Here is a 45,545-nt window from a genome sequence, read left to right as displayed (position 1 = left end):
TGGCGCTTCTTTTGTTGTTGCTTCTTCTGTTGATGTTGTAGTAGTTTCATTAGATGAGTCAATTTTTTGATTATTTTTGTCATTATCATTCTCTATACTATTTAGAGAAGTATTTTCCATATGATTTTCTTCAGCTGCTTTTGCTTCATCGTCAGCATGACCAAAAATCAAAGTAGCACCAACTAATATTGAAGCTGTTCCTACTGTGAATTTTCTTATGGAGTACTTATTTAACTTATTAGAAATAAAATCCAATCTCTTGTTAATAGGACCTTGTCTTCTTTTACTCATAATTACCTCCTAATAATTAAATTATTCACTTTTAAAATGTAAACTACATATAATATTATATGTAAATACACTTCTAGAATAATGCATTTTATCATTTAACACAATACTTTTAAAAAGTTTTACAATAAAAAAATAAATATTAGGTCATACAATAGATAGGTACCTTTAATCTTTTTAAGTCAATTCACTTGTACAAGTTATAATTAGCTACAAATGATATATAATCTTTCTCGTTAAATAAAAAAAGAGCAACATACGTCGCTCTTTAAACTCGTTTCTTCCTTTATAAATGTGTTTTTTAACATTATTATAATTTATTTTAAATGTTCGTACGGACTGTTATTGACAAATGATACAATTTGATCGACAAATAGTTTTGCGCGTAATTGGAATTCTTCGTCATTTAAATACAGTGTACCGTCTTCTAATTTTGCATAGTCCGAATCGTGTGTTGCAATTTGTGTAGGTACAGCAATTCCTAATAAACTACGAACAATGACACGTAAATGTGAGAGTGGTTCTGAACTTACGATACCGCCACTGTTACCTATTAAGCCCACTGGTTTCATTTTGACATAATCCATATTAATATAATCTAACGCATTTTTTAAAATGCCTGAGTATGAACCATGATAATTTGGCGTACCAAAAATTAGAAAATCCGCTTCCATCGCTTTATCTTGGAACTCTTTTGTATTCGCTTTAATTTCCTCTGTTGAATGTGTTGTTCCTGAAAAATCAAGTTGATTTAATGGTCTTTCAGCTAAATCAAAAATATCTACGTCGACATCATGATTATCGAATTGTCCTGTTAAATATTTAGCTAGTGCATTGGTATGTGAACCTACTTGTGCACTTCCTACTACGATAAGTCCTTTCATTTCGTTCTAACACCTCTTAAATATTATTTATTTCTCTTCAGTTAAAACTTTTATAATTGCTTTACCTACACCACTATGTTCATTGGTATCTGTAACCAATTTAGCTATAGCTTTCACTTCGGGCATCGCATTGTCCATCGCAACAGGATAGCCTACGCGTTCAAGCATGGATACATCGTTTAAATTATCACCTAACGCCATGACATCTTGTAAGTCAATATGAAGTTGATTAGCAATAGTTTCTAATGCAATTCCTTTTTGAGCATCTGAATGCGTAATTTCTAAATTACCACGTGATGATGATGAAACAGCAAGACTTGATATGGCCGATAATTCTTTTCCAATACGTTCAATTTTTTCAAGATCTGGATTAAACGCCAGTACTTTCATTATCAGTTCTCCCGGAATATCTTCAATATCCTTGTAATTATCGACAATTTTGAGTGTCCCGTTATCTATACGTTTTTGAATCCCTGCTTTAATCTTTTCAACATCACCTTGTTGGCCTGCATTTCTTGCAATATCTAAATAGATATCTAAATCACGTGTTGGATCTTCTGTATAAATCCCTCTATTCGTATACACTTGGTAGTACACGTCTTCTCGATCAAGAATCGCTTTAATTCGTTCTACTAATTCATGATTTAAATGAGAGGTATTCATAATATTGAATGATTCATCACGTACTTCTGCACCATTTAAACAAATATAAGGCACTTTTAAATCTGTTTCAGCCATGGGCGTGCTTGCTTCATAAAACGCACGACCCGTTGCAATGACTACTGTAATCCCTTTTGATTGAGCATATTTAATCGCATTAATATTTTCTTCTGAAATTTCATGTGCTGCATTTAACAGTGTCCCATCCATATCTGTTGCAATCAGTTTAATCATGCCGTTACCTCATTTCATTAGCTCAACTTACAGCTATTATATTTTAGAACATACATATTCAGTGAACACAATTACAAAATTTAAATTTGTTTTACCGCTCCTATTTTAACAAATTTATCATCTTTTGTACGGTGATGTGTTTCTTTTAACTTTTTTAGCTCTTAAATCACGGAAAAATTGTCTCAATAAATTGCTACACGCTTCTTCTAACACACCCTGTTCAACAATTGCACGATGATTAAATTGTGGTTGTTGTAGTAAATCCATTAAACTACCACTGCATCCTCCTTTAGGATCCATCGCGCCATATACAACTCGTGGTATACGACTCATTACAACCGTTCCAGCACACATGACACAGGGTTCTAATGTGACATATAATGTACAATCTTCTAAACGCCAACTTCCTATGACTTTAGCTGCCCGTTCTATTGCTAAGTGTTCAGCATGAGCAGTAGGCTGTTGCAGGGTTTCTCTTAAATTATGGGCACGTGAAATAATGTCATTATCTTTAACGATCACTGCTCCGATTGGAACTTCACCAAGCTGTCGAGCCTTTTTCGCTTCTTCAATTGCACATTTCATGTAAAATTCATCATTTGTCATATGTGTCATCCCTTACTTATGATAAAATACTCAATGTCTATTTTAACATTTGGAGATGTAATTATGAATAAACCATTTATTGCAATAGAAGGTCCGATTGGCGTTGGCAAATCGTCTCTTACTCATAAAATTAGCCAAACCTTTAATTATTATGAAGAAAATGAAATCATTAATGAAAACCCCTTTCTTTCTGATTTTTATGATGATATTTCAAAATGGAGTTTTCAAACTGAAATGTTCTTCCTTTGTAATCGTTATAAACAAGCACAAGATATTGCAAAAATTAATCAAGGTGTGGTAAGTGATTACCATATTTATAAAAATAGAATCTTTGCCCGCAATACACTTAACGAATCAGAATTTGATAAATTCAATCGTATTTTCAATATTTTAACTGAAGATCTTGAATTACCTAATATGATCATCTTTTTAGATGCTGATTTAGATGTACTGAAACGTCGTATTGCTAAACGTAACCGTAGCTTTGAACATCAAATTGAAGATAGCTACTTACTTAATTTAAAAAAGGATTATTTATCATTTTATGAAACATTAAAAAACGACGGTGCTAATGTGATTTTAATCGACACTTCTGATTTAGATTTTGTACAAAATGAATCAGATTATCAATTGATTTTAAACCAAATTAAACCCATGATAGGAGATATAAAATATGAATAATTACGGTATCCCTCAAAATGCAATTATTACAATTGCTGGAACGGTAGGCGTAGGAAAATCTACATTAACTCAAGCGCTTGCTGATAAACTCAATTTCAGAACTTCCTTTGAAAATGTAGACCATAACCCCTACTTAGATAAATTCTATAATGATTTTGAACGTTGGAGTTTCCACCTGCAAATTTATTTTTTAGCTGAACGTTTTAAAGAACAAAAACGCATGTTTGAATACGGAGGAGGCTTTATACAAGATCGTTCTATTTATGAAGATGTTGATATCTTCGCAAAAATGCATGAAGAACAAGGAACAATGAGTAAAGAAGATTTTAAAACTTACTCGGAGTTATTTGAAGCAATGGTTATGACACCCTATTTCCCTAAACCAGATGTTTTAATTTATTTAGATTGTGATTATGATGAAGTAATCGACCGTATTCATCAACGTGGCCGCGATATGGAAATGAATACTGATCCGGTATATTGGAAAAAGTTATTTAAACGCTATGAAAATTGGATTAACAATTTTAATGCTTGTCCCGTAGTAAGAGTGAATATTAATGAATATGATATTCATGAAAACCCCGACTCTTTAGATCCAATTATCGACAAAATTGCACATATTATTCAAACATATCGAAATGTAGATCATCGATAAAAAAAGAGAGACAGACTTTACTGTCTCACCTAGGCAAGAAGGACTAGAATTAAACATGGGTGTAAAACCATGTTTAATTCAGTCCTTGGCTGCCAATATGTTATAAATGTAGAAAATAACCATTATACTTTAATCTCTTTTTGTTTAATTATTTTGTGTATACTTTTTTAATACTTCTGGTACACTCACAGCTGTTTCAATCACGTAATCAGCATCCACAAGTTCCTCTTTTTTTGCGATACCACTTAATACACCAATGGCTAAACCTAACTTTGCATTCACTTTAGTCTTCATATCATTATTTGTGTCACCTACGATGGCTACATCTTCCGGTTTAACATCATAATGATCAAAAAGTGGCTTAAGAACTTCAGGATTGGGTTTTTCAGCCGCATGCGCTTCAGTAGAAATGACTAAATCAAACGCATCTTTAGAATGTGTTTCTTCTAAAAATTGTGTCACTCCTTTTTCAGAGTCACTAGTCACAATACCAATTTTATAGCCTTCATATCGTAATGATTGAATCATATCATAAACGCCATCTATCCAGTTATTTTCTGGTTCACGACTATCTACTAATGCTTGACTTGTATCACGCGTCCATTTAGAAACATCTTTTCCTGATTCGTCATTAAACGCATGAACAATTTCATCTAACGATCCTGAACCCATAACAGAATCTGGACTAATCGTATCTTTAACAACGCCTAGTTTGCGAAGCGTTGCTTCTTTATTCGCTACAGGAAATGTCTCTAGGAAACTATTTACCAAGCGTACGCCAATTTTTTCCCAACTATGATCAAATTCGATTAATGTACCATCTTTATCAAATAATATCCATTCCATTTATATATACACTCCTTATTTTGTATTTCATTGTAATATACATTGTTCTTTTAAGTATAGTAAAAGAACTGCTTAGCATATGTTTATAAAAAAAGCCATACCTCTCTAGGTATGACTCAACTAAGAATATATAAAACTAGTTTTGAATAACTTTGGCATTACTATGCCTCAACGGGAATGAGACTATATGTAAGGGAATAGTCTCTAAAAATATCATACATCACTTCATTTTTATTGTCCACAACAAGTTGATATGTATCAACATTTCATTTCATTATATATTTATCATCTTACAGGTGCTATATTAAAAAACTCTACTTTTCCACAGTTTTTGCATTCTGTAATAAATGTTTTAATATTTGATGTTTCAGTATCGTCAGAAACTGGAGAAAATACAAATTTATCTTCATGATATTTAATTTTAGGTGCTATACAACATGTATCACGATGTTTTTTCTTATGAAAATCAGACATTGTTTGAATATTTAGCTTCAGTCATTATCATCACCTCTTATTGAATGTGTTTCAACTTTATCATAAACGATTAAAAATTGTGCACAATTCCTTAATTGTTTACTTTTAATACATAAATGTTAATTCGTTATAATTTAAATTATATATTAAGAAACACGCTTCTTATTTAGTAACTATATCTAAATAAAAAGCGTGCTTTACTAGTATTTAATGAAAATATATATTCAATTCGATTAGGGGGAAACAATTAATTAATTTCTCGGTTCACCATTTACAAGAATACCACTTACTAAATCATATACTTTTTTAATGAAACTAAAGATATCTAACATGGTTTTCATCTCCTTAAATATGTTTACAACTAATAGTTTAGTACATATTTTAATTGATGGGATATTTCTGCCTAAGTTGATATAATTCATGCTAAAATGTCTTGATTTCCCTATTATTTCATATTAAATGTTGCCTAGAAGTCCAAATTATTCATCAAGTTCCCAAAAAAATGAGAAAGATGTATTGAAAAATAACAAAAAATTTGCCTTATTGCTTTTATATCTATAAGTGGTTTAATTAATAGATAATACGGTGATTATAATCTTCACTAAAAAAATATAAAATTCTATAAAATATCTTTGTGATATGCTATTGAGTAATTTTAACAATGATATTCATCATATCATTACTAAAAATGAAAGGATATATTCATGTTAATCGTTATTTTTATTTTATTCGGAATCGGAATTGGATTATTTATATTAAGTTTCTTCTTAGCAGAAAATGAAGGACTCGCTTATAAAACAATTAGCAGAGGATTTTCTGCATTATTTGTATCACTTGGTATATTAGCATTAATGGGGTATCTCATTAATTTTATTTCTTCACATTATTTAAATATCTAATTCCTTATATTTTCTATTCTCAACAAAGTGGAAAGACATCATTTAAAGTTGTCTTTCCACTTTTTCAATTTACTTTATTTTATTATTGGTCTCTTGATTATACTTGAATCAAATATATATCGTATTAATACTCTAAGATTATCAAAAAAAGGGCTTTACGCCCCTAAAGATCTATATCATTTAAATGAATTTCAAATGTTGAGATTACCTAAGTAATAATGGTATTAGGTATATGGTATTTGTAATAGAAGAAAAACACTAAGTCAAGGGTTGTCTTTTAGGTAATCTCATTACTTATTATTACATAATAAAATTTAATTATCTATATTACTTAAATAAAAAAATAATAATTTTTATATTTAAATATAATTAATTGTTAAAATTATTAAAATGTTTATCTTTATTTATAAAGGGTATAATTTAAATGGCAGAATATTTTGTTATAATATTTTGCTCCTTATTTATTTTACGTCACCACTCTTACTTAGTTCGACATAAGCTATGTTAAGAGTGGTTTCTTTATGCAAAAAAGAAGGCAACCAACTTTTTGATGTGCTCCCAAAAGTTGATCTAAAATGAAAAATAACAAGCTAGAAACCACGTAGTCATAACGTTTCCAGCTTGTTTTTATAAGTTATTTATATTCCGGCACAATGACTCTCCAGCCATGTTTATCTTCTAATTTACCACTTTGGATGCCAGTGTATGTGTCATATAATTTTTTAGTGATTTCTCCAGGTTCGTTATTATTAATCACAATTTCTCTATCTTCATATTTTAATGTACCTACTGGAGAGATGACTGCTGCCGTACCAGAACCAAATACTTCTGTTAATTCACCTTTATCGTAAGCTTCGAATAATTCATCAATAGATACTTTACGTTCTTCGACTTCATAGCCTAATTCTTTTGCTAATTCGATAATTGATTTACGTGTAATACCAGGTAAAATACTACCATTTAACGCAGGTGTTACTAATTTGCCATTTTCAACGAAGAAAATGTTCATACTACCTACTTCTTCAACATATTTTTGTTCAACGCCGTCCAACCATAATACCTGATCATATCCTAAGTTATTCGCATTCGTTTGTGCTAATAAACTTGCTGCATAGTTACCTGCTACTTTAGCAAAACCTACCCCCCCACGAACTGCACGTACATATTCATCTTCAACATAAATTTTTGTTGATTTTAATGTATCACCGCCGTAGTAAGCACCTGATGGAGATAAGATAATTAATAATTTATATTTTTTAGAAGCACGAACACCTAAAATTCCTTCTGTAGCGAATACGAATGGACGAATATATAAAGATTGGCCCTCGCCTTCTGGTACCCAATCACGTTCGATATCAACAAGTTGTTTCAAACCATCTAATAATAATTCTTCATCTACTTTAGGCATTTCTAAACGCGCTAATGAATCATTGATACGTTTGAAGTTTTGATCTGGACGGAATAATACGACCTCACCATTATGTTTATATGCTTTTAAACCTTCAAATACAGCTTGACCATAGTGTAAACTTTGTGCTGCTGGAGAAATTTCAAACGGTGCATAAGGAATAATTTTTAATTCTTGCCAACCGCCTTTTTCTTCATCATAATCTACACTTAACATATAGTCAGTAAAATATTGCCCAAATCCAAGATTTCCTTCTGGTTTTTCTTTAAGTGTGTCACGTTGTTCAAATTTAACTTTTTCTGACATGTTGAAGCCTCCTAATATATTTCATGAATAAGATTTAATATAAATTATAGCAATCTCAGATAGTCTATTCAATAAATTTTCTAAAAATTCAAACAAAATAAAAAATGAAACCCTTTTCTTTTTTTATTCTTTAAAAGAGAGTCAAATTCCAAAGGCACCTTTTTAATTATGAACTTATGTCTTTTCTTTAATCGTTCGTATCATTGTTTCTGTCATTTTAGCCAAATGATACTTTGGATTAAAGCCCCATTCTTTTCGAGAATAACTGGTATCAATATTATCTGGCCATGTATCTGCAATCGTTTGTCTTACTGGATCGACATCATAATCTAAGGTGAATTCTGGAATATATTTCTGAATTTCTTTCTTAATCATCTCAGGTTCAAGACTCATTGCGCTTAAATTATAACCATTGCGTGTTACAAGTTTCTTACTATCCGCTTCCATAAGTTGAATAATCGCATCAATGGCATCATCCATATACATCATATCCATATACGTATTTTTAGCGATATAGCTCGTGTAGTGACCATGTCTAACCGCTTCGAAATATATTTCTACTGCGTAATCTGTAGTACCTCCACCTGGCTCTTTGACATGTGAAATGAGCCCTGGAAATCTTACACTACGTGTGTCGACACCAAAATTTTTAAAGTAATATTGGCATAATAATTCACCTGCAACTTTATTTATCCCGTACATTGTTGTCGGTTGTTGAATCGTATTTTGAGATGTGTTTTTCTTAGGTGTAGACGCACCAAATACCCCAATTGAACTTGGCATAAAGAAATGTAAGTCATACATTCTTGCAGTTTCTAAAGCATTTATTAACCCACCCATATTTAAATCCCAAGCCTGCAAAGGATTTTTTTCAGCTGTTGCAGAAAGTAATGCAGCCATATGCATAAGTGTATCTGCTTTAAAGTCTTCTACTACAGCCATCATTGCGTCACGATCTGTTACATCAAGTAATTCAAATGGGCTATCACTAATCAATGAATGTAGTTCTGGCTCACTAATATCAGTGGCTAATACATTATTTTTTCCATATAATTGTCTACATTTTAGTACCAATTCAGTTCCTATTTGGCCTAGTGCTCCTGTAATTACAATTCTCTTCATTGTCATTTCTCCCTTTGTTTTATATATCCTAATAGTGTCTTTTTAGAATTCCCCATATTCTTCGATTTACTATATTATAAAAATGCTTACATATATCATTAGATTGTACGTTAAAGTGATAATTTTATTCTTCTAATAAATTATTTGATTTAACTTACGTTTTATTTGTTAATTATTTTTAAAAGGAGGCGAATATGAAGAAATATTTTGTATCACTCTTATTGATTTTCTTTATACAATAAAAATACCGTATCAGCCATGGCTACGTTATCACTGATACGGTATCTATTTTTTTATACAGTATGTGGTTAATTAGTTTGTTGAGCTTTTTTATAAAAGTATTGTGCCACCACTATATCTACAATAGCTAAACCTACTGATTTAAATACTGTCACTTCTTCTTCATCATCACGTCCAGATATTTTTCCACTTACAATATCTCCTAATTCACCATGTAGTGATTGCTCAGTAATGATACCTTCTTCTAATGGTACTTTTAAATCGCCTGTTTCTTCCATTGCTGCTTCTGTAGATTCAACAACTATTTTATTAGCAATCAACATCGTTTCTGAAGGGAGTTCTTGCATTTCAGGTTTAAATGAACCTACTGCATTTAAATGAACACCGGGATGTAATGAATGAGAATACACCGGTTTATTTGAATTTGTAGCTGTCACAACAATATCTGCGTTTTCCATAGCTTGATCTGCTTCATCGAAGACTTTTGTTGACACGTGATACGTTTGTTTCACAAATTCAGCCAATTTTTCAGCTTTAGCTCTTGTACGACTCGAGATATGAAGCATTTCAATATCTCTCACTGCTAATATTGCTGCAATGAGCCCCTCAGCTTGATCTCCAGCGCCAATCACACACAATGTTTTTGCATCTTCACGTGCTAAATATTTTGTAGCTACACCTGAAATGGCGCCCGTACGAATCTTAGTTAAATAACTACCATCAAGTACAGCAAGGGTTTCTCCTGTATCATAATCACTCAGCAATACGGATCCAGTAATTGTTTTTTTATCTAGTCTAGGATTATTAGGGGCGAAAGTGACTGTTTTAATACCGACAATATTTAATTCGTCTGATAAAGCTGGCATCACTAAATATCTATTTTCTTTATTAAAAGGTAATACATAACGTAATGGCGTTTCCGTTTTTTCTTCTGAAAACGCCTGTAACGCGTGACCGACTTCTTCAATCACTTCTTTCATATCTAATAAGTTTTGTTGATCCTGTTCATTTAAAACGAGCATTTCATAGACCTCCATTGTTTGGATATTGTTAATTAATAGAGTAGAAGTAGCAATCATCCATTTAATTATTATATGTTCTAATCAATTGAATATTAATATTTTTTATAGATTTTATTAACTTATTATTGTGATGATATACAATTGATGATATCTTTATATTATAAATGAAAGGTACAGTTTACATAGTAAAGTGCCTTGCGATTTCATAACACTATGAAACTATTTATAAACTTTTGACACCCATCACTTTTCTTATGAGAAAAGTGATTTTTTTATATCTTACTATAAATGATTGTTGTAATACCTGTTTTTCAATCTATAACACCTTCATTATAATAGGTAGCTTTATTATCTAAAAATACTTTTAAACTGTGATTATAATATGTAAGTTTTTGGTCTGCTTCTTCGATGGTCATCCATTTTGTTTCTGAAATTTCATCTTTCATTTGTATATCTATGACTTCATTTTGAATTGTAGCTTTAAACATAATAAATAATGTATGTACATTCATTTGAGTGGATTTACCTTCATTAATACTTACAATATCTCCAATCTTAGCATTAAGACCTGTTTCTTCCATTACTTCACGTTTCAAAGCTTCAACTAGTGTTTCTCCCTTTTCTACCTTTCCTCCTGGTAATGACCACCCCCCGCCATCTGTATTATTAACAAGTAATACTTTTCTTTCTTGATTTTGTATGAGTGCATATACGACTTTTAAATCTTTCACAGTTTCACCTTCCATCATTTAGAATTTCAAATCGACTTACTGGCTGGCCGTTTTTTTTAATGTACGAATTAATTTCATATCCTCCATGTTTTTTTATTACTTTTTGTGAAGCATAATTATAAGGATTACATGTCATTAATACTTTATGTATCCCCATTTTATTTAGTCTATTTAGTGCTTCTTCTAACATGCTTGAAGCATAACCATTTCCTCTGTATGGTTTGGCGACGCCATAGCCTACATGTCCTCCGATATTTTTTAATTTATCATTAAGTTTATGACGAATATTTACTGCACCAACAATATCATCATTTTTAAAATAAAATAATGTTGTAGAAGGAACGGCATTCATATTTACGGGTGGATGATGCAATTGTTCTACCATTTGTTCAAAAGATTGATAATGTGCGACATCAATATTAGATGGAATAATTTTCTCATTGTTATCATACCAATATTGTAAATATCGAATTAAATTTTCTTTATCTTTATACTCTAGTTTTCTTAATTCAAGCATGTATACACCTCTTTTTTACAATTAGTGTACCACTAAAAATGAAAAACAATCCATTTATACATTAAAACTAATAGATGACTCAAATTAATTAAATGTTTATTTAATAATATTTAACCCTTTTCTAACTTTTAATACTTTAAATGCTTGATCTAACATTTTTTAGTGCGTGCGACATCATCACCTACGACATCGATAGCTTTAAATAATGTACCGCTTTGGAAATCAATTTTGTCTTGTAAGCCTAAATGTTTTACTATTTCTGCGCCTTTATCTATCACAACTGAACCATGTGCCTCATCATTTCTCTTTTGTTATTGATTCATCATAATTTATTATCATCATAATCATTTTATGTTATAAGATAATTCATTTAATATTTGATAGTGTGTCTTTTATTAAAATTACAATGAGTGACTACTGAGTTTTAGTAGAATTTGTTATACTAAAGTTCATAATAATTAGGAAGAAGTGGTCAATGTGTTTGATTGGTTTCAATTAGCCAGTGAAAAAGAAAATAGAATGATTCAAATGCGTCGTTATATGCATCAATATCCAGAGCCTTCTTTTGAAGAAACGTGGACACATAACTACATTCTCAATCAGTTAAGTCATTTAGACTGTGAGATTGTGTCACCTGTAGGACGAAATGGTATCAAGGCAACTTTTAAAGGGAAAGAAAATGGTCCAACTATTGCATTTCGTGCAGACTTCGATGCATTACCAGTCCAAGAATTAAACGACGTTCCATATAAATCTAAAAACGATGGTTTTATGCATGCATGTGGTCACGATGGTCATACTGCTATTTTATTAGGTGTTGCTGAAATTGTTCATGAACATCGCCACTTATTAAAAGGAAATGTTGTATTTATTTTTCAATATGGTGAAGAGATTATGCCAGGTGGCTCTCAAGAAATGATTGATGATGGCTGTTTAAACGATGTTGATAAAATTTATGGTACTCATCTTTGGAGTGGTTATCCCACTGGTACAATTTATTCAAGACCAGGTGCAATCATGGCTTCTCCAGATGAATTCTCGATTACCATTAAAGGTAAAGGAGGACATGGTGCTAAACCTCATGAAACAATTGATCCAATTGTAATTATGGCTGAGTTTATACTAAGTGCTCAAAAAATCATTTCTCGTACCATCGATCCTGTAAAAGAAGCAGTATTAACCTTTGGTATGGTACAAGCAGGTTCTTCTGATAGTGTTATTCCAGATTCGGCATTTTGCAAAGGGACGGTACGTACATTTGATACAGAACTACAAGCTCATATTCAAGAGAAAATGGATAAATTATTACAAGGTCTTGCATTAGCGAATGATGTCACTTATAACATGGAGTATATTAGAGGGTATTTACCAGTTCATAATCATGAAGAAGCTTATGAAACAGTTAAACAAGCGGCAAATGATTTACATTTACGTTTTAATAAATCAGAATTGATGATGATTGGTGAAGACTTTTCACACTATCTAAAAGTCCGACCTGGCGCATTTTTCTTAACTGGATGTGGCAATGCTGATAAGGGTATTACAGCCCCACATCACAATCCGCATTTTGATATTGATGAAGCAGCATTTAAATATGCTGCAAGCGAATTTCTTAAAATCTTAGAACTTGAAAGCGTTTTTTAATTCTTTGTTAAATATGTATCGTAAACCTTAGAATATAAACGATTGAAACAGCTCATAGATAGTATTTATCTATGGGCTGTTTTATTAATATTTTTTACTAAATAAAAGTACAGTGAACTTAAGTCTTATTTTCAAATAAAAAAAGACTCCCAATAAGGGAGTCTTCTATATCAAATAATAAATTATTCGAAGATTTCAGTTACAACGCCTGATCCTACAGTACGTCCACCTTCACGGATTGAGAAACGAGTACCGTCTTCAATCGCGATAGGAGCGATTAATTCTACTGTCATTTCAACGTTGTCGCCAGGCATTACCATTTCAGTACCTTCTGGTAAGTTAACAACACCAGTTACGTCAGTAGTACGGAAATAGAATTGTGGACGATAGTTAGTGAAGAATGGAGTATGACGTCCACCTTCATCTTTTGATAAAACGTATACGTCTGCTTTGAATTTTGTGTGAGGTGTAATTGAACCTGGAGCAGCTAATACTTGACCACGTTGTACATCTTCACGAGCAACACCACGTAATAAAGCACCGATGTTGTCACCAGCTTCAGCGTAGTCTAATAATTTACGGAACATTTCTACACCAGTAACAGTTGTTTTAGAAGTTTCTTTGATACCAATAATTTCAACTTCTTCACCAACTTTGATTTGACCACGTTCAACACGGCCTGTAGCAACAGTACCACGACCAGTGATTGAGAATACGTCCTCAACTGGCATCATGAATGGTTTATCAGAGTCACGTTCTGGAGTTGGAATGTAATCATCAACTGCTTGCATTAATTCTAAGATTTTTTCTTCGTATTGAGCATCGCCTTCTAAAGCTTTTAAAGCTGAACCAGCGATTACAGGTACGTCGTCACCTGGGAAGTCGTATTCAGATAATAAGTCACGTACTTCCATTTCAACTAATTCTAATAATTCTTCATCGTCAACCATATCAACTTTGTTTAAGAATACTACTAATGCTGGTACACCAACGTTACGTGATAAAAGAATGTGTTCACGAGTTTGTGGCATTGGACCGTCAGCAGCAGATACTACTAAGATACCACCGTCCATTTGAGCAGCACCAGTGATCATGTTTTTAACATAGTCAGCGTGTCCTGGGCAGTCAACGTGAGCATAGTGACGTTTGTCAGTTTGATATTCGATGTGTGCAGTATTGATTGTAATACCACGTTCTTTTTCTTCTGGAGCGTTGTCAATCATGTCATATGATTGTGCTACAGTGTCACCATTTTTAGCTAATACAGTTGCGATAGCAGCTGTTAAAGTAGTTTTACCATGGTCAACGTGACCGATAGTACCAATATTGGCATGTTCTTTTGAGCGATCAAATTTTTCTTTTGCCATTATTAAATCTCTCCTATTCTAGTTAAAGTTATTTCAATATTATCTCTCATGATAGTTACTCACTATCATGAGACATAATGATTGTTCTAAAAAGAATTCATAGTTCTTTTATAATGCATTTTGGATAAAAAATCAATTCATAAAGATGAATGCTTAATTAATAAGCTCAAGCTGTATTTTACCTAGATTTACTAGTTAAAACAAGTTATATTATTCACCTTTATTTTTTTTGATGATTTCTTCAGCAATTGATTTTGGAACTTCTGCATAATGGTCAAAGTACATAGTGTAAGTACCGCGACCTTGAGTGTTAGAACGTAATGAAGTTGCGTAACCAAACATTTCTGAAAGTGGTACATAAGCGTTAACAACTTGTGCGTTACCACGTGGTTCCATACCATCAACACGTCCACGACGAGCTGTTACGTCACCCATGATATCGCCCATGTATTCTTCAGGCATTTCGATTGTAACTTTCATCATTGGTTCTAAGATAACTGGATCACATTTCTTAGCAGCTTCTTTAAGTGCTAATGATGCAGCAATTTTGAAGGCCATTTCTGATGAATCGACATCATGGTATGAACCATCAAATAATTTAGCTTTAACATCAATTAATGGATAACCAGCTAATACACCGTTTTCCATAGCATCTTTAAGACCAGCTTCAACTGATGGAATGTATTCACGAGGAACTACACCACCAACGATAGCGTTTTCGAATTCGAAACCTGCGCCAGTTTCATTTGGAGTGAATTCAATATGAACATCACCATATTGTCCACGACCACCTGATTGACGAGAGAATTTACCCTGAACTTGAGCAGATTGTTTAAATGTTTCACGATATGAAACCATTGGTGCACCTACGTTACATTCAACGTTGAATTCTTTTTTCATACGGTCTACTAAGATATCTAAGTGTAACTCACCCATACCACCGATGATAACTTGTCCAGTTTCTTCGTCAGTATGTGCATGGAAAGTAGGGTCTTCTTCTTGTAATTTAACTAAAGCTTGAGTCATTTTATCTTGGTCAGCTTTAGACTTAGGTTCTACTGATAAGTGAATAACTGGTTCTGGGAATTCCATTGATTCCAAGATAATGTCATTTTTCTCACCACATAAAGTGTCACCAGTACCTGTTTCTTTAAGACCTACAGCTGCAGCGATATCTCCTGAGTAAACAGTGTCAATTTCTTGACGAGAGTTCGCATGCATTTGTAATAAACGACCTACACGTTCACGTTTATCTTTTGTTGAGTTTTTAACGTATGAACCAGATGTTAACGTACCTGAATATACACGGAAGAAAGTTAATTTACCAACATAAGGGTCAGTCATAACTTTGAAAGCTAACGCTGCGAATTCAGCATTATCGTCAGCTTTTGCAATGACTTCTTCATCAGGATTTTCAGCACGATGACCTACGATAGGTTTAACATCTAATGGTGATGGTAAGTAATCAATTACTGCATTAAGCATTAATTGAACACCTTTGTTTTTGAATGCTGTACCACAAAGTACTGGGTAGAATTCTACGTCAGTAGTTGCTTGACGGATAGCATTTTTTAATTCAGCTACTGAAATTTCTTCGTCACCAAGATATTTTTCCATTAATTCGTCGCTAGTTTCTGCAACTGCTTCGATTAAGTTAGAACGAGCTTCTTCTGCTCTTTCTTTGTGATCTTCAGGAATTTCAATTTCTTCAATTTCTGTACCTAAGTCATTTGTATATTTGAAACATTTCATTTCAACTAAGTCAATGATTGCTTCAAATTCATCTTCGGCACCAATTGGTAATTGGATAGGTGCTGCATTTGCTTGTAAGCGATCATGTAATGTACTTACTGAATACTCAAAGTTTGCACCAAGTTTATCCATTTTGTTAACGAATACAATACGAGGAACACCATAAGTAGTAGCTTGACGCCAAACAGTTTCAGTTTGAGGTTCTACACCTGATTGAGCATCAAGTACAGTAACCGCACCGTCAAGTACACGTAATGAACGTTCAACTTCTACAGTGAAGTCTACGTGTCCTGGTGTATCGATAATGTTAACACGGTGGTCTTTCCAAGAAGCTGTTGTTGCAGCTGATGTGATTGTAATACCACGATCTTGTTCTTGTTCCATCCAGTCCATTTGTGAAGCACCTTCATGTGTTTCACCAATTTTGTGGATACGACCTGTATAATAAAGAATACGTTCAGTCGTTGTAGTTTTACCAGCATCGATGTGAGCCATGATACCGATATTACGAGTGTTTTTCAAAGAAAAGTCTCTAGCCATTGTTTTTCTCCTTCCAGTTATTACTGAATAAGTACTATAGAATATGGCGATGCCCTAAGCATGAACCATTTTACTTGGTAAACCAATATGACGGAACACACTCAGGGTTAAAGCTTCAATCTTACCAACGATAGTGAGCGAATGCTTTGTTCGCTTCAGCCATTTTGTGAGTGTCCTCACGTTTTTTGACTGCACCACCTGTATTGTTAGCAGCATCTAAGATTTCGTTAGCTAAACGATCTTCCATAGTTTTTTCACCACGAAGACGAGCGTAGTTTACTAACCAACGTAATCCTAAAGTTGTACGACGTTCTGGGCGCACCTCAACAGGTACTTGGTAGTTTGAACCACCTACACGACGCGCTTTTACTTCTAATACTGGCATAATGTTGTTAATAGCTTCTTCGAATACTTCTAAAGCATCACGACCACTGCGTTGTTCTACAAGGTCAAATGCAGAATAAAGAATTCTTTGTGCTGTTCCGCGTTTACCATCTAACATAATTTTGTTAATTAATTTTGTAACTAACTTAGAGTTATGAATTGGATCTGGTAATACGTCTCTTTTAGGTACTGATCCTTTACGAGGCATTATAAAGTCCTCCCTTCCTATTATAATATATTCTTAAAAATTGATAGTAAAATTTACACAATCTTAAACTTAATTTTTAGGTTTTTTAGTTCCGTATAATGAACGTCCTTGTCTACGTCCATCTACACCTGAAGTATCAAGTGCACCACGTACAATATGGTAACGCACACCAGGTAAGTCTTTTACACGTCCACCACGTACAAGTACAACACTGTGTTCTTGTAAGTTATGGCCGATACCAGGAATGTATGCGTTGATTTCAATGTTGTTTGATAAACGCACACGAGCGTATTTACGTAACGCTGAGTTAGGTTTTTTAGGTGTCATTGTACCTACACGAGTACAAACACCACGTTTTTGAGGTGAGTTTAAGTTAGTAAATTGTTTCTTTTTACTATTGAAACCTCTGTTTAACGCTGGTGAATCTGATTTTTTAGATTTACTTTGTCTAGGTTTACGTACTAATTGATTAATAGTTGGCATTGAATGTCCTCCTCTCTTCATTTTTTAATTCCACACATCCAGGTGGTTCATTTTTAGGTTAAATAAAATTTAGTAAGTGTAAAAACTTACTAATTCTCATTCAATAACGCAACAATTGTCGCATTAACATTAATACCTACTGCTTTTCCTAAAGCCGATTTGCTTTCGAAATAAGTAATCGGTATGCTTTTATGATTGATTTGGCTAAATACTTGAGCTAATAAGTATATCTCAACATCTTTAGCAATAATCAATGATGCAACTTGATCTTTTTTCAACGCTTTTAACGTTTGTTTAAGACCAACTACAAAATGTTGTTTGTTAAAGCGTGCAACTTTTTCATTAGACATTAAATATCCTCCAAAGTTCTGCTTGCATCAACCTTTACAATAATAACACTTTATATAATAATTAGTCAACATTTTTTATCATTTTCTGTAAATATTAAAAGAAAAGAACTTGGAACAAATTAAAGTTCCAAGTTACTTTCACATTAATTACTCAGTCACTTCTGCTTCGTCAGCTTCAGCAACTGGAGTACCCACTTTATCGTATTTAACGTCACTATAACGTCTCATACCTGTACCAGCTGGGATAAGTTTACCGATAATAACATTCTCTTTAAGTCCAAGTAAGTCATCGCGTTTACCTTTAATAGCAGCATCAGTAAGTACACGAGTAGTTTCTTGGAATGAAGCCGCAGATAAGAAGCTTTCTGTTTCAAGAGATGCTTTAGTAATACCAAGTAATACTGGTTTTGCAGTAGCTGGGCGTTTACGTTCTTTAAACGCTTCTCTATTTGCATCAGTAAAGTTATGAATATCTACTAATGAACCTGGTAGAAGTTTAGTGTCACCAGCTTCAATAATTCTTACTTTACGTAACATTTGTCTAACCATTACTTCAACGTGTTTATCATCAATTTCTACACCTTGCATACGATAAACTTTTTGCACTTCTTTAAGTAAGTAGCTTTCAGTCGCGTTTAAACCAGCAACAGCTAAGAAGTTCTTAGGTTCAATAGAACCTTCAGTTAATACTTCTCCACGTTCTACTGATTGGCCGATTTCTACTTTAATTCTTGAAGTACCTGAAGCAAGATAAGATCTTGTTTCATTAGCGCCTTTAATCACAATTTCTTGTTGGCGATCTTTTGCTAATTTAATATCTTCAACGACACCTTCGATTTCAGTAATTACCGCTTGACCTTTAGGGTTACGTGCTTCAAAGATCTCTTGGATACGAGGAAGACCTTGAGTGATATCGCTTCCTGCTACCCCACCTGTATGGAAGGTACGCATTGTAAGTTGAGTACCAGGCTCACCAATTGATTGAGCGGCAATAGTACCAACTGCTTCACCTACTTCAACTTTTTCACCTGTAGCAAGGTTTTTACCGTAACATTTTTCACATACACCATGACGAGTATTACATGTAAATGCTGAACGGATATACATTTTTTCAATACCTGCATCTGTAATTTTCTTAGCAATTTCAGGTGTGATTAATTCATCAGGACGAATAATGATTTCATCCGTTTCAGGATGACGAATTGTTTCTTTAGAATAACGGCCTTCAATACGTTCGATAAATGGTTCAATCATTTCTGTACCTTCTTTAATATCAGAAACTAATAAACCACGGTCCGTACCACAATCTTCTTCACGAACGATAACATCTTGTGCAACATCAACAAGACGACGAGTAAGATAACCTGAATCGGCTGTTTTAAGTGCTGTATCGGCAAGACCTTTACGCGCACCATGAGTTGAGATGAAGTATTCTAATACTGTTAAACCTTCACGGAATGATGAAGTAATTGGTAACTCAATAATTTTACCTGATGGCGCAGCCATTAATCCACGCATACCGGCTAATTGTGTGAAGTTAGATGCGTTACCACGGGCACCTGAGTCACTCATCATAAAGATTGGGTTTGTTTTTTCAAGTGATTGCATTAATTCGCCTTGAATTTGATCTTTAGCATCTGTCCAAATTTCAACAACTGCATTGTAACGTTCATCTTCAGTGATTAAACCACGATTAAATTGTTTAGATACACGTTCTACTAATTTTTCGTGTTCATCTAAAATTTGTTGTTTATCTGGAAGTACTACGATATCAGATACACCAACTGTAATACCAGCTTTAGATGAGAACTTGAATCCTAAGTCTTTCATGCGATCAAGCATCATTGATGTATCTGTGATGCTAAATCTGTTAAATACTTCAGCAATAATATTACCTAAGAATTTTTTGTTGAAAGGTGCAGTAAGTTCTTGCTCTTCGAAGTAAGCTTTAAGACCACCTTCACCTAATTGTGTTGGATCAACAAAATATTTATCAGGTGTTTTATCTTCTAAGTTTTCTTGAGTAGGCTCATTAATATATGCAAATGAATCTGGAATGATTTCATTAAAGATCACTTTACCTACAGAAGTAGCTAAAATTTTATTATTTTGTTCTTCTGTAAATGTAGGGTTATTAAGTGAACGCGCATGTAAACCTATACGAGTGTGTAGATGAACATAACCATTTGCATATGCTTTAAGTACTTCATTTGTATCATTAAAGATTATACCAGTATTTACAGCATCTTTACGTTCTAAAGTTAAGTAATAGTTACCTAATACCATATCTTGTGATGGTGTAACAACTGGTTTACCATCTTTAGGGTTCAAGATATTTTGTGCCGCTAACATTAACATACGTGCTTCAGCTTGTGCTTCTTTAGATAATGGTACGTGTACCGCCATTTGGTCACCATCAAAGTCAGCGTTATAAGCTGTTGTTACAAGTGGATGTAAACGGATTGCACGCCCTTCTACTAAAGTAGGTTCGAAAGCTTGAATACCTAATCTGTGAAGCGTTGGTGCACGGTTAAGTAATACTGGGTGTTCTTTAATGACCTCTTCTAATACATCCCATACTTCATCATCCATGCGTTCAATTTTACTTTTCGCATTTTTAATGTTTGTTGCGATTTCACGTTGAACTAATTCTTTCATGACGAAAGGTTTAAATAATTCAAGTGCCATTTCTTTTGGAAGACCACATTGATACATTTTTAAGTTTGGTCCTACCGCGATAACTGAACGACCTGAGTAGTCAACACGTTTACCAAGTAAGTTTTGACGGAAACGACCTTGTTTACCTTTTAACATATGTGATAAAGATTTCAATGGTCTATTACCTGGACCAGTTACTGGACGACCACGACGACCATTATCGATTAGTGCATCTACTGCTTCTTGTAACATACGTTTTTCGTTTTGAACGATGATACCAGGAGCACCAAGATCTAATAAACGTTTCAAACGATTATTACGGTTAATAACACGACGATATAAATCATTTAAATCACTTGTTGCAAAACGTCCACCATCTAATTGAACCATAGGACGAATTTCTGGTGGAATAATTGGTAGTACATCTAAAATCATCCATGAAGGATTATTTCCAGAATTTCTAAATGATTCCACAACTTCTAAACGTTTAATTGCACGTGTTAATCTTTGTCCAGTTGCTGATTCTAATTCATCACGTAATGCTTTTAATTCTTCATCTAAGTCAATTTCTTCTAATAGGTCTTTAATACCTTCTGCACCCATTTTTGCTACAAATTGACCTGGGTATTTATCATAATATTCTCTGAATTCAGCTTCAGATAATAATGATTTTTTCTCTAATCCAGTTGGACCTGGATCTACAACCACATAAGAAGCAAAATAAATAACTTCTTCTAATGATCTTGGAGACATATCTAATAAAAGACCCATACGACTTGGGATACCTTTAAAGTACCAAATGTGAGAAACAGGTGCTGCTAATTCAATATGACCCATTCTTTCACGACGAACTTTAGATTTTGTGACTTCTACACCACAACGGTCACAAACCATGCCTTTGTAGCGTACACGTTTGTACTTACCACAACTACACTCCCAGTCTTTTGTAGGTCCAAAAATTCTTTCACAGAAAAGACCATCTTTCTCAGGTTTCAAAGTACGATAGTTAATTGTTTCTGGTTTTTTCACTTCACCATATGACCAAGAACGGATTTTTTCAGGTGAGGCTAAACCGATTTTCATATAATGGAAATTATTTACATCAATCAAGGAGCCTACCTCCTTCAATTTAGATTAGCTGTGCTATTTGATTGATTTACATTTACTGAAACTGACATCACATACATAAGATGCACATCAGTGCGCAATCTAAATCTTGATGAGATTAAAATTACGCAACTCATGTTTATTCATCTTAAATTTATAATTTTATTATTCGTTAGTTTCTTTTTGAGTTTCTGGAACATCTTTTTGTTGTAAATCTACTTTGCGCTCAGTTGCATCTTCATCATCAACATCGGCCATTTCGATTTCATTATCATGTTCATCCATAACTTTTACATCTAAACCTAAACTTTGTAATTCTTTCATCAATACTCGGAATGATTCAGGAACACTTGGTCTTGAAATGTTTTCACCTTTAACGATAGATTCGTATGTTTTAACACGACCTACAGTATCGTCAGATTTATAAGTTAAGATTTCTTGTAATGTGTATGCTGCACCATAAGCTTCAAGTGCCCATACCTCCATCTCACCGAAACGTTGTCCACCGAATTGTGCTTTACCGCCAAGTGGTTGTTGTGTAACAAGTGAGTAAGGTCCAGTTGAACGCGCATGCAATTTATCGTCAACCATGTGAGCAAGTTTAAGCATATACATTACTCCAACAGAAATACGATTATCGAATGGTTCACCAGTACGTCCATCATATAATACTGTTTTACCATCACGTGCCATACCAGCCTCTTCGATTGTAGACCATACATCATCGTCGTTTGCACCATCGAATACTGGAGAAGCAACATGAATACCTAAGTTTTTAGCAGCCATACCTAAATGTAACTCTAAAACTTGTCCAATGTTCATACGTGATGGTACACCTAGTGGGTTTAACATGATATCGATTGGACGTCCATCTGGTAAGTAAGGCATATCTTCTTCAGGAACAATCTTAGAGATAACCCCTTTGTTACCATGACGACCACACATTTTATCCCCAACATGGATTTTACGTTTTTGAACGATATATACACGAACAAGTTGGTTCACACCTGGTGATAAAGTATCATCGCCTTCTTCACGATTAAATACTTTAACGTCTAGAACGATACCACCTGCACCATGTGGCACACGTAATGAAGTATCGCGAACTTCTCTTGCTTTTTCACCAAAGATAGCGTGTAATAATCGTTCTTCTGCAGTTAATTCTGTGACACCTTTTGGCGTTACTTTACCAACTAAGATATCTCCATCTTTAACTTCTGCACCGACGTATATAATACCACGATCGTCTAAGTTTTTAAGTGCATTTTCAGAAACGTTAGGAATATCACGTGTAATTTCTTCAGGTCCTAATTTAGTATCACGTGCTTCAGATTCGTATTCTTCAATATGAATTGAAGTATATACATCGTCTTTAACTAATCGTTCACTCATGATAACGGCATCCTCATAGTTATATCCGTCCCAAGTCATGAAACCTACAACGACGTTACGACCTAATGCCATTTCTCCTAATTCCATTGAAGGACCATCAGCTAAAATTTCATTGTATTCTACAACGTCACCTACAGAAACGATTGGACGTTGGTTATAACAAGTACCAGAGTTTGAACGTTTAAATTTAGCTAATGGGTAACGGTCTAATTCGCCTTCATGTTCAGTTCCATTTTCCTCAACTAAACGACGAACTAGGATTTCATTAGACTCAACATGTTCAACACGACCTCTATGTTTTGCAGTAATTGCTGCACCAGAGTCACGAGCTGCCACATGTTCCATACCTGTACCCACAAATGGAGCTTCAGGATTCATCAATGGTACTGCTTGACGTTGCATGTTCGCACCCATTAACGCACGGTTAGAGTCATCGTTTTCAAGGAATGGGATACAAGCTGTCGCTGCTGATACTACTTGTTTAGGTGATACATCCATGTAGTCCATTTTTTCTTTTGCCATAACAGTATTGTTACCACGGAAACGACATACCACTTCATCATCTAGGAAACGACCATTTTCATCTAAACGAGAATTGGCTTGTGCAACTACATAGCTATCTTCTTCATCAGCAGTTAAATAATCAATTTGATCAGTAATTGAATTTGTATCAATATCTACTTTACGATATGGTGTTTCGATAAAACCAAATTCATTTACACGTGCATAACTAGATAATGAGTTAATTAAACCAATGTTTGGTCCCTCTGGTGTTTCAATTGGACACATACGACCATAGTGAGAATAGTGTACGTCACGAACTTCCATTTGTGCACGTTCACGTGTTAAACCACCAGGTCCTAAAGCAGAAAGACGACGTTTATGTGTTAACTCTGCTAATGGGTTAGCTTGGTCCATGAATTGAGACAATTGAGAACTACCAAAGAATTCTTTAATTGAAGCAATTACAGGTCTAATATTAATTAATTGTTGTGGTGTAATTGAATCAGTATCTTGAATAGACATTCTTTCGCGAACGACACGTTCCATTCTAGATAAACCAATTCGGAATTGGTTTTGTAACAGTTCACCTACTGAACGTAAACGACGATTACCTAAATGGTCAATATCATCTGTATAACCAATACCATTCAATAAGTTAAAGAAATAACTCATTGAGGCAATAATATCTGCTGGTGTAATACATTTCACTTCTGAATCAGGTAATGCATTACCAATCACTGTTGTAGTGCGTTCTTCTTCATCATTTGGAACATACACTTTAATTGATTGAATTTCTACAGGTTCATCAATAACGCTACCTTCTAACTCGAACACTTCACTGTTTGCATTTGACTCTAAAACATTCATAATTTCGTCTAATTTACGACGATCTAAAACTGTTCCTTCTTCAGCAACAATTTCACCTGTTTCGCTGTCAACGATTGGTTCAGCTAATTTTTGGTTAAATAAACGATGTTTTAGGTGTAACTTTTTATTTGTTTTATAGCGACCAACACTTGCTAAATCATAGCGTTTAGGGTCGAAGAAACGTGAATATAATAAGCTTTTTGCGTTTTCAACTGTTGGTGGTTCACCAGGACGTAAACGTTCATAGATTTCTAATAAAGCTTGTTCAGTATTTTCAGTACTATCTTTTTCAAGCGTATTACGTAAGTATTCACTATCTCCTAATAAATCGATAATTTCTTGATCACTAGAGAATCCTAAAGCACGTAATAATACTGTTAAAGGTAATTTACGTGTTCTATCAATTCGAACGTAAACGATGTCTTTAGCATCTGTTTCATATTCTAACCACGCACCACGGTTTGGAATAATCGTTGCGTCGTAATTTTCACGTCCATTTTTATCTATTTTTTCATTAAAATATACTGATGGTGAACGTACTAATTGTGAAACGATAACACGTTCTGCACCATTAATTACGAACGTACCAGTATCCGTCATCAATGGGAAGTCACCCATGAAAACTTCTTGTTCTTTAACTTCACCAGTTTCTTTGATAATGAGACGTACTTTAACACGAAGAGGTGCAGCATAAGTAGCGTCACGGTTTTTTGATTCTTCTAAATCATATTTTGGTTCACCTAATCTATAATCCACAAATTCTAAAGATAGGTTTCCAGTGAAATCTTCAATTGGTGAAATATCACGGAACATTTCTAATAAACCTTCTTTTAAGAACCAGTCATAAGATTTAGTTTGAATTTCTATTAAGTTAGGTAATTCTAATACTTCTGAAATTCTCGCATAATTTCTACGTTTACGATGTCTTCCATATTGGACAACTTGACCTGCCAAACAGATTCACCCCTCAAATATTGTGTTGAACTTATACACAAAATTTCACATAACAAGACAAAAAGAAAACGGCAACACAATTGATGACACCATTTTCGATTCTTCTCTTATTCTTGTTTATCGTGCTCAATTTGCGTAAAAGTACACACTTGTTGAACATAAATTTTTACATTTTATAACTATATCAGAATACCATTTTGAAATCAACCTTTTTGGCTCTTCAATATATAGTACCCTTTACTTTTGTTCACAGTTTCTACATTATTAAATATTTCTTCCATTTTCTTTTTAGCAGAAGGCATACCTTGCTTTTTCTGAATGACAACATAGAGTTCACCTTGATTTTTTAGCTTTTGATATGCTTCTTCAAAGATTCGATGAACAACATTTTTCCCAGCTCTAATTGGTGGATTTGTTAATACAAAGTCAAAGTATTCATTCTCAACTTGTGACAAACCATCACTTTCTGTAATGATGACATTATCAATTTGATTTTGCTTTTTGTTCTTTTCAGCTAAATGTAAAGCTCGATGATTCACATCCACCATAGTCATTTGATGGTGTGGTGACACTTTAGCAATCATTAAACCAATAGGACCATAACCACAGCCAACATCAATGATACGTTTACTTGGACCTGGTGGATGTTCATTTAAAAACGTTTGTACTAATAAATCAGACCCAAAATCTACTTTTCCTTTTGAAAAAACGCCCGCATCTGTCGTTAGTTTTAACTGAGATTTATGATAAAAGTATTGAATTGTTTTTTCATCACTTTGTACTTCAGGATTTTCATCATAATAGTGACTCATGATTTCACCTCTTTATTTGTTCATCAATTTGATTAGAAAATGAATTAAAACCCCGTTATCAACAATAACGGGGTTTTAATTTCTCAAAGAATGCAAGTAATCATTAACGCTTTCACTCTAAAGTGACTAAGTTAAAATGATTTACTTATATATTAAGTTAAGATACTAGAATTATTTTAATTCTACAGTAGCTCCAACTTCTTCTAATTGTTCTTTAAGTTTTTCAGCATCTTCTTTAGCAACAGCTTCTTTGATTACTTTAGGAGCGTTGTCTACTAATTCTTTAGCGTCTTTTAAGCCTAAGCCAGTTGCTTCTTTAACTGCTTTAACAACTTTGATTTTTGAAGATCCAGCTGAAGTTAATTCAACGTCAAATTCAGTTTTTTCTGCGCCAGCGTCTCCGCCACCAGCTGCACCAGCTGCTGCTACAGGAGCTGCTGCTGTTACACCAAATTCTTCTTCAATTGCTTTTACTAAATCGTTTAATTCTAATACTGACATTTCTTTAATTGCTTCAATGATTTGTTCTTGATTAGCCATTTTATTATTCCTCCATTTATTTTAAAATTTTATGCGCAATTATTCAGCGCTTTCTTCTTTTTGTTCTCCAACAGCTTTAACCGCATAAGCGAAGTTGCGTACTGGAGCTTGTAATACTGATAAAAGCATAGATACAAGACCATCGTGTGAAGGTAATGAACCAACAGTTTTAACTTCTTCTGCTGAGATAACGTTACCTTCCATAACGCCTGTTTTAATTTCTAAAGCTTCATGTTCTTTAGCAAATCCTGAGATCACTTTCGCTGGAGCAACTACATCATCAGTAGTTGTAGCGATAGCTGTAGGACCAGTTAAGAATTCATCTAAGCCTTCGATACCTGCTTTTTCAGCTGCACGACGAACTAATGTGTTTTTGTATACTTTATACTCAACACCAGCTTCACGTAATTGAGCACGTAAATCAGTTACTTCCGCAACAGTTAAACCACGGTAGTCCACGATAACAGTTGAAACTGAATTTTTAAGTTGCTCAGCGATAACGTCAACTTGTTGTTTTTTAGCTTCAATAATAGCAGACATTCAGACACCTCCATTTTTATTTTTGGTGCTTTTTTAATAAAAAAAGCACTTTCTACCCACGGCAAAAAGTGCTTGAAAGATCATTATAATAATCATCACGTTCAAGTCAATTTTAGCCTCGGTAGGATATTGTTTTAAGTTAAAAATTAACTCCTACTGTCTTAGGTAAAATAATCACAATAAATAATATAACTTGTTTATTGTAATATGTCAATTGTTTTTTTGAAAAAAGACTGGAAGAAAATGTATCTTATCTTTTTCAAAATAAGCAATTATTATCTACCAGTCTATAATCTATTAATATATTTAAAATTAAAGTTTAAATGCTGAAGTATCTACTTTAACTCCAGGACCCATTGTTGTAGTTACAGCAACAGATTTGAAGTAAGTACCTTTAGCAGATGCTGGTTTAGCTTTAGCTAAAACATCTTGTAAAGCATTAAAGTTTTCAACTAATTTTTCTTCGTCGAAAGATACTTTACCAATCGTAGCATGTACGATACCTGCTTTTTCAGCACGATATTCAACTTTACCAGCTTTAATTTCTTCTACAGCTTTTTTAACGTCCATAGTTACTGTACCAGTTTTAGGGTTTGGCATTAAACCTTTAGGTCCTAATACACGACCTAATTTACCAACTTCACCCATCATGTCAGGTGTAGCTACTACTACGTCAAAGTCGAACCAACCTTGTTGGATTTTTTGAGCATATTCAGATTCACCTACGTAATCTGCGCCTGCTTCTTCTGCTTCTGTAATTTTATCACCTTTAGCGAAAACTAATACACGTTGTGATTTACCAGTACCGTTTGGTAGCACTACTGCACCACGGATTTGTTGGTCATTTTTACGTGTATCAATACCTAAACGGAATGCTACTTCAACTGATGCATCAAAGTTAGCGATACTAGTTTCTTTAGCTAATTTAATTGCTTCTTCAACACTATAGTATTTAGTACGGTCAACTTTATTAGCTGCTTCTTGATACTTTTTACCTTTTTTAGCCATTTATTGTTCCTCCTTTAGTGGTTTTAGCGGAATTTCCTCCCACGCTTACTTGTGTGATTTACACAAGTTAAGAGCAGATAACAGATGATGTCAATAATAAATATTAATTTACTAAAGACTAATCATAGACAATATATGTTGTCGTTTCTGTTACCTGCTATCGTCTATCAGTTTATTTCAAATTCAAACTCATTTTCATTTAATAATTATTGTACAGTGATACCCATACTACGTGCAGTACCTTCGATAATACGCATAGCTGCTTCTTCGTTTGCAGCGTTTAAGTCTTGCATTTTTGTTTGAGCAATTTCACGTACTTGATCTTTAGTTACTGTAGCAACTTTAGTTTTGTTTGGTTCACCAGAACCTTTTTCAACGCCAGCTGCTTTTTTAAGTAGTACTGGAGCCGGTGGAGTTTTAGTAATGAATGTAAATGAACGATCTTCATATACACTGATTTCTACCGGAATGATTAAACCTGCTTGTTCTTGTGTACGTGCATTGAATTCTTTACAGAATCCCATGATGTTCACACCTGCTTGACCTAATGCTGGACCAACTGGTGGTGCTGGGTTCGCTTTACCTGCAGGAATTTGTAATTTAACTACTTTTTCTACTTTTTTAGCCACGATGTGCACCTCCTTGATATCGTGATGTGGTCACAGGGCTCAGTTTTGCCCTCCCACTCATAAACATTTCGTGACGAAATGAGCGTTCTAAAAACGCGACCACATTATTTTAACATTAAACTTAATTAAAAATCAATAGTAAAATTTCATCTTTTTAAGCAAATCATACTTTATAATTTAAAATGATTATAATTTTTCTATTTGATCGAATTCTACTTCAACTGGTGTTTCTCTACCAAACATATCGACTAATACAGTTAATTTAAATTTATCTGCTTCGATTTCTTGAACTTCACCAACTTGATTTGCAAATGGTCCTGATTTGATGCGGACTTGTTCACCTACATCTAATTCTACATCAATTGTTTTTTCTTTAAGTCCCATTTGTTTTAAGATAAATCTCATTTCTTCAGGAAGTAATGGATTAGGTTTTGAACCTGCACCTGCTGAACCAACAAATCCTGTGACACCTGGTGTATTACGTACAACATACCATGATTCATCTGTCATAATAAGTTCTACTAAAACATACCCAGGAAATGTCTTTTTAACTTGTTTTTTTGCTTTCCCATCTTTAACTTGTGTTTCTTCCTCTTCAGGTATGACAACTCTAAAAATTTGCTCTGTCATATTCATTGATTCTACTCTTTTTTCTAAATTCTTTTTAACTTTATTTTCATATCCAGAATACGTATGCACTGCGTACCAACGCTTAGTCCCAACTTCTTCAGACATGTTGTCACTCCTTACTCTTATCTAAATAATTCAATTAAATTACCAATACCTACGTCTAATACCCAGAAAAAGACCATAAAGAAAATTACTGTAGCTACTACAATGACAGTATATTTAAAAAGTTCTTCTTTCGTAGGCCAACTTGTTTTTTCCATTTCGCTTTTAACGCCTTGGAAGAAACTTTCTTTATTCTTACTTGCGTCTTTATCTTTAGCCATAACCTTACCTCCATGCTCTTCAAAGTATATACTTATAAACTCATTACTTTGATTCTTTATGCATCGTGTGTTCATTACATCTGGAACAATATTTCTTCAGTTGTAATCTCTTAGCTGATGTTTCTTTTTTAGGTACATTATAATTTCTGCTACCACACATTTCACAAACTAAAGGTACTTTTCTCACATCAATTCACCTTTGCTCATATTAATACCAGTATACTATACATAAACTTATAATAAACTGTCAAACTCGTACTAAAATACTTAACATTTGTATTTTAATAAATATTGTTTCATTTTTATTTTACAACGTTGAATACTATTGTAAACTACTTTATCTTTTACATTTAGTCTTTTCGCTATTTCTGATGGGGAATAATCAAGTAGAAGTAAATTTGCAACTTCTCTTTCAAACATACTTAACTTCTTAAAACTATCTATCAAGTCTTCTTTACTTAATCTAGTTAAATATAGTTCTTCCGTCCTTTTTATCATTTGATTCAAACGATATTCTACTACACATTCATTGATTAACAATTGTTGACGTTGATTAAACGCATAACGTTTTCTCCAAAAATCTTTTTTTACAGAATAAACTAAACGATTTAAATAATGTTCGAATGGAACATTCGTATTAAAATTAAATGTGTGTAAAGCTAAATATATCTTTAACGAGGTATCTTGAATTAAATCTTCCAGTTCTTGATGATCTATACCTAGCATTCTAAACTTCATCATAAGTTTAGGACGTATCACATTCATTATATTTGCGAATAACTGTTCTTTCTCCAATGTATTTTGGCTATATTGAAAAGCTTTAAATATATCTTCTAGTTGTCGAAAATGATAAGTCATATACAAAACCTTTCTTTATAAGTTAGGCACATTGTATAAGACGCATCTTTTAAATATCAAGACTGTATTATTTATGTTTTTTACCATATCCTCGTCGTATTTTTTCAAATTCTGCAAGTACATCTTTTGATAACGAAATTCGAGTTCTTGGTTTACGTTCATTAAAATCATCTACTGATTTACTAACCGTCATTGCATTCTCTTTTAAATCTCGCCACATTTCTCTAGATGAAACACGATATGCACCTGCTCCAAAAATAGCATGTTGCTCGCTCATATCGCTAGTCACTACTGTAATATGTGTCGTATGTTTATTGTATAAATTATATACATAACGCTCAATATAGCTATCTGCAGTTTCTTTTTCTTTCGTAAAAACTGTTTTAACACCATGATACATGTATTCTCTTTCTATACCAGATTGTTCATATGCATCAAATACACATACAATCTCATCAGCGACAACTGCATTGTAATTGGCAATCACATCTAAGAGTTGTTCACGTGCTTCCTCTAAACTTTCTCTTGCTACTTTACTCAATTCCTTTGATTGACCAATCATATTGTAACCATCAATAATTAGATATCTATCTTTCATTGGGTGTCTCCAATTTGATGTCGTTTTCGATAGACTTCATACATCATTAAACTAGCAGCTACAGAAGCATTTAAGCTATTAACGTGGCCTACCATAGGAATTTTAATATAGAAATCACATTTATCTTTAACCAATCTACTCATACCTTGCCCTTCACTACCAATTACGATAGCCAATGGCATATCAGCAGCCATATTGCGATAATCTGTAGCATTATCCGCTTCAGCTCCTGCTACCCAATATCCATTATCTTTCAGCTCATCAATTGTTTTTGATAAATTTGTAACACGCATCACTGGGACATGTTGAATCGCACCTGTTGACGCTTTTGCGACAGTTTGTGTGAGCGCAACAGAACGTCTCTTAGGGATAATAACTCCATCTACTCCACTTGCATCTGCCGTTCTAATGATCGAACCAAGATTATGTGGGTCTTCTAAACCATCTAAAATAATTATTGTAGAAAGGCCTTCTTTTTCTTTTTGAGATTGAATAAACTGATCAAAATCTGCATATTCGTATGGTGCAATCAGTGCAGCTACACCTTGATGAGGTGCATTTGCTAAATTATCTAATTTGGATTTTGGAACAGTTTGTATAATCAATTTCTGTGCTTTAGCATTTTTTAAAATATCATTAATTTGCTGCTTTCTTATTCCTTCTTGTATCCAAATTTTATTTATTGTATGACCAGACACAATTGCTTCTTTAACAGCGTGTCTACCGACAATAACGATATCTTCCACTATGTTCACTACCTTTCATCAACAATTTGTACAATCGTATCAAGTAACGCATCTAATCGTTCATTTCGATGATCTAAATAAAGAAATCCTATAACAGCTTCTAAACCTGAACTTTTACGATACGTTTGTACATCTGTATTTTTAGCTTTCGTATAACTTTTAGCGTTACGGCCTCTTCTAACAATATCTAGTTCTTCTTCAGTAAACCATTCTTTTGTTATTAATACCTCGAGCGTTTGTGCTTGGCTTTTTGCAGACACATATTGTTTCGATACTTGGTGTAAGCGATTCGGTTTACTCTGTAATTTAAGCACAATGTATTCACGTACATGCTGGTCTAATACAGCATCTCCCATATAAGCTAACGTTAATGGGTTTAATAGCTTTGCATCCATATTAACCCCTTCTAAATCTTACACCTTGAGGCGTATCTTCAAGAATAATATTTTGTTCTTTTAGCATATCTCTAATTTCGTCAGCTCGAGCAAAATCTTTATTTTTACGTGCTTCATTACGTTCTTCGATAAGTTTTTCTATGTCTTCATCAAGTAATACATCATTTTCTTTTCCTTCTAATGGCACACCTAATACGTCACTAAAAATGTGATATACTTCTTTAAAGCGCTGAATTACTTTAGTAGATGTTGTATTTTCTAACACATATTTATTAGCTAATTTCGATAAATCATACCATGCAGTTACAGCATTTGCTGTATTAAAATCATCATCCATTACAGCTTCAAATTGTTTTAAAATATCATTAATTTGATCAATATAGTCTGTTTGTGTTTCTAAATCAGTTGCGATTGCTTCTCTTTCTTTAATTAATTGATAACTATTACGTATACGCTCTAATCCACTTTTAGCAGCATTTACTAATTCAACGTTATAGTTGATTGGACTTCTATAATGAACACTGATCATGAAGAAACGTAATACATCTGGATCAATTTCTTTAATAATATCGTGTACTAAAATAAAGTTACCTAATGATTTACTCATTTTTTCATTATCTATATTAATAAAACCATTATGCATCCAATAATTAGCAAAAGGCGCGTGATTGTGTGCTTCAGATTGCGCTATTTCATTTTCATGATGTGGAAATTGTAAATCTGATCCTCCTGCATGGATATCAATTGTTTTTCCCAATTCATGATAAGCCATTACAGAGCATTCAATATGCCATCCTGGACGTCCTTGTCCAAATGGGCTCTCCCAACTAATTTCTCCAGGTTTTGCCTTTTTCCATAGCGTAAAGTCCAATGCATCCTCTTTTTGTTCACCTGCTTCTATACGAGCGCCAACTTTTAAATCATCAATAGACTGATGACTTAATTTACCATATCCATCAAATTTACGGGTTCTAAAATACACATCTCCATTACTTTCATATGCATAACCTTCATCTACAAGTTGTTTAATGAAGTCAATGATTTCATCCATATGATTCATTACTCGCGGATTAGATGTCGCTCTTTTAACATTAAGTGCCCCTACATCTTCATAGAATGCCTTGATATATCGATCAGCAATTTCTGGCACACTTTCATTTAATTCTTTAGACCGATTAATGAGTTTATCATCTACATCAGTAAAATTAGATACGTAATCAACCGTATAGCCTTTATATTCAAAATATCGACGTACCACGTCATAATTAATTGCTGGACGGGCATTACCAATATGAATGTAATTATACACTGTAGGTCCACATACATACATTTTTACCTTACCAGGCTCAATAGGCTTAAACACCTCTTTTTGACGTGTTAAAGTATTATATAATGTAATCATCTTTAATCTCTCCATTCTTAGCTTTTTCCAATTGTCGTTCTAGTTGCTTAATTTGTTCAAATAAAGGATCAGGCAAATTACGATGATCAAATGTCTTCCCAATTCGTTTTCCTTCTTGTTTAACAATATGACCTGGAATGCCTACAACTGTTGTATAACTTGGCACAGATTGTAAGACTACTGAATTCGCACCAATATTAACATTAGAATCAATTTGGATATTTCCTAAAACCTTTGATCCTGCTGCAATTAAAACATTATCTCCAATATCTGGATGACGCTTTCCTTTTTGTTTACCTGTACCACCAAGTGTCACGCCTTGATAAATAGTTACGTTATCTCCAATCGTACATGTTTCACCAATGACTACACCCATACCATGATCAATAAATAGACGTTTTCCGATTTTTGCTCCAGGATGAATCTCAATTCCTGTAAAAAAGCGAGATACTTGTGAAATCATTCTCGCCAAAACGTAGTGTTTTTTATTATATAATTTATGTGCAATTAAGTGACTCCATACCGCATGCAAGCCTGCATAAGTTGTGATTACTTCAAATGTTGTACGTGCTGCAGGGTCTTGTTCAAATACCATTTTTACATCATCTTTCATTCTTTTTATCAAGACGCTCGCCTCCCCATTTTCTATATATTATGAATATCTTACAGTCCATGTATAATAATTCAAATATTTAAAAAAAGCGCCCCTAACATTAACTGCTAGAGGCGCTATTGCACGGTTCCACTCTTCATTTTAGATAAAGTAAGTTGATGAACATACTAGTCTACCTTATCATACTCATTTCTATATTTAATTGAACATTCAAAGGTGCATTCGATATAGATAATGATATGCTCACAGCAACCGCATACTCTCTAACAACATTATCGTATATTTACTAATCCTTTAACTAACATATGTTTAATTTTATCATAAGAAGTTTTTTATAAAATTTCAAGTTTAAACATGTGTGTCTGACTTATTATATTAACATTGTTTTAAACATATTTTTTTAAACGAGATAGTACTTTTTCTTTTCCTAATACTTCAATTGTATTCGGTAATTCAGGACCATGCATTTGACCAGTCACTGCTACACGAATAGGCATAAATAATTGTTTACCTTTAATACCCGTTTCTTTTTGTACTTCTTTAATCGTTTTTTTAATTTCAGCAGCTTCAAATGGTTCAAGCGCTTCTAATTTACCATATAAATGAGACATTAATTCAGGAACTTGTTCGCCATTTAATACCTCTTGTTCTTCTTCACCTAATTCAGGCATATCATGGAAGAACATTTCTGATAACGGAACAATTTCTCCTGCATAACTCATTTCTTTTTGATAAAGACCAATTAATTTGCGTCCCCATTCTTTATCTTCTTCACTTGGATTTTCAGGAATTAAATTTGCTTTGATCAAGTGTGGTAAAGCAAGCTCAAATACTGTTTCTGTATCTTTTGTTTTCATATATTGGTTGTTAACCCAAGCTAATTTTTGTCTATCAAACATTGCTGGAGATTTAGAAAGACGTTGTTCATCAAAAATCTTAATAAATTCTTCTTTAGAAAAGATCTCATCTTCACCTTCAGGAGACCAACCGAGTAAAGCAATAAAATTAAATAACGCTTCAGGTAAATAACCTAAATCACGATATTGCTCGATAAATTGTAAAATTTGGCCATCTCGTTTACTTAATTTTTTACGTTGTTCATTTACAATTAATGACATATGCGCAAAACGTGGTGATTCCCAACCAAATGCTTCATAAATCATTAATTGCTTAGGTGTATTTGATACATGATCATCTCCACGAATAACATCAGAAATTTCCATATAGTGATCATCTACTGCTACCGCGAAATTATACGTAGGGACGCCATCTTTTTTCACGATAACCCAATCTCCAATATTATTAGAGTCAAAAGAAATTTCTCCTTTAACCATATCATCAAATGTATATGTTTTATCTTTTGGAACACGGAAACGAATAGCGGGTTTGCGTCCTTCAGCTTCAAATTGTTGACGTTGTTCTTCAGTTAGATGTGCATGTTTACCGCCATATCGTGGCATTTCTCCACGAGCAATTTGAGCTTCACGTTCTTCTTCTAATTCTTCTTCAGTCATGTAACATTTGTATGCTTTATCTTCATCTAATAATTGTTGAATAAGTGGATTATAGATGTCTGCACGTTCAGACTGACGATAAGGACCATGACCTTTGTCTTTATCGATAGATTCATCCCAATCTAAGCCTAACCATTTTAAGTTATCAAATTGTGAAGATTCTCCATCTTCAAGATTTCTTTTACTATCTGTATCTTCAATACGTACTACAAAATCTCCATCATAATGTTTAGCAAATAAATAATTAAATAATGCAGTTCTTGCATTTCCGATGTGTAAATATCCAGTTGGACTTGGCGCATATCTTACTCTTACGCGTTCACTCATTCGTTTCACTCCTAATTTTATTATTCATTCTTTATAGCGAATGATTTCTTTCATTAGAAAAAAGTTATCCCAAACAATCTTTAAAGAATCGTTTTTGAATAACTTTAACTTCTAATCTATACTTAGATCAACTTCGCATTTCCTTATTATTGTAGCATTAATTGGCTGGTTTGATAAGTCTATTGCTGTTGTTGTTACGTTACGCATCAATATCTCATAGCGAAAAATGTTATACAATAATTTATAAATGACTACGTTTCACATGAAACCCTTTTCTCTATTCACTTAAGGACTCCTCTATAGTCTTAGCAAATATAATACGACCAGATGATGTTTGTAATAAACTAATGACTTCTAATTCAACCTGTTTACCTATAAGAGATTTGGCATGATCTACAACTACCATTGTTCCATCATCTAGATATCCTACCCCTTGGCCAGGTTCTTTACCCATTTTAGTTAATAAAATATTAAGTCGGTCACCTTGATGAACATTGGGTTTAATTGCTTCTGACAAATCATTAACATTTAATGCAGTAATCCCTTGAACATGACATACCTTATTCAAGTTGAAATCGGTTGTAATGACATGAGCATGATAAACTTGAGCTAATTCAACTAACAGTTTGTCAATATCACTATGAGATTTTTGAGGGTGAATCACACGAGTTGGATAGTCTAAATCATAAAGTTGATTTAAAATATCTAATCCACGTTGTCCTTTTTCACGTTTGATACTATCATTAGCATCTGCAACTACTTGTAATTCATTTATAACTCCTTGAGGAATAAGAATTTCTCCATCTATAAATCCGCATTTAATAATATCTAAAATTCTTCCATCAATAATTGCACTTGTATCTAACAGTTTAGGTATGGCGCTGATATTATTTTTAGACATTGAACGTGCTATATTTTCTGGCAAAAACATAAGCATTTCATCACGCTTTTTCAAACCAAACTGGAATCCTAAATAACATAATAATAATGTAATAATAATAGGCACAAGGTGATTTAATATAGAATTTCCTATCATTTCTAAAATAAATGAAGCCATTACTGAAATAAATAAACCAACGACTAATCCTAGTGTAGCAAACAAAATTTCAACTGCACTACGTTGCATAATCCACATTTCAGCTTCTTTAAGTAATCGTGTTACTTTATTAATAAATAAACCAAATATTAGAAAGAATACAATCATCCCTATTAAACCATCAACATAATGATTAGTATAAATGGAATGGTTGTTCATACCTAAATCATTTAAAATTTCTGGAATTAACATGATTCCAAATGATGCACCAAGAATGATGTAGATTATAATAACAATTCCTTTTAATACCTTCATACGTTATCACCCCTTTAAATGCCTATGATGAGCGATTACTAAACGCATATGTTAAGGCATCATGTACTGTTGTCACGCCAACGACCTGAACACCTTCTGGGAATGTCCATCCACCTATATTCGTTTTGGGAATAATCACTCTCTTAAATCCTAGTTTTGCCGCTTCTTGTACACGTTGCTCAATACGCGATACTCGTCTTACTTCACCAGTTAATCCCACTTCACCAATATAACAATCCAAACCATCTACGGCTTTATCTTTAAAACTTGAAGCAGTCGCTACAATAATACTTAAATCTACAGCCGGTTCAGTAAGTCTCACTCCACCCGCTACTTTAATGTAAGCATCTTGTTGTTGTAAAAGATAATTTTCTTTTTTCTCTAAAACAGCCATAAGTAAGCTAAGTCGATTGTGGTCGATGCCTGTGGCCATTCGTCTTGGATTATTAAATGTAGTAGGTGTTACTAGAGATTGCACCTCAATCAATAGTGGTCGTGTGCCTTCCATAGTAGCAACAATTGTTGATCCTGGAACATTTGTAGAACGTTCTTCTAAAAACATTTCTGAAGGGTTTTGTACCCCTTTCAAACCACTTTGTTTCATTTCAAAAATACCCATTTCATTCGTTGAACCAAAACGATTTTTAACTGCTCTTAAAATTCGATAAGCATGGTGTTCATCACCTTCGAAGTATAAAACTGTATCTACCATATGTTCTAATAATCTTGGACCAGCAATTTGTCCTTCTTTTGTTACGTGACCTACTATAAAAGTTGCGATATTCATTTGTTTTGCAATATTCATTAAACTTTGTGTACTTTCTCGAACTTGTGATACTGAGCCAGGTGCTGAACTAATCTCAGGATGATAAATCGTTTGAATTGAATCGACAACAAGTATATCTGGGCGCTCTTGTTCCACGGTTTGATGAATAACTTCTAAATCTGTTTCAGCTAGTACATTTAAATTACTAGAGTCTTCCTCTAAACGATCTGCACGCAATTTCGTTTGATTTAGTGATTCTTCACCCGTGATATAAAGTACATTAAGTTTCTGTGATAACGATGCACAAATCTGTAATAATAATGTAGATTTCCCAATACCCGGGTCGCCGCCAATCAGTACGAGTGATCCACTAACAATTCCGCCACCAAGTACACGATTAAATTCTTTAGAGTCCGTTTGAACTCTCGGTGTTGCCTCATGCTTAATACTATTTAATTTCTGTACTTTTGCTTGTGTCTCTTTTGCCTTTACGCCATGCTTTGGATTGGAAGTCTTTTCAATAATTTCCTCCATTTGATTCCAAGCACCACAATTCGGACATTTTCCCATCCATTTAGGAGACTGATATCCACAAGCCATACATTCGAAAATTACTTTTTTCTTGGCCAAAACTGCACCTCCGATTTTTTTGAACATATCTATTTTATATGTATCCAGTTATAATGACAAATTTAAATATATATATAAATGAAAAGAAGAGTCTAGGATTTAATGACTCCTAGACTCTGAATTTAAGCTCTTTTTATTCTTCTGTTGCTGGTTCTTTTGTATCTTCTATATTATTTTCTTGTTTATCATGGATATCATATTTGAATTCATTACCATCATGATCAATTGTGACTTCTTTTCCTTCAATTTGATTACCATCAAGTATCAATTCACTTAAATTATCTTCAACTGTTTTTTGAATTGATCTAATTAATGGACGAGCACCGTATTCTGGATCATATCCTTCTTCGGCAATTTTTTCTTTAGCTTTATCAGTAACTACAATATTAATATCTTGTTCTGATAAACGTTTTGTTAATTTATTTACCATCATAGTCACAATTTCTTTAAGTTCATCTTTTGTTAATTTATGGAAAACAATAATATCATCTACACGGTTTAAGAACTCAGGACGGAATGAATTTTTAAGTTCTTTCATCATAGTTCTACGAATTGTTTCATAATCTTGTCCTTCAGATGCACCACCGAATCCAGCGAAACGTTGATCTTGTAGTTCTTGTGCTCCTACATTTGATGTCATAATAATAACAGTATTACGGAAATCAACTTGACGCCCTTTTGTATCAGTTAGATGTCCATCATCAAGTACTTGTAATAAGATATTAAACACATCTGGATGCGCTTTTTCAATTTCATCAAATAGGATAACAGAATATGGCTTACGTCTAACTTTTTCAGTTAATTGACCGCCATCATCATGGCCTACATAACCTGGAGGCGCTCCAACTAAACGACTCACAGCATGTTTCTCCATAAATTCACTCATATCAACACGTATCATTGCGTCTTCTTCACCAAACATTGATTCAGCTAATGCACGTGCAAGTTCTGTTTTACCTACACCCGTTGGTCCTAAGAAAATGAAACTACCGATTGGACGTTTAGGGTCTTTTAGGCCTGCACGTGCACGACGAACTGCTTTACTAATAGAAGTTACAGCATCTTTTTGTCCAATTACTCGATCATGTAATGTTTCTTCTAAATTAAGCAAACGATCTGACTCTGTTTCATTAATTCTAGTTAATGGAATACCTGTCCATCCTGCAATAACTTCAGCAATATCTTCTTTAGATAATGACGTTGATTGTCCACCTTGAGATGTCTTCCATTCATTTTTAGCATCTTCATATTGTTTTTCAAGTTTTGATTGTTTATCTCTTAAGTTAGCTGCATTTTCAAATTCTTGTGCATGGACGGCAGCATCTTTTTCATTTTTAACTTTTTCAATTTCTTGTTCAATCTCTTTTAAATTATTTGGAGTTGTGTGACTTTTTAGTCTCACTTTTGAACTTGCTTCGTCAATCAAATCAATTGCTTTATCTGGTAAGAAACGATCAGATACATAACGGTTACTTAATTTAGCAGCCGCTTCCAGTGCTTCATCAGAAATATTAATACGATGATGAGCTTCGTAGCGATCACGTAAACCTTTTAGAATAGCAACAGTATCTTCTACAGAAGGTTCATCAACTTGAATAGGTTGGAAACGACGTTCTAATGCAGCATCTTTTTCGATGTTTTTACGATATTCATCTAATGTTGTTGCACCAATGCATTGTAATTCACCACGCGCTAACGCTGGTTTTAAAATATTAGATGCATCAATTGCACCTTCTGCACCACCAGCACCAACTAGTGTATGCAATTCATCAATGAATAAAATGACATTACCTGCATGATGGATTTCATCCATGACTTTTTTCAAACGTTCTTCGAATTCACCACGATATTTAGTACCTGCCACGACTGTTCCCATATCTAGTGACATTACACGTTTATTTTTTAGCGTTTCTGGCACTTCATTATTTACAATAGCTTGTGCAAGACCTTCAGCAATGGCTGTTTTACCTACACCTGGTTCACCAATAAGTACAGGGTTATTTTTAGTTCTACGACTTAATACTTCAATAACACGTGTAATTTCTTTATCTCTACCCACAACTGGATCTAACGTACCGTCTTTAGCAATAACTGTTAAGTCTCGTGCTAGTCCATCCAATGTAGGAGTATTGTTTGATTTATTTGCAGTTGCATTTTTAGTATTCATTTCAGGACTACCTAATGCTTTTACTACTTGTGCACGTGCTTTAGTAATATTCAAATCTAAGTTAGCAAATACACGTGCTGCTACTCCTTCATTTTCACGAATTAAACCTAATAAAATATGTTCTGTACCTACAAAATTATGATGCAATTTTCTTGCCTCATCCATTGATAGTTCAATGACTTTTTTAGCTCTTGGGGTATAGTGCAACGTACCTGAATGTTCTTGACCATGACCGATTAATTTTTCAACTTCTTCAATAACTTTATCTTCAGTAATATTAAAACTTTCAAGTACTTTAGCAGCAATACCTTCTGGTTCTTTCATTAATCCAAGTAGTAAGTGCTCAGTACCAATGTTCGAATGATTTAAACGAATTGCTTCTTCTTGTGCATGTGCTAATACACGTTGTGCGCGTTCAGTTAATCTACCAAATAACATATCGTTTACAACCTCCTAATTTGTATGTTTTCTTAATATATTTGCCCGTTTTTCATTTACAGATACGTTTTCATCTTCATCATTATATAAAAACGCAGATTGGATACTTACCATTAATTCATTAAACTTAAAGTTACTTAAATTTAAATATCCTAAATCTATGCCTAACTTAATTTCACTTAATCTATATGACGCTTCTTCCATTGATATCATACGGCTATTTTGTAATATTCCTAACGAACGATAAATACGGTCAAGCGTTTCTAATTCACTATATTGTGTTAAACGTTCACGAATTTGCATTTCTTCATTAATAATTTGTTGAACTACTTCTGTCAGCTGGTCAATAATATCTTCTTCTGTCTTACCTAATGTAAGTTGATTTGAAATTTGATAAATATGACCATAAACTTGTGAACTCTCTCCATATATACCTCGAATCGTAAATCCAAAACGATTAATTGTTTGTGCAATACGATTCATACGTTTCATTATAGATAATCCAGGTAAATGAAGCATCACACTTGCTCGCATTCCAGTCCCAATATTTGTAGGACAAGTCGTTAAATAACCTAAATCTTCATCGAAACTAATTTCTAATTGTTCATCAAGAATATCATCAATTTCTGAAGCCTTTTGATATAAATCTGTCAGAGATAAATCATTACCCATTGCTTGAATTCGTATATGATCTTCTTCATTAATCATAATACTTAAAGATTCATCTTCATTTAATAACACCGCTGAAGCTGGTTGTTTAATCAATTCTTTACTAATGAGATGTTTAGCCACTAACTTCATCTTACTTTGTTGGTCCATGGTATCTAAACGCATTAAAGATAAATTAGGTAGTGCATCTTGCACTTCATTGATTACTCTAAAACCTGCTTGTTCAGATGGAAACATTAAAGGATGAACATGATTTTCTAAATTACGTGCTAAACGAATACGCGAAGACATTACAATGGGAGATTCATCTGTTTCTTTCATCCATTCACTAATATGTGCATCCATATCATTCATCATGCTCCATCTCGCTTTCATGTTTCAAGGCTTTAATTTCATCTCTAATGACAGCTGCTTCTTCAAATTTTTGCTTTTCAATTAATATATTTAAGTAATTCGTTTTTTCTTCAATTTGTTTTTTTATTGCCAGTTTATGATGTGAAGAACGAGGCATCTTGCCTACATGTTCAAATTGTCCACCTTGTACTCGTCTTACAATATCAACAATATCCTCTTTAAATACTGCATAGCAATTTGCACATCCAAATTTACCTACATGAGCTATATCTTTCAATGTCATATTACATGTAGGACATCGTTTTTCTTCTTGAAATGCTACTTCATGAAAATTTAATCCGTGTTTAGTTGCTAAATGTTGTAAGATTTGTTTGACTACAAAGGCTTCTTCAATATCATCTTGAAACTCTGAATGTGACGCAGCATGTTCTTGTTGATTCCAAGGTTGCTCTCCTTGCGCACATTCTGAACACACCCACTTTTCAGAGGTACCATCTTTACTTTTTACTGTGAGTTTAACCTCTGCTTCATTTAAATGACAATTTTCGCAAAGCACACATAGACACCTCGCATTTCTTTATTATTTATTAATAGTAATTAATGATAGGTAATAATCGTTTGAGAATATTTGCTCTAATAATATCTCTAGAAACAACATCCATTGATAGTGTTTCACGATCAATAATCACTTGAATCATTCTTGCTTCTCTATCACTAATTAATCCTTTATCTAACAAACCATCAATTATATAATATGCTTGCTGTTGAGATATAGAAGGACCAATTAATTGCAATAGATGATTAATATAACCCGTTGCATCTTTATTTTCAATTTTCGTGATTCGGATATATCCTCCTCCACCACGTTTACTTTCTATTTCATAACCATGTTCATTTGTAAATCTCGTTTTAATAACATAGTTGAGTTGAGAAGGCACACAATCGAAACGTTGAGCAATATTAGCTCTTTGAATTTCTACCATATCTTCATTACTTTCTTCAAATAATTGTTTAATGTATTGTTCTATGATGTCAGACATGTTGTGCATGATTTACCACCCCTTTTGACCTTCTTTGACTATATTATATGACCAACTTTGACCTTTTTCAACCAATTTGTTTTTTTTATTTAAAAATATTAATGTTACTTCTATTATTTTATTGTATTATATAAGATAAAGAGAATTTTAAAGGAGTAGAATCATGCATATTCTTATTGGGATCATTGGGATTATTGTCTTTTTAGCGCTGGCATTTTTATTTAGTTCAGATAAAAAGAATGTTCGTTGGCACTATGTTGGATTATTATTAATTATTCAACTTATATTCGCATTTATTCTTTTGAAAACGACTGCTGGTATTACAATTATTGGTGGTATTTCAAATGGATTTAACTATTTGTTACAAAAAGCTGCTGAAGGGGTTAATTTTGTTTTTGGAGGATTTAAATTTGTAGATCCAAAAAATCCACCATTCTTCTTTAGTGTCTTATTACCAATCGTATTTATTTCGGCATTAATTGGTATTTTACAATATACTAGAATTCTTCCATGGATTATTAATGTGTTAGGGTTCTTAATCTCTAAAATTAATGGTATGGGGCGTTTAGAATCATATAATGCAGTAGCAGCTGCGATTCTTGGCCAATCTGAAGTATTTATTTCATTAAAACAACAATTACCATATATACCTAAACAACGTTTATATACTTTAACTGCTTCTGCAATGTCTACTGTATCTGCATCTATTATCGGTGCATATTTTACATTGATTGAACCTAAATACGTTGTTACAGCGGTTGTATTAAACTTATTTGGTGGCTTCATTATTGCTTCTATTATTAACCCTTATACAGTTAATGAAGAAGATGATAAATTGCTAGTGGATGAATCAGAAACTAAAAAACAATCATTTTTTGAAATGTTAGGTGAATATATTTTAGATGGTTTCAAAGTAGCAGTTATCGTTGGTGCAATGTTAATTGGCTACATTGCAATCATTGCTTTATTAAATGGCCTTGTAAGTGGTATTTTTAGTTTAATTTCTGGCGGAGCAATCAAATGGGATTTCCAAACGTTAATTGGTTTTGTGTTTGCGCCATTTGCTTTCTTAGCAGGTGTTCCTTGGCAGGATGCAGTTAAATCAGGTTCTGTGATGGCAACAAAATTATTATCTAATGAATTTGTTGCTATGCAATCACTTGGAAGCTTGAAGGATATTTCTGAACATGCAAAAGGTATTACGTCTGTATTTCTAGTTTCATTTGCTAACTTTAGTTCTATTGGTATCATTTCTGGTGCGATTAAATCACTTAACTCTGAAAAAGGTGATGTCGTAGCACGTTTTGGTATTAAGTTATTATTCGGTGCAACACTTGTATCATTTATTTCAGCTGCTATCGCTGGATTCTTCATTTAATAAGAAAGAGGCTGGGACATAATTCCTAACAAAA

44 protein-coding genes, 1 pseudogene and 1 other annotated feature are annotated in these 45,545 nt (G+C 33.4%); of the genes and pseudogenes, 5 read left to right on the top strand and 40 right to left on the bottom strand.

Features of this window, described 5'->3' with window-relative positions; genetic code table 11:
* The 4 genes from HMPREF2561_RS10605 to tadA all read right to left on the bottom strand — a co-directional run.
* A partial coding sequence (locus tag HMPREF2561_RS10605) for a YSIRK-type signal peptide-containing protein (RefSeq protein ID WP_083292432.1) occupies positions 1 to 291 on the bottom strand: 291 nt, incomplete at its 3' end.
* A 314-nt stretch (positions 292 to 605) separates the two neighbouring features.
* Positions 606 to 1,172, bottom strand: coding sequence for an NADPH-dependent FMN reductase (locus HMPREF2561_RS06545; RefSeq protein WP_019835796.1), 567 nt, complete (start codon positions 1,170 to 1,172; stop codon positions 606 to 608).
* A gap of 27 nt (positions 1,173 to 1,199) precedes the next feature.
* The gene (locus HMPREF2561_RS06540; protein WP_017175353.1) at positions 1,200 to 2,066 is read right to left on the bottom strand and encodes an HAD family hydrolase; all 867 of its coding nucleotides are present in this window, start codon (positions 2,064 to 2,066) and stop codon (positions 1,200 to 1,202) included.
* A 117-nt stretch (positions 2,067 to 2,183) separates the two neighbouring features.
* Entirely contained in the window at positions 2,184 to 2,672 is a 489-nt protein-coding gene (gene tadA / locus HMPREF2561_RS06535) for a tRNA adenosine(34) deaminase TadA (RefSeq protein WP_017175352.1), read from the bottom strand.
* Positions 2,673 to 2,735: 63 nt separating this feature from the next.
* Here tadA and HMPREF2561_RS06530 point away from each other — a divergent pair, with 63 nt between their 5' ends.
* Positions 2,736 to 3,353, top strand: a complete 618-nt coding sequence (locus tag HMPREF2561_RS06530) for a deoxynucleoside kinase (protein ID WP_017175351.1) — start codon at positions 2,736 to 2,738, stop codon at positions 3,351 to 3,353.
* A complete protein-coding gene (locus HMPREF2561_RS06525) occupies positions 3,346 to 4,008 on the top strand; it encodes a deoxynucleoside kinase (RefSeq protein ID WP_002449060.1) in 663 nt (220 codons plus the stop codon). The genes HMPREF2561_RS06530 and HMPREF2561_RS06525 overlap by 8 nt, the downstream gene beginning before the upstream one ends.
* A gap of 144 nt (positions 4,009 to 4,152) precedes the next feature.
* On the opposite strand, the gene HMPREF2561_RS06520 is transcribed toward HMPREF2561_RS06525, so the two are convergent.
* Positions 4,153 to 4,854, bottom strand: a complete 702-nt coding sequence (locus HMPREF2561_RS06520) for an HAD family hydrolase (RefSeq protein ID WP_069723755.1) — start codon at positions 4,852 to 4,854, stop codon at positions 4,153 to 4,155.
* Between the two features lie 285 nt (positions 4,855 to 5,139).
* Complete coding sequence (locus HMPREF2561_RS06515) at positions 5,140 to 5,328, bottom strand: hypothetical protein (protein WP_019835795.1); 189 nt, start codon at positions 5,326 to 5,328, stop codon at positions 5,140 to 5,142.
* 704 nt (positions 5,329 to 6,032) lie between these two features.
* On the opposite strand from HMPREF2561_RS06515, the gene HMPREF2561_RS06510 reads away from it, so the two are divergent.
* On the top strand, positions 6,033 to 6,227 hold the full coding sequence (locus tag HMPREF2561_RS06510; protein WP_017175348.1) for a hypothetical protein: 195 nt from the start codon (positions 6,033 to 6,035) through the stop codon (positions 6,225 to 6,227).
* Between the two features lie 634 nt (positions 6,228 to 6,861).
* Here HMPREF2561_RS06510 and HMPREF2561_RS06505 read toward each other — a convergent pair.
* From HMPREF2561_RS06505 to HMPREF2561_RS06480, 6 genes and pseudogenes are all read right to left on the bottom strand, one after another.
* Positions 6,862 to 7,941: a branched-chain amino acid aminotransferase gene (locus HMPREF2561_RS06505; RefSeq protein WP_049413884.1), complete on the bottom strand. Its 1,080-nt coding sequence runs from the start codon at positions 7,939 to 7,941 to the stop codon at positions 6,862 to 6,864.
* Between the two features lie 174 nt (positions 7,942 to 8,115).
* Positions 8,116 to 9,063, bottom strand: a complete 948-nt coding sequence (locus HMPREF2561_RS06500) for an NAD-dependent epimerase/dehydratase family protein (protein ID WP_049419853.1) — start codon at positions 9,061 to 9,063, stop codon at positions 8,116 to 8,118.
* Positions 9,064 to 9,371: 308 nt separating this feature from the next.
* On the bottom strand, positions 9,372 to 10,325 hold the full coding sequence (locus HMPREF2561_RS06495) for an ornithine cyclodeaminase family protein (RefSeq protein ID WP_049415745.1): 954 nt from the start codon (positions 10,323 to 10,325) through the stop codon (positions 9,372 to 9,374).
* Positions 10,326 to 10,636: 311 nt separating this feature from the next.
* Positions 10,637 to 11,056 (bottom strand): NUDIX hydrolase, encoded by a 420-nt coding sequence (locus HMPREF2561_RS06490; RefSeq protein WP_048761979.1) that lies wholly within the window; start codon positions 11,054 to 11,056, stop codon positions 10,637 to 10,639.
* Positions 11,057 to 11,060: 4 nt separating this feature from the next.
* Complete coding sequence (locus tag HMPREF2561_RS06485; protein ID WP_049419854.1) at positions 11,061 to 11,573, bottom strand: GNAT family N-acetyltransferase; 513 nt, start codon at positions 11,571 to 11,573, stop codon at positions 11,061 to 11,063.
* Positions 11,574 to 11,728: 155 nt separating this feature from the next.
* A pseudogene (locus HMPREF2561_RS06480) lies at positions 11,729 to 11,872 on the bottom strand (8-amino-7-oxononanoate synthase); the annotation flags it as partial.
* 178 nt (positions 11,873 to 12,050) lie between these two features.
* Here HMPREF2561_RS06480 and HMPREF2561_RS06475 point away from each other — a divergent pair.
* A complete protein-coding gene (locus tag HMPREF2561_RS06475; RefSeq protein WP_048679841.1) occupies positions 12,051 to 13,217 on the top strand; it encodes a M20 family metallopeptidase in 1,167 nt (388 codons plus the stop codon).
* A 182-nt stretch (positions 13,218 to 13,399) separates the two neighbouring features.
* On the opposite strand, the gene tuf is transcribed toward HMPREF2561_RS06475, so the two are convergent.
* From tuf to HMPREF2561_RS06340, 28 genes are all read right to left on the bottom strand, one after another.
* Positions 13,400 to 14,584, bottom strand: a complete 1,185-nt coding sequence (tuf, locus tag HMPREF2561_RS06470; protein ID WP_017175321.1) for an elongation factor Tu — start codon at positions 14,582 to 14,584, stop codon at positions 13,400 to 13,402.
* A 210-nt stretch (positions 14,585 to 14,794) separates the two neighbouring features.
* Positions 14,795 to 16,876: an elongation factor G gene (fusA, locus tag HMPREF2561_RS06465; RefSeq protein ID WP_048761988.1), complete on the bottom strand. Its 2,082-nt coding sequence runs from the start codon at positions 16,874 to 16,876 to the stop codon at positions 14,795 to 14,797.
* Positions 16,877 to 16,997: 121 nt separating this feature from the next.
* Positions 16,998 to 17,468 (bottom strand): 30S ribosomal protein S7, encoded by a 471-nt coding sequence (gene rpsG / locus HMPREF2561_RS06460; protein ID WP_001137495.1) that lies wholly within the window; start codon positions 17,466 to 17,468, stop codon positions 16,998 to 17,000.
* 69 nt (positions 17,469 to 17,537) lie between these two features.
* Positions 17,538 to 17,951 carry a 30S ribosomal protein S12 gene (rpsL, locus tag HMPREF2561_RS06455; RefSeq protein WP_016931318.1) on the bottom strand — a complete coding sequence of 138 codons (414 nt, stop codon included), beginning with the start codon at positions 17,949 to 17,951 and terminating at the stop codon, positions 17,538 to 17,540.
* Positions 17,952 to 18,040: 89 nt separating this feature from the next.
* A complete protein-coding gene (locus tag HMPREF2561_RS06450) occupies positions 18,041 to 18,301 on the bottom strand; it encodes a ribosomal L7Ae/L30e/S12e/Gadd45 family protein (RefSeq protein ID WP_017175319.1) in 261 nt (86 codons plus the stop codon).
* Positions 18,302 to 18,448: 147 nt separating this feature from the next.
* Entirely contained in the window at positions 18,449 to 22,042 is a 3,594-nt protein-coding gene (gene rpoC, locus HMPREF2561_RS06445) for a DNA-directed RNA polymerase subunit beta' (RefSeq protein ID WP_161800736.1), read from the bottom strand.
* Positions 22,043 to 22,231: 189 nt separating this feature from the next.
* Positions 22,232 to 25,783, bottom strand: coding sequence for a DNA-directed RNA polymerase subunit beta (rpoB, locus tag HMPREF2561_RS06440; RefSeq protein ID WP_002449020.1), 3,552 nt, complete (start codon positions 25,781 to 25,783; stop codon positions 22,232 to 22,234).
* A 203-nt stretch (positions 25,784 to 25,986) separates the two neighbouring features.
* Positions 25,987 to 26,595: a class I SAM-dependent methyltransferase gene (locus HMPREF2561_RS06435; protein WP_002449036.1), complete on the bottom strand. Its 609-nt coding sequence runs from the start codon at positions 26,593 to 26,595 to the stop codon at positions 25,987 to 25,989.
* Positions 26,596 to 26,766: 171 nt separating this feature from the next.
* Positions 26,767 to 27,135: a 50S ribosomal protein L7/L12 gene (rplL, locus tag HMPREF2561_RS06430; protein ID WP_002488409.1), complete on the bottom strand. Its 369-nt coding sequence runs from the start codon at positions 27,133 to 27,135 to the stop codon at positions 26,767 to 26,769.
* A gap of 39 nt (positions 27,136 to 27,174) precedes the next feature.
* The gene (gene rplJ, locus HMPREF2561_RS06425) at positions 27,175 to 27,675 is read right to left on the bottom strand and encodes a 50S ribosomal protein L10 (protein WP_002449049.1); all 501 of its coding nucleotides are present in this window, start codon (positions 27,673 to 27,675) and stop codon (positions 27,175 to 27,177) included.
* 30 nt (positions 27,676 to 27,705) lie between these two features.
* Positions 27,706 to 27,859: a sequence feature (ribosomal protein L10 leader region), on the bottom strand.
* Between the two features lie 128 nt (positions 27,860 to 27,987).
* On the bottom strand, positions 27,988 to 28,683 hold the full coding sequence (gene rplA / locus HMPREF2561_RS06420; RefSeq protein ID WP_017175315.1) for a 50S ribosomal protein L1: 696 nt from the start codon (positions 28,681 to 28,683) through the stop codon (positions 27,988 to 27,990).
* 206 nt (positions 28,684 to 28,889) lie between these two features.
* Positions 28,890 to 29,312, bottom strand: coding sequence for a 50S ribosomal protein L11 (gene rplK / locus HMPREF2561_RS06415; RefSeq protein ID WP_049419857.1), 423 nt, complete (start codon positions 29,310 to 29,312; stop codon positions 28,890 to 28,892).
* Between the two features lie 186 nt (positions 29,313 to 29,498).
* The gene (gene nusG, locus HMPREF2561_RS06410; protein ID WP_017175314.1) at positions 29,499 to 30,047 is read right to left on the bottom strand and encodes a transcription termination/antitermination protein NusG; all 549 of its coding nucleotides are present in this window, start codon (positions 30,045 to 30,047) and stop codon (positions 29,499 to 29,501) included.
* Positions 30,048 to 30,064: 17 nt separating this feature from the next.
* Positions 30,065 to 30,265: a preprotein translocase subunit SecE gene (gene secE, locus HMPREF2561_RS06405; protein ID WP_017175313.1), complete on the bottom strand. Its 201-nt coding sequence runs from the start codon at positions 30,263 to 30,265 to the stop codon at positions 30,065 to 30,067.
* 43 nt (positions 30,266 to 30,308) lie between these two features.
* Entirely contained in the window at positions 30,309 to 30,452 is a 144-nt protein-coding gene (rpmG, locus tag HMPREF2561_RS10600; protein ID WP_049336738.1) for a 50S ribosomal protein L33, read from the bottom strand.
* Between the two features lie 80 nt (positions 30,453 to 30,532).
* Positions 30,533 to 31,123 (bottom strand): sigma-70 family RNA polymerase sigma factor, encoded by a 591-nt coding sequence (locus HMPREF2561_RS06400; RefSeq protein ID WP_017175312.1) that lies wholly within the window; start codon positions 31,121 to 31,123, stop codon positions 30,533 to 30,535.
* A 67-nt stretch (positions 31,124 to 31,190) separates the two neighbouring features.
* Positions 31,191 to 31,721 carry an NYN domain-containing protein gene (locus HMPREF2561_RS06395; RefSeq protein ID WP_049415688.1) on the bottom strand — a complete coding sequence of 177 codons (531 nt, stop codon included), beginning with the start codon at positions 31,719 to 31,721 and terminating at the stop codon, positions 31,191 to 31,193.
* Entirely contained in the window at positions 31,718 to 32,467 is a 750-nt protein-coding gene (rlmB, locus tag HMPREF2561_RS06390; RefSeq protein WP_037541103.1) for a 23S rRNA (guanosine(2251)-2'-O)-methyltransferase RlmB, read from the bottom strand. The genes HMPREF2561_RS06395 and rlmB overlap by 4 nt, the downstream gene beginning before the upstream one ends.
* Before the next feature lie 8 nt (positions 32,468 to 32,475).
* Positions 32,476 to 32,862 carry a Mini-ribonuclease 3 gene (locus HMPREF2561_RS06385; RefSeq protein ID WP_049419858.1) on the bottom strand — a complete coding sequence of 129 codons (387 nt, stop codon included), beginning with the start codon at positions 32,860 to 32,862 and terminating at the stop codon, positions 32,476 to 32,478.
* A gap of 1 nt (position 32,863) precedes the next feature.
* Positions 32,864 to 34,264, bottom strand: coding sequence for a cysteine--tRNA ligase (cysS, locus tag HMPREF2561_RS06380; RefSeq protein ID WP_048681738.1), 1,401 nt, complete (start codon positions 34,262 to 34,264; stop codon positions 32,864 to 32,866).
* The gene (gene cysE, locus HMPREF2561_RS06375) at positions 34,248 to 34,877 is read right to left on the bottom strand and encodes a serine O-acetyltransferase (RefSeq protein ID WP_172457920.1); all 630 of its coding nucleotides are present in this window, start codon (positions 34,875 to 34,877) and stop codon (positions 34,248 to 34,250) included. Before cysE ends, cysS begins: the two co-directional genes overlap by 17 nt.
* A gap of 386 nt (positions 34,878 to 35,263) precedes the next feature.
* On the bottom strand, positions 35,264 to 36,718 hold the full coding sequence (gene gltX / locus HMPREF2561_RS06370; RefSeq protein WP_049415694.1) for a glutamate--tRNA ligase: 1,455 nt from the start codon (positions 36,716 to 36,718) through the stop codon (positions 35,264 to 35,266).
* A 277-nt stretch (positions 36,719 to 36,995) separates the two neighbouring features.
* Positions 36,996 to 38,069 (bottom strand): PIN/TRAM domain-containing protein, encoded by a 1,074-nt coding sequence (locus HMPREF2561_RS06365; RefSeq protein ID WP_049419859.1) that lies wholly within the window; start codon positions 38,067 to 38,069, stop codon positions 36,996 to 36,998.
* Between the two features lie 22 nt (positions 38,070 to 38,091).
* Positions 38,092 to 39,465 (bottom strand): DNA repair protein RadA, encoded by a 1,374-nt coding sequence (gene radA, locus HMPREF2561_RS06360; RefSeq protein ID WP_049419860.1) that lies wholly within the window; start codon positions 39,463 to 39,465, stop codon positions 38,092 to 38,094.
* 133 nt (positions 39,466 to 39,598) lie between these two features.
* Positions 39,599 to 42,070 carry an ATP-dependent Clp protease ATP-binding subunit gene (locus HMPREF2561_RS06355; protein ID WP_049419861.1) on the bottom strand — a complete coding sequence of 824 codons (2,472 nt, stop codon included), beginning with the start codon at positions 42,068 to 42,070 and terminating at the stop codon, positions 39,599 to 39,601.
* 15 nt (positions 42,071 to 42,085) lie between these two features.
* The gene (locus HMPREF2561_RS06350) at positions 42,086 to 43,093 is read right to left on the bottom strand and encodes a protein arginine kinase (RefSeq protein WP_049419863.1); all 1,008 of its coding nucleotides are present in this window, start codon (positions 43,091 to 43,093) and stop codon (positions 42,086 to 42,088) included.
* The gene (locus HMPREF2561_RS06345; protein WP_017175301.1) at positions 43,086 to 43,649 is read right to left on the bottom strand and encodes a UvrB/UvrC motif-containing protein; all 564 of its coding nucleotides are present in this window, start codon (positions 43,647 to 43,649) and stop codon (positions 43,086 to 43,088) included. Before HMPREF2561_RS06345 ends, HMPREF2561_RS06350 begins: the two co-directional genes overlap by 8 nt.
* A gap of 31 nt (positions 43,650 to 43,680) precedes the next feature.
* Positions 43,681 to 44,142 carry a CtsR family transcriptional regulator gene (locus HMPREF2561_RS06340; RefSeq protein WP_002449017.1) on the bottom strand — a complete coding sequence of 154 codons (462 nt, stop codon included), beginning with the start codon at positions 44,140 to 44,142 and terminating at the stop codon, positions 43,681 to 43,683.
* 154 nt (positions 44,143 to 44,296) lie between these two features.
* On the opposite strand from HMPREF2561_RS06340, the gene HMPREF2561_RS06335 reads away from it, so the two are divergent.
* Positions 44,297 to 45,511 (top strand): NupC/NupG family nucleoside CNT transporter, encoded by a 1,215-nt coding sequence (locus tag HMPREF2561_RS06335; RefSeq protein WP_049419862.1) that lies wholly within the window; start codon positions 44,297 to 44,299, stop codon positions 45,509 to 45,511.
* The last annotated feature ends 34 nt before the right edge of the window (positions 45,512 to 45,545 follow it).

Source organism: Staphylococcus sp. HMSC069E10 (assembly GCF_001809205.1).
Lineage (GTDB): Bacteria > Bacillota > Bacilli > Staphylococcales > Staphylococcaceae > Staphylococcus > Staphylococcus hominis.
The sequence above is the reverse complement of the archived record's forward strand: the minus strand, read 5'-3'. Positions and strand labels throughout refer to the sequence as shown.

Coding starts and splice junctions, on each gene's coding strand:
- HMPREF2561_RS06545 (WP_019835796.1), bottom strand. CDS start 1,172: ATGAAAGGACTTATCGTAGTAGGAAGTGCACAAGTAGGTTCACATACC.
- HMPREF2561_RS06540 (WP_017175353.1), bottom strand. CDS start 2,066: ATGATTAAACTGATTGCAACAGATATGGATGGGACACTGTTAAATGCA.
- tadA (WP_017175352.1), bottom strand. CDS start 2,672: ATGACAAATGATGAATTTTACATGAAATGTGCAATTGAAGAAGCGAAA.
- HMPREF2561_RS06530 (WP_017175351.1), top strand. CDS start 2,736: ATGAATAAACCATTTATTGCAATAGAAGGTCCGATTGGCGTTGGCAAA.
- HMPREF2561_RS06525 (WP_002449060.1), top strand. CDS start 3,346: ATGAATAATTACGGTATCCCTCAAAATGCAATTATTACAATTGCTGGA.
- HMPREF2561_RS06520 (WP_069723755.1), bottom strand. CDS start 4,854: ATGGAATGGATATTATTTGATAAAGATGGTACATTAATCGAATTTGAT.
- HMPREF2561_RS06515 (WP_019835795.1), bottom strand. CDS start 5,328: ATGTCTGATTTTCATAAGAAAAAACATCGTGATACATGTTGTATAGCA.
- HMPREF2561_RS06510 (WP_017175348.1), top strand. CDS start 6,033: ATGTTAATCGTTATTTTTATTTTATTCGGAATCGGAATTGGATTATTT.
- HMPREF2561_RS06505 (WP_049413884.1), bottom strand. CDS start 7,941: ATGTCAGAAAAAGTTAAATTTGAACAACGTGACACACTTAAAGAAAAA.
- HMPREF2561_RS06500 (WP_049419853.1), bottom strand. CDS start 9,063: ATGAAGAGAATTGTAATTACAGGAGCACTAGGCCAAATAGGAACTGAA.
- HMPREF2561_RS06495 (WP_049415745.1), bottom strand. CDS start 10,325: ATGCTCGTTTTAAATGAACAGGATCAACAAAACTTATTAGATATGAAA.
- HMPREF2561_RS06485 (WP_049419854.1), bottom strand. CDS start 11,573: ATGCTTGAATTAAGAAAACTAGAGTATAAAGATAAAGAAAATTTAATT.
- tuf (WP_017175321.1), bottom strand. CDS start 14,584: ATGGCAAAAGAAAAATTTGATCGCTCAAAAGAACATGCCAATATTGGT.
- fusA (WP_048761988.1), bottom strand. CDS start 16,876: ATGGCTAGAGACTTTTCTTTGAAAAACACTCGTAATATCGGTATCATG.
- rpsG (WP_001137495.1), bottom strand. CDS start 17,468: ATGCCTCGTAAAGGATCAGTACCTAAAAGAGACGTATTACCAGATCCA.
- rpsL (WP_016931318.1), bottom strand. CDS start 17,951: ATGCCAACTATTAATCAATTAGTACGTAAACCTAGACAAAGTAAATCT.
- HMPREF2561_RS06450 (WP_017175319.1), bottom strand. CDS start 18,301: ATGTCTAATGAAAAAGTTGCACGCTTTAACAAACAACATTTTGTAGTT.
- rpoC (WP_161800736.1), bottom strand. CDS start 22,042: ATGAAAATCGGTTTAGCCTCACCTGAAAAAATCCGTTCTTGGTCATAT.
- HMPREF2561_RS06435 (WP_002449036.1), bottom strand. CDS start 26,595: ATGAGTCACTATTATGATGAAAATCCTGAAGTACAAAGTGATGAAAAA.
- rplL (WP_002488409.1), bottom strand. CDS start 27,135: ATGGCTAATCAAGAACAAATCATTGAAGCAATTAAAGAAATGTCAGTA.
- rplJ (WP_002449049.1), bottom strand. CDS start 27,675: ATGTCTGCTATTATTGAAGCTAAAAAACAACAAGTTGACGTTATCGCT.
- rplA (WP_017175315.1), bottom strand. CDS start 28,683: ATGGCTAAAAAAGGTAAAAAGTATCAAGAAGCAGCTAATAAAGTTGAC.
- nusG (WP_017175314.1), bottom strand. CDS start 30,047: ATGTCTGAAGAAGTTGGGACTAAGCGTTGGTACGCAGTGCATACGTAT.
- secE (WP_017175313.1), bottom strand. CDS start 30,265: ATGGCTAAAGATAAAGACGCAAGTAAGAATAAAGAAAGTTTCTTCCAA.
- HMPREF2561_RS06400 (WP_017175312.1), bottom strand. CDS start 31,123: ATGACTTATCATTTTCGACAACTAGAAGATATATTTAAAGCTTTTCAA.
- HMPREF2561_RS06395 (WP_049415688.1), bottom strand. CDS start 31,721: ATGAAAGATAGATATCTAATTATTGATGGTTACAATATGATTGGTCAA.
- HMPREF2561_RS06385 (WP_049419858.1), bottom strand. CDS start 32,862: ATGGATGCAAAGCTATTAAACCCATTAACGTTAGCTTATATGGGAGAT.
- cysS (WP_048681738.1), bottom strand. CDS start 34,264: ATGATTACATTATATAATACTTTAACACGTCAAAAAGAGGTGTTTAAG.
- cysE (WP_172457920.1), bottom strand. CDS start 34,877: ATGAAAGATGATGTAAAAATGGTATTTGAACAAGACCCTGCAGCACGT.
- gltX (WP_049415694.1), bottom strand. CDS start 36,718: ATGAGTGAACGCGTAAGAGTAAGATATGCGCCAAGTCCAACTGGATAT.
- HMPREF2561_RS06365 (WP_049419859.1), bottom strand. CDS start 38,069: ATGAAGGTATTAAAAGGAATTGTTATTATAATCTACATCATTCTTGGT.
- HMPREF2561_RS06355 (WP_049419861.1), bottom strand. CDS start 42,070: ATGTTATTTGGTAGATTAACTGAACGCGCACAACGTGTATTAGCACAT.
- HMPREF2561_RS06350 (WP_049419863.1), bottom strand. CDS start 43,093: ATGAATGATATGGATGCACATATTAGTGAATGGATGAAAGAAACAGAT.
- HMPREF2561_RS06340 (WP_002449017.1), bottom strand. CDS start 44,142: ATGCACAACATGTCTGACATCATAGAACAATACATTAAACAATTATTT.
- HMPREF2561_RS06335 (WP_049419862.1), top strand. CDS start 44,297: ATGCATATTCTTATTGGGATCATTGGGATTATTGTCTTTTTAGCGCTG.